This window comes from Streptomyces sp. AMJ-169 (assembly GCF_055597585.1).
In genome coordinates, this window is sequence record NZ_JBVLTJ010000009.1 from 280,480 (window position 1) to 335,680 (window position 55,201).

Here is a 55,201-nt window from a genome sequence, read left to right on the forward strand (position 1 = left end):
AGCGCGCACATTAACGTCGACGAGGGCGGCGCCCCCGAGCGCATGGGCGGCCTCAAGCTGCTCACCGTCCCCACGCCCGACGGCAAGCTCACCCCTGAGCTGATCGACCGCCAGGCGTACGGCTGGGACGACGAGCACCGGGCGATGCCCCAGGTCGTCTCGATCACCCAGAGCACCGAACTCGGCACCGTCTACACCCCCGACGAGATCCGCGCGGTCTGCGACCACGCACACGCGCGCGGGATGCGCGTCCACCTGGACGGCTCGCGCATAGCCAACGCGGCGGCCTCCCTGGACGTCCCCATGCGGACGTTCACCAATGCCGTCGGCGTCGACATCCTCTCCCTGGGCGGCACGAAGAACGGCGCCCTCTTCGGGGAGGCGGTCGTGGTCATCGACCAGGACGCCGTCCGGCACATGAAGCACCTGCGGAAGCTGTCCATGCAGCTCGCCTCCAAGATGCGCTTCGTGTCGGTGCAGTTGGAGGCCCTGCTCGCCAAGGACCTGTGGCTGCGCAACGCCCGGCACGCCAACGAGATGGCCCAGCGGCTCGCCGAGGGTGTCCGCGCGGTGCACGGCGTCGAGGTCTTCCAGCCCGTCCAGGCGAACGGCGTCTTCGCCCGCCTGCCGCACGACGTGAGCGTCCGCCTCCAGAAGCGGTTCCGCTTCTACTTCTGGGACGAGGCGGCCGAGGAGGTGCGCTGGATGTGCTCCTTCGACACGACCGAGGACGACGTGGACGCGTTCGTGGCGGCACTGAAGGAAGAGATGGCACGCTGAGACGTGTCTGCATAAATATACGGCCACCCGGAAATTAATTGACCAATGGGTGGCCGTCTTCCTATGCTCTGCGCCCATGGAGCTGATCCAGGACACCCCCGACCTCTCCGCCTACCTGGCGTCCGACGAGGTGATCGACCATGACCACCCCGTGGTGCTGGGAACGGCGGCCCGCCTGGCCGAGGACGTGGCGGACTCGTATGCCTATGCACAGGCCGCCTACGAGTACGTCCGCGACCGGATCCCGCACTCCCAGGACGCCCAGGACCCCCGCGTCACCTGGCGTGCCTCCGACGTCCTCACCCAGGGCACCGGCATCTGCTACGCCAAGGCCCACGCCCTGGCCGCCCTCCTGCGCGCCGAGGACATCCCCACGGCCCTGTGCTACCAGCGCCTCCTGGACGACGACGGCACCACCCACGCCGTCCACGGCCTGGTCGCCGTCCGCTTCCACGGCGCCTGGCACCGCCAAGATCCCCGCGGCAACAAACCCGGGGTGGACGCCCAGTTCTCCCTGACCGGCGAACGGCTCGCCTGGCGGTCCGACGAGGAGGCGGGGGAGCTGGACTACCCGACGCTCCACACCCAGCCGCATCCGGCGGTGCTGAAGGCCCTCCAGGGGGCCGTGGACCGGCCGCACCTGTGGGAGACGCTGCCGACGGCCCTGTGAGCGTCAGCGGGCCGCACAGGCGCGCGTACGGTGCCCGGGGAGGCGGGGCGGGATCAGGCCTCCGCCGCGCGCACCTGCTCCGGCGTCGGTGCCGTGCCGCCGAGGTGGGCCGGCATCCACCAGGTGTCCGTCGCGTCCTTCGGGCGGACCGGGTAGGCGCGCTGGGCGGCCTCCAGGAGCTCCTGGACGCGCTCGCGCAGCTGGCGGGTGAGGGCGCCCGCGTACTTGTCGCGGGAGGCCTCGATGGCCTCGCCCACGCGGATCGTGATCGGGATGTGGCTGCGCTTGAAGTTGCGGGGGTGGCCCTTGGTCCACAGGCGCTGGGTGCCCCAGACGGCCATGGGGATCAGGGGGACGTTCGCCTCCTGGGCGAGACGGGCGGCGCCGGACTTGAAGCTCTTCAGGGTGAAGGACGGGGAGATCGTCGCCTCGGGGAAGACGCCGACGACCTCACCGGAGCGCAGCGACTCCAGGGCGTGCTGGTAGGCGATCTCGCCCTGCTTGCGGTCCACGGGGATGTGCTTCATGTTGCGCATCAGCGGGCCGGAGACCTTGTGCCGGAACACGGACTCCTTCGCCATGAAACGTACGAGACGTTTCTGCGGGAGCGCCGCCAGGCCGTCGAAGATGAAGTCGAGATAGCTGATGTGATTGCTCACCAGCACCGCCCCGCCCGCGCGCGGAATGTTCTCCGAGCCCCGACAGTCGATCTTGAGGTCCCAGACCTTGAACAAGGTCTTCGCGAGACCGACGGCGGGACGGTACACAAGCTCTGCCATGGGTGAGGCGGGCCCTTCCTTCTGCCGGCCGGGGAAAGCCAAGGAAAGGGACTCCCGACGGGCAAGTTACGCAGCCGTAGGTTTACGGCTTTCGCAGATCGTGCCCCAAGAACGAGCCATGGGCCAGTCCTCGTGCCCGGCGGCGGCGAGATCCTCGTCACGTCCGCGCAATGAACCACCTCGGGTTTTGGCCCGTGCTTTACCCGGCGCGCACCGTCGCCCGCCTGACCAGCAGGTACAGCTCGCAGCCCAGGCAGTACCCGAAGGCGGCGTTCAGAAAAGCGGCGGCGAGTGCGAGTCCCGTCGCCGTGAGCCCCAGCCACTGCACCCCGAGTCCATAACCGGCCAGCCCCACCCCCGCGAACAGCAGCCCCACGACCTGAGCGAACCGCGGCGGCTCCGGCGCCTCGAACGAGGTGGGCGGCCCGAGCCGGGGCCGCACCACGCGCGCGTAGAGCACGCCATAGGGCGAGCGGGCCACACCCCCGGCCGCGCCCAGCGTGAACGCCAGGGTCTGCCAGGCGAGCACCCAAGGGCTGCCGGTGATCAGTACGACCGCCAGGACGGCGGTCGTGACGGCCGCGCCGAACCGCGGCCCACGTGCGTCGATGTCCATGAATCCAGCATTCCGCAAAGGAACTTCCCAGGGGAGGCGGGAATCTTTGCGGTCTCGTGAACGCTTGGACCGAGGATGACCGGACTCATGGTGTGCGTGGCGGTGCTCGCGGCGGCGAGCGCCTTCGGAGTGCTGCAACGGCGGCGGAGCGGGAGGGTACGCGTGCGCGTGCGGGATGACGCAAAACGGCTCGACGCGGATCGGCTGGGCGGCGAGCTCGGCGAACGGGCCACCCTGGTGCAGTTCTCCAGCGCCTTCTGCGCCCCCTGCCGGGCGACCAGGCGCGTCCTCGGCGAGGTCGCCGAGATGGTGCCCGGCGTCACCCACGTCGAGATAGACGCCGAACAGCACCTGGACCTCGTCCGCGAACTGGACATCCTCAAGACGCCGACGGTCCTGGTCCTCGACGCCGCCGGCCAGGTCGTACGGCGGGCCGTCGGCCAGCCGCGCAAGGCGGACGTCATCGCCGCGCTGGGGGAGGCGGTGTGAGCGGGCGTCGGTTCCTGACCGGGCGGCAGTTTCCAGATCCCGGGACGCTCTTGACTGGACATGCCACCTCTCGTCAGCCTGACGTCATGCCTGAAGATCCCCTTCTCTGCGGGCGCCCCCACGTCGACCTGGCCCGGAGCACCGCGAGCACCCGCTGTCCGGCCCGCTGAGCCCCCCGGACCCGCTCGTCACCCCTCCCCGAAGGACACCCTCCATGACGGCCTCGACCGACCTCGGCAGCGTCCCGTCCACCTCCGTCGACCTCTTCCGCTCCGTCTTCAGGCGGCACGCCGCCGGAGTCGCCGTGATCACCGCGCCCGGCGAGCACGGCCCCGCGGGCTTCACCGCGACCTCCCTGGTCTCCGTCTCCGCCGAGCCCCCGATGCTCTCCTTCGGCATCGGCACCGGCGCCTCCAGCTGGCCCGTCGTCTCCCGCGCGGCGCACGTCGGCGTCCACATACTCGGCGAGCACCAGCAGGAGCTGGCCGCCACCTTCGCGCGCAGCGGCGCCGACCGCTTCGGCGCCCCGACCGCCTGGCACGAGGGCCCGCACGGGGTGCCCGTCCTGGACGACGTGCTCGCCTGGGTGGTGTGCAAGGTCCACGCGCGCGTGCCCGCGGGGGACCACCGGATCGTCCTCGCGGAGGTCGTCGCCGGTGACCCCACGCGCGCGGGGCGTCCGCTGCTGTACCACCAGGGCCGGTTCAACGCGCTGCGCGACTGAAACCTTTCGCCGCGCCGCTGCGGGACGGCAGCGCTCCGGTTACGCTGCGTTGCACAGGTCACAGTCCAAAGCGCTTGCTTAGCCGGGGCCGCCGGGGTGTACTGGTCAGTAATATTTCGGCGGGTGCGCAGGCGGCCCCGGACCGGGAGCAGCCACTGGTGGGCGCCTATGCTGCCTGCTGGAAGGCAGCCGAGAACTGACGATGCAGTAGGAGAGCCGGCGTGAGCTTGAGGATCGTTGTCACTGTGAAGTACGTGCCCGACGCCACTGGCGACCGGCACTTCGCCGATGACCTGACCGTCGACCGGGACGACGTGGACGGTCTGCTCTCCGAACTCGACGAGTACGCGGTGGAACAGGCCCTCCAGATCTCCGAGAACTCCGACGACGACGTGGAGATCACCGTCCTCACCGTCGGCCCCGAGGACGCCAAGGACGCGCTGCGCAAGGCCCTTTCGATGGGCGCCGACAAGGCGATCCACGTCGAGGACGACGACCTGCACGGCACCGACGCCATCGGCACCTCCCTGGTCCTGGCCAAGGCCGTCGAGAAGGCCGGCTACGACCTGGTCATCTCCGGCATGGCCTCCACCGACGGCGGCGCCGGCGTCGTCCCCGCCCTGCTCGCCGAGCGCCTCGGCGTCCCGCAGGTCACGCTGCTCTCCCAGATCGCCGTCGAGGACGGCAAGGTCACCGGCCGCCGGGACGGCGACGCCGCCTCCGAGCAGCTGGAGGCCTCCCTCCCGGCGGTCGTGTCGGTCACCGACCAGTCCGGCGAGGCCCGTTACCCGTCCTTCAAGGGCATCATGGCCGCCAAGAAGAAGCCGGTCACCTCCTGGGACCTGTCCGACCTCGACATCGAGGCGGAGGAGGTCGGCCTGGACGGCGCCTACACGGCCGTCGAGTCCGCGACCGAGCGCCCGGCCCGCACGGCCGGCACGATCGTCAAGGACGAGGGCGAGGGCGGCAAGCAGCTCGCCGAGTTCCTCGCGGGCCAGAAGTTCATCTAGGCCCCGTCTCGCCGACCGCCCCTCAACTTCGTTTCGCAGGAGAGCAATCCCATGGCTGAAGTCCTCGTCTACGTCGACCACGTGGACGGCGCCGTCCGCAAGCCCACCCTCGAACTGCTGACCCTGGCCCGCCGCGTCGGCGAGCCCGTCGCCGTCGCGCTCGGCGCCGGCGCCGCCGACACCGCCGCCGTCCTCGCCGAGCACGGCGCGGTGCGCGTGCTGACGCACGACGCCGCCGAGTACGCCGACTACCTGGTCGTCCCCAAGGTCGACGCCCTCCAGGCCGCCTACGACGCCGTCTCCCCGGCCGCCGTGCTGGTCCCCTCCTCCGCCGAGGGCAAGGAGATCGCCGCCCGCCTGGCGCTGCGCATCGGCTCCGGCATCATCACCGACGCCGTCGACCTGGAGGCCGGCGACGAGGGTCCGGTCGCGACCCAGTCGGTGTTCGCCGCGTCGTACACCACCAAGTCCCGTGCCGCCAAGGGCATCCCGGTCATCACCGTCAAGCCGAACTCCGCCGCCGTCGAGGCCGCCCCGGCCGCCGGTGCGGTCGAGGCCCTCGCGGTGACGTTCTCCGCGCAGGCGACCGGCACGAAGGTCACCGGCCGCACCCCGCGCGAGTCGACGGGCCGCCCGGAGCTGACCGAGGCCGCGATCGTCGTCTCCGGCGGCCGCGGCGTCAACGGCGCCGAGAACTTCGGCATCATCGAGGCCCTGGCCGACAGCCTGGGCGCCGCCGTGGGCGCCTCCCGCGCGGCGGTCGACGCCGGCTGGTACCCGCACACCAACCAGGTCGGCCAGACCGGCAAGTCGGTCTCGCCGCAGCTGTACATCGCCAACGGCATCTCCGGAGCGATCCAGCACCGCGCGGGCATGCAGACGTCCAAGACGATCGTCGCGGTCAACAAGGACGCCGAGGCCCCGATCTTCGAGCTGGTCGACTACGGCGTCGTCGGCGACCTCTTCGACGTCGTCCCGCAGCTCACCGAGGAGATCAACGCCCGCAAGGGCTGATCGTCCCTCCCAGGGCGTACGAGGCCCCCGCGACCGGCACCGGTCGCGGGGGCCTTCGCCGTCGCTAGACGAACTCCACGCTCGCGCACACCGGCAGATGGTCGCTCGGGAACTGACCCCCGCGCGCATAGGTGTCCACCCACGCCCTGCGCACGCTCACCCCAGGGGTGGCCAGCACCCAGTCGATCCGCGGCCCGCCCCGGACCAGCGGACGGTAGTTGTGGAACGTCCCGTACGCGGGCCCGCGCGCGGGAGCGCTGTCCCAGGTGTCGACGAGCCCCGAGCCCAGGAGCGTGTCGTACACCTCGTTGTCATGCGCGACGACGTTGAAGTCCCCGGTCAGCACGGCGGGCAGCGGCAGCCCGCCCATACGCGCGGCGATCAGCTCGGCGGCCCGCGCGCGGGCGTGCTGGCTGCGGTGGTCCAGGTGCGTGTTGAGGACGTAGAACTCCCGCCGCACGCCCACCCGGTCCCGGAACCGCACCCAGGTCACCATCCGCACGAAGGCGGCGCCCCAGGTGTTCGAGGTGAGGACGTCCGGGGTGTCGGACAGCGCGAACGTGCCGTGCTCCAGCGCGATCAGCCGCCGGGTGTCGTAGTACACCGCCAGCGACTCGTCGCCCGTCCGCCCTTCGAGCCCCGTCCCGATCCACGCGTAGTCCGGCCCCAGGTCCCCCGCGATGTCCAGGACCTGCCGGTAGACGCCCTCCTGGGTGCCTACGACGTCCGGGGCGCCCCGGCGCAGCAGTTCGCGGGTCACCGGGCGGCGGTCGGCCCAGCTGCCGGGCTCCTCGCCGCTCGCGAAACGGAGGTTGAAGGTCATCACGGTCAGGGGGGCGTCCGGCCGGGGACGCGCGCCCGGCCCGAGGCGCGTGAGGCGGTCGCCGTGCGCCTCGGAGGCGGAGACCGTGCCCAGCAGGGGGACCGCCAGGGCCGCCGCGACGGCCGTACGCAGGCTTGCTCGCCGTGTCACCGGCCGGGTGCCCGTCATGCGCCTCCCCCGTCGCCCCGGGCCAGGATGGAGGAGCGGGCCGTCGTGGGGAAGAGGGCGGCGGGGAAGCGGGGGTGAACAGGTGTGAACCGATGCGGGGGCGTGAACCGATGAGGGGGTGAGGGAGGGCGGGACCGGTCTCTGGACCGGGTGTTGACCGGCGGGGCGATCCGTTGTTGGCTGCCAGTTGCGGATCAAGGATTCCGTACAGCGGAAAATGGGAGGTTGCGGTATGGGTGGAGGCCAGCAGGAGCCGGTCGTGACGAGCCTCGCGGGCGCCGTCGGCGAGGAGATCGGCGCCGCTCTCGCCCCGGTCGACGCGGAACTCGCGCGCCGCTACCCGGGCGACCCCGGCACCCGCCAGCCCGTGCACACCGTCTACGTCCCCGGCGACGCCTTCACCGCCGGCACGGTCCGCGAGTGGGGCGACCAGGCGCTCGCCGCCCTCGACGAACACGCCCCGGACGCCGCGTCCTTCGCCGCCGTCCTGGGCCTCGACGGCGACCTGGCGGAGGCGGTCCACGCGCGCGTGCGGGCCAAGCTGGAGCGCGAGCCGATCGAAGACCTCCGCGTCGACTTCGAGGACGGCTACGGCCCCCGCACCCCCGCCGAGGAGGACCAGGACGCCGCCCGCGCCGCGCGGCTGACCGGCGAGGCCTACGCGCGCGGGAGCGCCGCCCCGTACATGGGCATCCGCATGAAGTGCATGGAGGCCGCCGTACGCGACCGGGGCATCCGGACCCTCGACATCTTCCTCAGCGGGCTCATGGAAGGCGGCGGGCTGCCGGACGGGCTGGCGCTGACGCTGCCGAAGGTCACCTATCCCGAGCAGGTCACCGCCATGGTGCGGCTGCTGGAGGCCTTCGAGAAGACCCGGGGGCTCACCCCCGGGCGGATCGGCTTCGAGATCCAGATCGAGACCAGCCAGGCCATCCTCGGCCCCGACGGCACCGCCACGGTCGCCCGGCTCATCGACGCCGCCGAGGGCCGCGCCACGGGGCTGCACTACGGCACCTTCGACTACAGCGCCTCCCTGGGCGTCTCCGCCGCCCACCAGGCCAGCGACCACCCGGCCGCCGACCACGCCAAGGCCGTCATGCAGGTCGCCGCCGCCGGGACCGGCGTACGCGTCTCGGACGGCTCGACGAACGTCCTGCCCGTCGGGCCGTCCGAGAAGGTCCACGCGGCCTGGCGGCTGCACTACGGGCTCACCCGGCGCGCCCTGGCCCGCGCCTACTACCAGGGCTGGGACATGCACCCGGGGCATCTGCCGACCCGGTACGCGGCCGTCTTCGCCTTCTACCGGGAGGGCTTCGAGGCCGCCGCCGACCGGCTCTCCCGCTATGTGAACCGGGCCGGCGGCGACGTCATGGACGAGCCCGCCACCGCCAAGGCGCTCGGCGGCTACCTGCTGCGCGGCCTCGACTGCGGCGCCCTCGACCCGGCCGAGGTCACCGCGGCCACCGGGCTCGGCAGGGCCGATCTGGAGGGGTTCGCGAGGCCTCGGCGGGCCGTCTGACGGGGTGTCCGGCGGGGCGTCTGAGAGGGGCGTCCGGAAGGCCGTCAGGGAGGCCGTCCGGAAGGTTGTCCGGGAGGGGCTTACTCGCCGCTGCCGTAGGGGCGCGTGATGATCTCCATCGCGTGCCCGCCCGGGTCCAGGAAGTACAGGCCCCGGCCGCCGTCGTTGCGGTTGATCCGGTTGGGGTGGGTGAGGGTCGGCGTGTCGTAGTACGTGATCTTCGCGTCCTCGATCTTGGCCAGGGCCGCGTCGAACTCCTCCTCCGAGATGAGGAAGGCGTAGTGCTGGCACACGATGGACTCGGCCGGGACGGTCAGAAAGTCCAGGGTGACGCCGTTCGCCGTGGCCACCGGCACGAACGGACCGAAATCCGCCCCGACTTCGAGACCGAGGATCCCGGCGAGGAACTCCGCCGACTCGTGTTTGTCGGGGGACAGGATGATGGTGTGATTCAACTCGACGGACATGAGGGATGCCTCCCGTAGGGCAATCTCACGGACACCTCCATGCCGCACCGGAACGGTGGCCGACACGCGATGCCGTACTCCCGACCCTATCCCCGCCCCGGCGCTTCCTCCCGCCCCGGGTGATCCCCGGCGAAGCGTTCCAGCCCCGACGCCGTGACCAGGCCCTCCCGGGCGAACAGCCTGGTACCCCGCTCGCACAGGGCCGCGTCCGCCCGCGCGCGGGCACAGAACTCCTCCGGAGTGACCCCGAACAACAGCCGCAACTCGGCCGAATCACGCAGCAGTTCGGACAGGAGAAGGTACTGGCCGGGATGTGTGCGCGGGGCGCCGGTGCCGTCGCGCAGGACACCGTGCCGATTGACATAGAGGTAACTCCCCGCCAGCCTCTCGCCGTTCGGCAGCACAACAGGCACCGCGCTCTCCGGCAGCCATACGCGCGCGTAGTTCCCGTCCGGCACAGGAGCGCCCTCGCTGGCGTCGACCACGGCCAGTTGACGGTCGTCCAGCCAGATCACGAACAACTCCCGTACGGCACCCGGGGCGTCGACCGGGGACGCGGAGACGTACCCCATGCGGCTGACGTGCGCCGAGACGCCGATGTCGAGGCCGGTGACCGTCGCCTTGACCATCGGGACGGGGGAAGTGATCCCCGACTCGGTCATCTTGTGCCGGAGCTGGGCGGGGGAGGCGTTGGAGCCGACGGCGAGGACCGGGGTGCGGCCGGGGTGGGTGAACCGGTCCAGCGGGCGCAGCAGGTCGCCGTCCAGAAGGGCCGAGGCGGGGGGCCAGGCGCCCGGATAGAGGAGGGGGTGGTCCCTGGGGGCCCGGTCGAGGCCCAGGGCCGTGAGAGGGGTTCCTGGCGGCGCCGCCGTCACGCGCGCCTCACCGCGCCGGAGGGAGTTCGCCGGAGCCGCGGGTGATCAGCCGGGTGGGGATCTCGATGCGCTCCGGGGCGAGGGGTGAGCCGTCCAGCTGCTGGAAGAGGCGTTCGGCGGCGGTGCGGCCGATCGCGGCGGGGTCCTGGGCGACGACGGTCACGCCCGGCTTGAGGAGGTCGGCGAGTTCGAGGTCGTCGAAGCCGACGAGGGCGACCGGACGGGGCTGTTCGGACAGGACCCGGATGACGGTGACCATGACCCGGTTGTTGCCCGCGAAGACGGCCGTCACCGGGCTGTCGCCGGTCAGCATCCGCTCGGCCTCGCCGCGCACCCGGTCCGCGCCCGTCGCGCCCAGGGACACCCAGGAGTCCTCGACGTCTGTCCCCGCCCCGGCCATGGCCGCGCGGTAGCCGCGCAGCCGCTCGGCGGCCGTGTGGATGCGCGGCATGTCACCGATGAAGCCGATCCTGCGGTGCCCGTGCGCGATGAGGTGGGCCACGCCCTCGCGGGCGCCCCCGAAGTTGTCCGACAGGACGCAGTCCGCGTCGATCCGGCCGGCCGGACGGTCCACGAAGACCACCGCGACGCCCGCCTTGATCTCCGGCTCCAGATACCGGTGGTCGTCCCCCGCCGGGATCACCACGAGCCCGTCCACGCGCCGCGCGCACAACGCCAGCGCCAGCTCCTGCTCACGGTCGGGGTCCTCGGCGCTGGAGCCGTTGATGAGCAGCGCCCCGTGCGCGCGGGCGACCTCCTCGACCGCGCGGCTGAGGGGGCCGTAGAACGGGTCGGCGAGGTCCTCCAGGACCAGCCCGACGCTCGCCGTGCGGCCCTTGCGCAGCACGCGCGCGCTGTCGTTGCGGCGGAAGCCCAGCGCCTCGATGGCCTCCTGGACGCGCCGCTCGGTCTCCGTCGTCACCCCGGGCTCGCTGTTGACCACGCGGGAGACGGTCTTCAGGCCGACTCCCGCGCGCGCGGCGACGTCCTTCATCGTGGGACGGTTGCCGTACCGCGCGGTGGCGGCCCGGTCGGTGCGGCGATGCGTCTCGGGCACGGTGCGGTGTCCTGTTCAGGTCGGCCATAGGGGCGCGATGTCCTGGTTCGCCTGGCTCGCGCGACCCCTGAGGATGTGGCATCGAGCATAGAGCCTGGACAACGTTGTCAGACTCGGGGGAGACTGTCCGACACCATCTCCCGGCCCGCGCCCCCCACCGCCGGCCGGGCGGCCCGATTCCTGGTTGACGGGGAGAACCGAGACTTTGATGCACACCGACCTCGTGGCCGCGCTCGACATCGGCGGCACCAAGATCGCCGGAGCGCTGGTGGACGGCGACGGCACGATCCTGGTCCGCGCCCAGCGCCCGACCCCCGCGCAGGAGGACGGCGAGTCCGTCATGGGCGCCGTCGAGGCGGTGCTGGGGGAGCTGACCGCGTCCGGACTGTGGCCCCGCGCGCGGCACGTCGGCATCGGCAGCGCGGGCCCCGTGGACGCCTCCGCGGGCACGGTCAGCCCGGTCAACGTGCCCGGCTGGCGCGACTTCCCGCTCGTCGCGCGCGTCCGCGCGGCCACCGGCGACCTGCCCGTCGAGCTGATCGGCGACGGCGTCGCCATCACCGCCGCCGAACACTGGCAGGGGGCGGCGCGCGGCCACGACAACGCGCTGTGCATGGTCGTCTCGACCGGGGTGGGCGGGGGACTGGTCCTCAACGGCCGGCTGCACCCAGGGCCCACCGGCAACGCGGGCCACATCGGGCACATCTCCGTCGACCTCGACGGCGACGAGTGCCCGTGCGGCGCGCGCGGCTGCGTGGAGCGCATCGCCAGCGGGCCCAACATCGCGCGGCGCGCCCTGGAGAACGGCTGGCTGCCCGGGCCCGACGGCGATCTGACCGCCGCCGCGGTGGCCGCCTCCGCGCGCGCGGGTGACCCGGTCGCGCTCGCCTCCTTCGACCGGGCCGCGCGGGCGCTCGCGGCCGGGATCGCCGCGACCGCGACGCTGGTGGAGATAGACATCGCCGTCATCGGCGGGGGCGTCGCCAAGTCGGGTGACGTGCTGTTCGCGCCGCTGCGCAGGCATCTCGGCGCGTACGCCACGCTGTCGTTCGTGCGGCGGCTGTCGGTCGTGCCGGCGCAGATGGGGACGGACGCGGGGCTCGTGGGGGCGGCTGCGGCGGCTCTGGCGGTGGGGGGAGCTGTGGCGGGGGTGTAGGGGGTGTTGGTCCGGCTGGGGGCGCTGTGGGGGCGTGAAGCGTTTCTTGGGTGCGCGGCGGGTTTCTGCGGTGCGCGGCGGCCCGGAGTGCGAGGGGGCGCGCGGGGGGCCGGGTGCGCAGGGGGCGTGCGGCGGTGCCGGGGTGCGGATGCGCGGGCGTCGCCGGGGCGTGCGGCTCGCGGTGCGCTCCTTCTCGCGTGACCTCCGGCGGGTGCCGGGCGTTGAAGCGAGCATGAAGAAGCGCAGCATGCTCGCCATCGCCTCTCTGGCCACCGGGTTCGTCGTCGCCGCGATCACCCCGTCGCACGGGCAGGACCACGACTCTCACCGCGACCTGGGCCTGGGGGACACGCTCAGCGCGCTGGACCACACGGTCGCCGACGACGGCAGCCTCGCCATCGACGACAACGCGCTCGGGCAGAACGGCTGACCCGGCCGGGCGGCGGGGCGGGGCGCCGGTGCCCGAGGGCCGGCGCCCTTTCGCTTTCACCCGACCCTCATCCGGAACTGGTTTCCGTGGCAGGGTGACGGGCAAGCCTCAGGAGGTCAACGGAAGAGGGGGAAACGTGACCGTCGTCTGGATCAACGGCGCGTTCGGTGCGGGGAAGACGACCACCGCACGGGAACTGAACGAACTGATCCCGAACAGCACGCTCTTCGACCCCGAGATCGTCGGCGGGGCGCTGACCCAACTCCTTCCGGCCAAACAGCTCGCCGAAGCCGACGACCTCCAGGACCTGCCGATCTGGCGCCGCCTCGTGATCGACACGGCCGCCGCGCTGCTCGGTGAAGTGGGCGGCACGCTGGTCATCCCCATGACGCTGCTGCGCCAGGAGTACCGCGACGAGATCTTCGGCGGCCTCGCCGCCCGCCGGATCGCCGTACGGCACATCCTCCTCGCCCCGGCTGAAACGATACTGCGAGAGCGCATCGCGTCCCGCCCCGCGCCCCCCGACGGCGAGATGCGCCCCCGGCAGTGGGCGTACGACCAGATCGAGCCCTACCGCGCGGCGCTCGCCTCCTGGCTGACCGCAGACGCCCACCTCATCGACACCGGCGCCCTCAGCCCCTACGAGGCCGCCCTGCGCATCGCCGAGGCCGTCGGGGACGGGGCCGTACCCGTCTGCGACATCGTCCAGACGCCCGAGCCGACCGCCGAGACCCTCGCCTCCGGGGTCCTGCTGTTCGACGAGCACGACCGGGTCCTTCTGGTGGACCCGACGTACAAACCCGGCTGGGAGTTCCCCGGGGGAGTCGTCGAACCCGGCGAGGCACCCGCGCGCGCGGGCGTGCGCGAGGTGGCCGAGGAGACCGGCGTCCTCCTGGACCACCTCCCCCGCCTCCTGGTCGTCGACTGGGAGCCACCCCACCAGCCCCGCTACGGCGGCCTGCGCCTCCTCTTCGACGGCGGGCGCCTCGACGCGGACACCATCGCCCGCGTCTCCCTCCCCGGCCCCGAACTGCGCGCCTGGCGCTTCGTCACGGAACAGGAAGCCGCCGAACTCCTGCCCCCGGTCCGCTACGAACGCCTGAGGTGGGCCCTGCGGGCCCGGGAGCGGGGGGTGGCGCTTTATCTGGAGGCGGGGGTGCCGGTGGGGTGAGAGGGGCGGTTACGGGGCGTACGGCCGCGGGGCACTGAGTATCGCCGGAGCGGGTGCCGTGCGCGGCCGTACGCATGGGAATCAGTTCGCCGCGTACTTCTGGAGGAACAACGCCTCTGCCACCGACAGGCGTTCCAGTTCCTCGGGGGAGACGCTTTCGTCCACCGCGTGGATCTGGGCCTCCGGTTCGCTGAGGCCGATGAGGAGGATCTCCGCGCGCGGGTAGAGGGCGGCGAGGGTGTTGCACAGGGGGATCGAGCCGCCCTGGCCGGCGTACTGCATCTCCTGGCCGGGGTAGGCCTCGGACATGGCGTCGGCCATCGCGGCGTACGCGGGGCTGGTGGTGTCGGCGCTGAACGGCTGGCCCTGGCCGACCTGTTCGACCTCGATGTGCGCGCCCCAGGGGATGTGCGTCTCCAGGTGGGCGCGCAGCAGCTTGGTCGTCTCCGCGGCGTCGGTGCCCGGGGGGACGCGCAGGCTGACCAGGGCGCGGGCGCGGGACTGCACCGACGGGGTGGCGCCCACGACGGGCGGGCAGTCGATGCCGAGGACGGTGACGGCGGGGCGCGCCCAGATGCGGTCGGCGACCGTGCCGGAGCCGATGAGACCGACGCCGTCGAGGACCTTGGCGTCGGAGCGGAACTCCTCCTCGTCGTACTGGAGCCCCTCCCAGCGCGCGTCGGCCGGCAGGCCGTCGACGGACGTCGAGCCGTCCTGCGCGCGCAGGGAGTCCAGGACGCGGATGAGGGCGGCGAGCGCGTCGGGGGCGGCGCCGCCGAACTGGCCGGAGTGCAGATTGCCCTTCAGGGTCTCCACCGTCACCTGGAGCATCGTCATGCCGCGCAGCGTGGAGGTGACCGTCGGCAGGCCCACCCGGAAGTTGCCCGTGTCCCCGATGACGATCGCGTCGGCCGCCAGCAGCTCCGGATGCGCCTCGGCGTACCGCTCCAGACCGCCCGTGCCCTGCTCCTCGGAGCCCTCGGCGATGACCTTCACGTGCACCGGGACGCCGCCGTCGGCCTTGAGGGCGCGCAGCGCGAGGAGGTGCATGATCAGACCGCCCTTGCAATCGGCGGCCCCGCGCGCGTACCAGCGGCCCGCGCGCTCGGTCAGCTCGAACGGCGGACTCGTCCAGGCCGCCTCGTCCAGCGGGGGCTGCACGTCGTAGTGCGCGTACAACAGCACCGTCCGCGCGCCCTCGGGGCCCGGCAGGTAGCCGTACACCGACTGCGTGCCGTCCGGGGTGTCGAGCAGGGCCACGTCCTGGAAGCCCTCGGCCTCCAGCGTGCCCGTGATCCACCGCGCGGCTGCCTCGCTCTCGCTCCGGGGGAACTGGGTGAAGTCGGCCACCGACCGGAAGGCCACCAGCTCGGCCAGCTCCGCCTTCGCCCTCGGCATGAGGGAGGCGACGGTCTCGGCGACCGGATGCGACGACATGGGCACGCTCCTCGTGGGTGCGACGTTGTACGGAGTGAGCCAGGCTTTTCGTACGGCAGGCTCTTTCCGGTGAGCGTACGCGCCCGCACTGACAGCGGGGCCTCGCGGCCTCCCCAGGAGGGGTCAGATGATCTCCGCCGTAGGATGCGGGTGGACAAGAGCGGCAGGCGCCGGGACCGGGAGCAGCAGACCATCGTGAGCAGCGAGAACTCTTCGGCGGACGACATCCGCGAGACCGACGGCGAGGGCCGGGTGTGGGACGTCGTCGTGGTGGGCGCGGGACCCGCGGGCGCCTCGGCGGCTTACGCGGCCGCCGTCACGGGGCGGCGGGTCCTGCTGTTGGAGAAAGCCGAACTGCCCCGCTACAAGACGTGCGGCGGCGGCATCATCGGCCCTTCGCGCGACTCGCTGCCGCCCGGCTTCGAGCTGCCGTTCAAAGACCGGGTGAACGCCGTGACGTTCACGCACAACGGCCGCTTCACGCGCACGCGCAAGTCGCGGCACATGCTGTTCGGGCTGATCAACCGCCCGGAGTTCGACCAGCAGCTGGTCGAGCACGCGCAGAAGGCGGGCGCCGAACTGCGGACGGGCGTGACGGTCTCGCGGGTCGAGCAGCACGGCTCGGCCGTCCCCGACCGGCGCAGCGTGGCCGTCGTCCTCCAGGGCGGTGAGACGCTCCTCGCGCGCGCGGTGGTCGGCGCCGACGGCAGCGCGAGCCGCATAGGGGCGCACGTCGGGGTCAAGCTCGACCAGGTCGACCTCGGCCTGGAGGCGGAGATCCCGGTGCCGGAGACGGTCGCCGAGGACTGGAAGGGCCGCGTCCTGCTCGACTGGGGCCCGATGCCCGGCAGTTACGGCTGGGTGTTCCCCAAGGGCGACACCCTGACGGTCGGCGTGATCTCCGCGCGCGGGGAGGGCGCCGCGACCAAGCGGTACCTGGAGGACTTCATCGGGCGGCTCGGCCTCGCCGGGTTCGAGCCCAGCGTCTCCTCCGGCCATCTGACCCGCTGCCGCGCGGACGACTCGCCGCTCTCGCGCGGGCGCGTGCTGGTGTGCGGCGACGCGGCCGGACTGCTGGAGCCGTGGACCCGGGAGGGCATCTCCTTCGCACTGCGCTCCGGGCGGCTCGCGGGGGAGTGGGCGGTGCGCATCGCGGAGGCGCACGACGCGGTCGACACCCGCCGCCAGGCCCTGAACTACGCGTTCGCCGTCAAGGCGGGCCTGGGAGTCGAGATGAGCGTCGGCAAGCGCCTCCTGGCGGCCTTCGAACGCCGTCCCGGGCTCTTCCACGCGGCCCTGACCGGCTTCCGTCCCGCCTGGCGGGCCTTCGCCGACATCACGCGCGGGAAGACCACCCTCGCGGAGATCGTCCGCACCCGTCCGATCGCCCAGCGCGTCCTCACCGGGATCGCGCCGCGGCCCAAGGCGGCCGAGGACACCGAGAGCCCGGAGAACTCCCGGGACGCCGGGGAGGCCGGGACCTCCGGCAACTCCCGGGACGAGGTCAGCTCCTGACCGTGATCCGGAAGACGGGGTGGTCGCCGGCCGACGCGGCGATCTCCTCGTCCGACGACTTCGCCGACACCCCCTGGAAGAACTGGTCGACCTCCCAGCCCCACTTCTCCAGGTAGGACCGCAGCACGGGCACCTTCTCGGCGTCGGGCACCTCCACGGCCGTGAACTCCCGCACCTTGCGCCCCACACGCAGCTCGCCGCCCTGGGCGACGCGCATGTTGCGCACCCACTGGGAGTGGCCCCGCGCGGAGACGATGTACTGCGCGCCCTCGTACGCGAGCGGGTTGACGGGGATCCGCTGCATCTGCCCGCTCTTGCGGCCCTTCACGGACAGTTCCGCCGACCCCATGAAGCTGATCCCGTGCCGCGCGAGCCAGCCGACCAGGTTGTTGAAGCGGACGTTCATCGCGCTGGCTTTCAGGTAGTACGGCGACGACGACATGGCGGCCTCCAGTTGGCTTGGAGAGCGGTGCTCTCGGTTCGTACTGCTGAGTGTGCGCCGGATCGGTGTGCTGATGCAAGAGCGGTGCTCTCTTTTTTGTGCTCCGATCCTTATCGGGGGCGGCGATCTGTTTTGCGGGCGCCGATCTCTTCTATGGCCGCCGATCCCCAACAAGGTCAACCGATCTCCTCGCAGTTCACCGCTCACGACTGTGTGCACCGCTCCCAACCGGTGCCAGACTGGACCCATGAGCAGGAACGCCACCCAAGGAGCCCGTGCCCGCGCGCGGGCCGAAGTGACCGCCGCCATCAAGGAGGAGGCCCGCCGGCAGCTCGCCGAGTCCGGCGCCGCCCAGCTCTCCCTGCGGGCCGTCGCCCGCGAGCTGGGCATGGTCTCCTCGGCCCTCTACCGCTACTTCCAGAGCCGCGACGACCTGCTGACCGCGCTCATCATCGACGCCTACGACTCCCTCGGCGACGCCGCCGACAAGGCGTACGCGGCCGTCGCCAACGCCGATCCCCTGGGCCGCTGGATCAACACCTGCGAGGCCGCCCGCGCGTGGGCGCTCGCGCATCCCCATGAGTACGCCCTGATCTACGGCTCCCCCGTGCCCGGCTACCACGCCCCCCAGACGACCGTGCCCGCCGCCGCGCGTGTCGCCCTGCACCTCCTCGCCGCCGTTCACGCCGCCCACGAGAACGGGACCCTCGTCCCGCCGCCGCTCCCCGACGGGCTGCGCCCCGAGGCCGAGCGGATCGCGGCGGACCTCGCCCCCGACCTCCCCCCGTCCGTCGCCGCCGCCATGGCCGCCGCCTGGGCCCAGCTCTTCGGGCTGATCAACTTCGAGGTGTACGGCCACTTCCACAACGTCGTCGAGGACCGCGACCCCTTCTTCCGCGAGGCCGTCACCCGCCTCGCCCGGGGCGTGGGCCTCGGCTGACGCGTGCGTCCGGAGCATGTGCGGCCACCTCACCGGGGGCGGGCCCCAGCTCCCGAAGACGCGTACGCCCGCCTGCTCCCCGGGGAGTAGAGGCGGCCACCTCTTCCGGCGGACGTGCGATGTCAGTGGTGCCGTCTAGCGTTGGCGTATGGAGGAGTGGCGAGCCGGCGGACGGTGGCCCGATGGGCCGCCGTGGGCGCGGGCGGGGGAGGACCGGGAGCGGTGGCCGTGGCGGTCGACGGCCGCGATCACGGTGTTCGTGCTGCTCGGCTCGCAGTACGCCGCCCACGCCCAGCACGCCGACCGCGTCCCCCTGGGCGTCGTCGGCCGCCTCCTGCTCCTCGCCGCGTCCGGCCTCCTGCTGTGGCGCCGGCGCAGGCCCGTGGCGGTCGTGTTCGGTACGGCGCTGGCGACGGCCCTGTACTTCGGCGCCGGATATCCGTACGGGCCGGTGTTCCTTCCGGTCGCCGTCGCCTGCTTCGCCGCCGTCGGCGCCGGGCACCGTAGGGCCGCCTGGACGGCCGTCGGTCTGCTCTGGGCGTCGCATGTCCTGATCGCCCAATGGGCGTACCGGTGGCTGCCGCCCGCCGGGGACGGACGCGGGCCGCTCGGCCAGGAGTTCGTCGGCGCCCTCTGGGCCGTGGTCGTCCTCGCCCTCTCCGAGCTGGCCACCGCGCGGCGCGAGCAGTGGGCGCGGGCGCGGGCCGAGCGGGAGCAGGCGGCCAGGCGTCGCGCGGACGAGGAGCGGCTGCGCATCGCGCGCGAGCTGCACGACGTCCTCGCGCACAGCCTCTCCGTCATCAACGTCCAGGCCGGCGTCGGCCTCGCCCTCCTCGACGCCGATCCGCAGCAGGCGCGTACGGCGCTGACGACCATCAAGGCGGCCAGCAAAGAAGCGCTCGGGGAGGTGCGGCAGGTGCTGGACAGCCTGCGGGCGCCCGGGGACGCCCCGCGCGCGCCCGCGCCGGGTCTCGACCGGCTCCCGGAACTCGTCGAGCAGGCCGCCCGCGCGGGGCTCACGGTCGCTGTCCAAGGGACCCCGCCCCGGCTCGCCCCCCACACCGACCTCGCCGCCTTCCGGATCGTCCAAGAGGCGCTCACCAACGTCGTACGCCACTCCGGCTCACGGCACGCGCGCGTGCGGCTCGACTCGGCGGGCGGGGAGCTGCGGCTCACCGTCGACGACGACGGTCCGGCCACCGGGGCCGACGCGGGCGGCAGCGGGAACGGGCTCGCCGGGATGCGGGAGCGGGCCGCCGCGCTGGGCGGTGCCATCGAGGCGGGGGTCAGGGAGGACGGGGGGTTCCGGGTGTCGGCGGTGCTGCCGCTGCGGGGGGCGGTTTCTCAGGCGCCAGCCTCGCCGATGCCGGCATCAGAGATGCCCGTCGCTCCGGAGACGCCCGCTTCACGAGAGACGCCCGCCTTGTCGACGCCGACCTCAGGAACGCCCGTCTCCCCAGAGGCGCCCGCCGCTCCAGAGGTGCCCGTCTCCCCAGAGACACCTGCCTCGCCAGAGACGCCCGCCTCCCCACCCCCAACTCCCGCCCCGCCCAAGGAGGAACAGTGATCCGAGTGCTGCTCGCCGACGACCAGTCACTCGTCCGGGCCGGCTTCCGCGCTCTGCTCGACGCGCAGGACGACATCGAGGTGACCGGAGAGGCCGCGGACGGGGAGGAGGCGGTGCGGGCCGTCGGGGAGGCGGCGCCGGACGTCGTCCTCATGGACATCCGGATGCCGCGCATGGACGGGCTGGCCGCGACCCGTCGTATCACCGGGGATCCCGCGCTCCAGGGCGTCAAGGTGGTCGTGCTGACGACCTTCGAGCTCGACGAGTACGTCTTCGAGGCGATCCGCTCCGGGGCCTCCGGGTTTCTCGTCAAGGACACCGAACCTGATGAACTCCTGCGTGCCGTACGGGCGGTGGTCGCCGGGGACGCGTTGCTGTCGCCCGGGGTGACGCGGCGGCTCATCGCGGAGTTCGCCGCCCGCTCCAAGGAACCTGCCGCGGCGGACGCGCTGGAGCGGCTGACCGAGCGGGAGCGGGAGGTGATGGCGCTGGTCGGGATCGGGCTGTCGAACGAGGAGATCGCGCGGCGGCTGGTCGTCAGCCCGCTCACCGCGAAGACGCACGTCAGCCGGACGATGGTGAAGCTCGGGGTGCGGGACCGGGCTCAACTCGTCGTGCTGGCCTACGAGTCGGGGCTGGTGCGGCCGGGGTGGCTGGGGTGAGGCGGCCGGTCGGGGCAGGGTGGCCGACCAGGGCGAGCCGGGCGGCGAAAGCGATGCGCCGCACCGGGGTGAAGCCGACCGAGGTGAAGCCGGCTGGGGTGAAGCCGGCCGAAGTGAAGCTGGACGGGGTGAAGTCGGCCGGAGTGAGGCCAGCCAGAGTGAAGTCGGCCGGGGCGAAGCCGACCGAAGCGCGGCCGGCTGAGGCGCGGCCGGCTGAGGCGCGGCCCGCCAGGGTAAGGCTCGCCCGACTGCCCGACTGCCCGACTGCCCGACTGCCCGACTGCCCGACTGCCCGACTGCCCGGCCGACCCGGCCCGACCCGCTCACCCGGCCCGACCCGCTCACCCGGCCCGACCCGCTCACCCGGCCCGACCCGCTCACCTGGTCGGGCCGCTCACCCGGTCGAGCCGGTCAACCCGCCCGATCCCCCTTGCCGAACCGCAGCAGCACACTCGCCACCCGCGCCAGAAACACCGCCGGTGCCAGACACACCCCCACCCCCATCAGCAACGACTCGGCGAGCCGCGGCAGTTCGAAGGCCAGGGCCGGTCCGGCGACCGCCCCGAACACCACCGCCGCGGCGAACGCCGCACTGCACAGCGCGTACCCGATCTCGACCGTCATCGCGTCCCGTTCGGCCTGCGAACGGCGCCCCCCGTACTCCGTCGTCATGCGCCGAAGTCTCCCACAGGGCCTGTCAGATGGCGGATCTTTCCCGCCACAGCGCGGCCAGCGAGCGGTCGCCTCCGACCTCGGGGAACGGTGCCCGGTTCCACAGCGCCAGGTACAACTCGGCGGCGGTGCCGGACAGTTTGCATTCGGCGGGCCCGGCGCCGGTGCGCTCGGTCACGGGCGGCGCGGGGGACAGCCGTACGGTCCATACGGCGTCGTCGGCGTCGGTCGCGCGCACGCGCAGGACGCGGGGGCGGTCGGTGCGGACCTTGCTGCGGTCGCGGGTGTGGAAGCCGCACAGGATCTCGTCGATGCCGTCCGCGGCGAAGGCGGGCGTGAACGGGGTCAGGGGGCGGCCCGCGGCCGTCTCGGCGTCCACGCGGTGGACGGCCGTCTCGTGGGCCTGGCGGCGGGCCCAGAAGGCCAGCGGGGAGGGCGCGGGGAGGAAGGCGAAGCAGTCGGTGTCGGCGGGGGCGGCCGTGAGGGCGTCGACCAGGAGGGCGTGCCCCTCGCGCAGCCAGTCCAGCAGCTCGGGTCCGGGCAGCTCCGGCACCGCGGCGAACGGCCGCCACGAGGGGTGCCCCTCGGCGACGAACGCCCGCGCCCACCGGTGCACGGCCCCCATGTGCTCCACCAGCTCCCGCACCCGCCACTGCGGACAGGTCGGCACGCCCGCGTCGACCCCGGCCGCCTCCGCCGCGTCGGCCAGCGCGCGCCCCTCGGCGTCGAGGATGTGGATGAACTCGTCGGTTTTCATGAAGGCGAGTGTGCAACGCGGCCCTTGCGAACGACTGTCCGCGCGGCCGGAGTTCACCCCCCGATGCGTACGGCTTTCCGCACGTCCAGGGGCACGCCCGCGCACACGCCCCGCGCCGCCCCGCGTACGGCCGCCCGCGCGCCCCACCGTCGCCTTCGCCGCCCTGGCACCCGCGAGCCCGCAGGGCACCCCGCCCCACCCCCGAACCCCCGCCCCCTACACCCCCCGGTCCACCCGCCCCGCCCCCACCCCTATCAGCCCCGCGAACCCCGCCAGCACCGCCACACTCACCAGCGCCGTGGGCAGCGAGAACCAGTCCGCCATGAAACCGATCGCCGGCGGCCCGAGGAGCATCCCCCCGTACCCCAGCATCGACGCGACCGCCACCCCGCGCGGCCCCGCCACCGCCCCCGCGCGCTCCACCGCGATCGGGAACAGGTTCGCCAGCCCCAGGCCCGCGACCGCGAAGCCCAGCAGGGCCGCCCACAGCTGCGGTGCCAGCGCGCCCAGCAGCATCCCGGCCGCCGCGACCGTCCCGCCGGTGACGACCGTAGGGGTGCGGCCCAGCCGCTCCAGGAGGGTCGTTCCGGAGAGGCGCCCCAGGGTCATCGCCAGGGCGAAGCAGGAATAGCCGACGGCGGCGGCCCCGGCGGACGCGCCCAGGTCCTCGCGCAGGTGCAGCGCCCCCCAGTCGGCGAGCGCGCCCTCGCCGTACGCCGTGCACAGGGCGATCAGGCCGAAGACGATCACCAGGCGGCGGTGCCGGGGGGCCGGGCGGGACTGGGGTGTCGTAGGGCGCTCCACGTGCGGTGGTTCCAGGCGGAGGAGGGCGCGGCCCGCGACGGCTGTGGTCAGCAGGCCGATCGCGCCCAGGAGGAGCAGGTGCCGGGTGGGGGACAGGTGGCTCGCGACCAGTGCGCCCAGGCCCGCGCCCAGCATGCCGCCCAGGCTGAACGCCGCGTGGAAACTGGGCATGATCGGGCGGCGCAGGGCGGTCACCAGATCGACGGCGGCGCTGTTGAACGCGACGTTTATGCCGCCGTAGGCCGCGCCGAACAGCAGCAGGACCGCGCCCAGGGCCGCCACCGAGTGCGTCAGCGGCGGGAGAGTGATCGACAGGGACAGCAGGACCGCGCAGGCGACGGTCACCGGGTGGCTGCCGTAGCGCTGGCAGAGGCGGCCGATGAAGGACATGGTCACGACCGCGCCCGCCGAGACGCCCAGCAGGGCGAGGCCCAGGGCGGAGGGTGAGGCGGCGGTCTGTTCCTTGATGTCCGGGATGCGGACGACCCAGCCGGCGAACAGGAAGCCGTCCATGGCGAAGAACGCGGTGATCACGACCCGCAGGCGGGCGAGGTCACCGCTCGGCGCGACGCTGCGCGAGCGTAGTTTGTTCAGTAGCGGCACAAACTCAGGCTAGGGGCGTTCCGGGGGCCCGGGCAAGGGGTCGGCGGCGCAGATGTGCGTGATCGCGCTCAAGCGTGGCCCAAGAGCTGCTCCACCGCCCCGACTTGGTGTTTTAAAGTTGCTGTCGTTTCTGACCACCGGACACTGCGGCACCTGTGAGGGATACGCGAGACATGGCGACCGAAACGTTTGAGTTCCAGGTAGAGGCCCGCCAGCTTCTCCAGTTGATGATTCACTCGGTCTACTCGAACAAGGACGTCTTCCTCAGGGAACTCGTCTCGAACGCCTCCGACGCGCTCGACAAACTGCGCCTGGAGAAGCTGCGGGACGACACCCTCGACGCGGACGTATCCGACCTGAACGTCAGGATCGAGACCGACCAGGAGGCCCGTACGCTCACCGTGCGGGACAACGGCATCGGGATGTCGTACGAAGAAGTCGGGAAACTGATCGGCACGATCGCCAATTCGGGAACCGCCGCCTTCCTCCAGGAGTTGAAGGAGCAGCAGGAGGAAGCCGAGGGGCTCATCGGGCAGTTCGGTGTCGGCTTCTACTCGGGCTTCATGGTGGCAGACGAGATGACGCTGGTCACCCGCCGGGCCGGGGAGACCGAGGGCACACGCTGGTCGTCGCGGGGGGAGGGGACGTACACGCTGGAGAAAGTCGCCGACGCGCCGCAGGGCACCGCCGTCACGCTGCACCTGAAGCCGGCCGACCCCGAGAACCAGCTGCATGACTACACGGCGGCGTGGCAGCTCAAGCAGATCGTCAAGAAGTACTCCGACTTCATCACCTGGCCGGTCCGCCTCGACGACGAGGAGGCCCCGCTCAACTCGATGAAGGCGCTGTGGGCCCGCCCGCGCGACGAGGTCTCCGACGACGAGTACCACGAGCTGTACAAGCACGTCAGCCATGACTGGCGCGACCCGCTGGAGACCATCCGGCTCCAGGCCGAGGGCACTTTCGAGTACCAGGCGCTGCTGTTCCTGCCCGAGCACGCGCCGCACGACCTGTTCACCCGCGACTTCCGCCGCGGCCTCCAGCTGTACGTCCGGCGCGTGCTCATCATGGACGACTGCGAGGCGCTGCTCCCGCCGTACCTGCGCTTCGTCAAGGGCGTCGTCGACGCGGCGGACCTCTCGCTGAACGTCTCGCGCGAGATCCTCCAGCAGGACCGGCACATCCTGATGATCCAGCGCCGGCTCACCAAGAAGGTGCTCTCCTCCGTCAAGGAGATGCGCGCCAAGGAGCCGGAGAAGTACGCCGGTTTCTGGCGGGAGTTCGGCGCCGTCCTCAAGGAAGGGCTGCTGAGCGACGCCGACAACAAGGACGCGATCCTCGCCGTCTCCTCCTTCGCCAGCACGCACTCCGCGGAGGAGCAGACGACGCTCCAGGCGTACGTCGAGCGCATGAAGGACGGCCAGGAGGACATCTACTACCTGACCGGCGAGTCCCGCGAGAGCGTCGAGAACTCGCCCCAGATGGAGGCGTTCCGCGCGCGGGGCCTCGAAGTCCTCCTCCTCACCGACCCGGTCGACGAGGTCTGGGCCGACGCCGTCGGCGAGTTCGAGGGCAAGCCGCTGCGGTCCGTCGCCAAGGGCGAGATCGACCTCGGCCCGGTCGACGGCGAACAGGCCGAGGAGGAGCGCGAGAAGCAGGCCGAGGAGTACGCGGGCCTGCTGGGCTGGTTCAAGGAGCAGCTCACCGAGGAGGTCAAGGACGTACGGCTGTCCTCCCGCCTCACCGTCTCGCCGGCCTGTGTCGTCTCCGACGCGGGCGACCTCACGCCCGCGCTCGAAGCGATGTACCGGGCGATGGGCCAGGAGATCCCCGCCGCCAAGCGCATCCTCGAACTCAACGCCGGGCACGCGCTGGTGCGGGGCATGAACCAGGCCTACCAGGAGGAGCGGCGCGAAGGGCTCGCCGAGGGCGCCGAGTTGCTGTACGGCCTCGCGGTGCTCGCCGAGGGCGGCCGGCCCAAGGAGCCCGCGCGGTTCGTGAAGCTGGTGGCGCAGCGGCTGGAGCGCACGCTGTAGTTGGGGCCCCCGGGACAAGGGCTCACCCTAGGGGCACACCTGGCGGACGCTCACCCGCGTCCGCCAGGTGTCCGCCGATCGGCCACGGAATCTCCGTAGTTGTTTAAGTAAATTAAGCGACTTACATTCGTGCCTGTCGTACCGGCCCGGTCACCCCCCGCAGGAAAGGCCCGCCCATGTCCCAAGCGCACACCGGCCGAGGGGAGGCGGCGGCCCGGCCGAACGTCGTCGTCGCCGTGCTGGCCTTCGGCGGGATCGTCGTCTCGCTCATGCAGACGCTCGTGATCCCGATCGTGCCGGAGCTGCCGAAACTGCTCGGCGCGCCCGCCTCGGACGCCGCCTGGGCGGTCACCGCGACCCTGCTCGCGGCGGCCGTCGCCACGCCCGTGATGGGCCGCCTCGGCGACATGTACGGCAAACGCCGGCTCCTGCTGGCCAGCCTCGTCCTGCTGATCGCCGGCTCGGTCGTGGCCGCCCTCAGCGACTCGCTCGTGCCGATGATCGTCGGCCGCGCCCTCCAGGGCCTCGCCTCCGGCGTCATCCCGCTCGGCATCAGCATCATGCGCGACGAACTCCCCGCCGAACGGCTGGGCTCCGCAACGGCGTTGATGAGCGCCTCGCTCGGCGTCGGCGGCGCTCTCGGCCTGCCCGCCGCCGCGCTCATAGCCGACCACTTCGACTGGCACGCCCTGTTCTGGACCTCCGGCGCGCTCGGCGCGGTCGCGCTGGTGCTCGTGCCGCTGCTCGTGCCGGAGTCGAAGGTGCGCACCGGTGGCCGCTTCGACTTCGTCGGCGCCGCCGGCATGGCGGTCGGCCTGATCTGTCTGCTGCTCGGCATCTCCAAGGGCGCCGACTGGGGCTGGACCAGCGGTACGACCCTCGGCCTCTTCGCCGCCGCGGCCGTCGTCCTCGTCCTGTGGGGATTCTTCGAACTCCGCGTCCACGAGCCCCTGGTGGACCTGCGCACCACCGCCCGCCGCCAGGTCCTCGTGACCAACCTCGCCTCCATGGCCTTCGGGTTCGCCATGTTCGCGATGTCCCTGGTCTTCCCCCAGCTGCTCCAGATGCCCGCCGCGACCGGCTACGGCCTCGGCAGGTCGCTGCTCGACGCCGGTCTGGTGATGGCCCCGACCGGCCTCGTCATGATGGCGACGGCACCGGTCTCCGCGATCGTCTCGCGCACCTGGGGGCCCAAGGTCACGCTGATGAGCGGCGCGGTGATCGTCGCCGCCGGGTACGGGCTGAGCATCGGCATGATGTCCGAGGTCTGGCAGCTCGTCGTCGTGTCCTGCGTGGTCGGCGCGGGCATCGGCTTCGCCTACGGCGCGATGCCCGCGCTCATCATGGGCGCCGTCGAACCGTCCGAGACGGCCGCCGCGAACAGCCTCAACACCCTGATGCGGTCCATCGGTACATCGACGGCGAGCGCCGTCGCCGGGGTGGTCCTGGCGCAGCTGACGACGCCGTTCGGCGGGGTGGCGCTGCCGTCCGAGAACGGGTTCAAGACGGTCATGGCGGTCGGGGCGGGGGCGGCTGTACTGGCGTTCCTGGTCGCGGCGTTCATACCTCGGCGGAAGGTGGAAGGGGCGGGGCTGGGGGAGCCGGCGGCGAGGTCGGCGCCGGGCTCTGCGGAGGTGCCGGTGGCGGGTTCCGCGGAGGTGTCGGCGGGGTGTTCTGCGGGCGTGGCCGCACCCGCACCGGAAGCCGCACTCGCACTGGCGTCCGCATCTGCACCTGCATCCGCCCCCGCACCGGCATGGGCCCGCACCCTGGAAGAAGCCCGCGTTCCAGAAGAAGCCCTCACCCCGGAAGCGCCCCCCGCCCCCACCGACCCCCACACCATCGGCGCCGCCCTCGCCGTCCCCCTCTCCCGAGCCGTCGCCGAACTCGTCGCGGCCGTACCGGGGTTGGCCTCCGCCGCCGGCGGTCATCCGATCCGCGGCCAGGTCCGCGGCGCCGACGGCGCCCCCGTCCCCGCCGCCGCGATCACGCTGATCTCCCTGGACGGACGGCAGTTGGGCCGCGCGGTCGCCGGGGACGACGGCGCGTACGAGGTGGCCGCGCCCGCCGAGGGCACGTACGTCCTGCTGGCCGCCGCCGACGGCTGCCGTCCGCAGGCGACCACCGTCGTCGTGGGGGCGGCCCCGCTGGCGTACGACGTCCTGCTCGGCGGGGCCAGCGGGCTCGCCGGGGTGGTGCGCGGCGCCGACGGGGGCGCGCCGGTCGCGGGGGCCGTGGTGATCGTCACCGATGTACGCGGGGACGTGCTGGCCACCACCCGTACCGACGGGCTCGGCGAGTTCGCGTTCGCCGAGCTGGTGCCGGGTCCGGTGACCGTCGCCGTCAGCTCGCCCAAGCACCGCCCGCTCGCGCTGCCCGTCGAGGTCGCCGGCAGCGGAATCACGCGTCTCGACGTGGAGTTGAGCCCCGGCGCCCAGGTGCGCGGCACCGTGCGCGGGGCCGGTGTCCCGCTCGGCGACGCCCGGGTGACCCTCGTCGACGCGGCCGGCAACGTCGTCGCGACCGCGACCACCGGCGCCGACGGCGCGTACGCCTTCGCCGATCTGGACAGCGGGCAGTACACGGTCATCGCGACGGGGTATCCGCCGCGGGCGACCGGGGTGCGGCTCGCGGGTGACGTCGACGACCACGACATCGAACTGGCGCACGCGGAATAGGAGTTCGTCAACTGTCCGGGAAGCGGCTCCACTTGGCGTAAGTAAGAGCACAACCTTCCGCCGCCCCCTGCGGTCTGACCCCACGTCACATCGACCGCACAGCATCCGCACAGGGGGAACGACCGAATGAAGCGCACCGCAGCCTTACTGGCGGCCCTGACCCTCGCCGTCACGGGTGTCGGCGTCGCCGCGACCACCGCGACGGCGGCACCCGGCCAGGTCACCGCCTGCCCCACCGGCTGGGGCAGCCTCGACAAGACCGGCGACTCCACTGGCTTCGCCCCGCTGACCGGCGCGAGGACCGGGCAGCACGACTGCTACGACCGGCTCGTGTTCGACATCCCGGGCGGCCGGAACACCGGCTACATCGTCCGCTACGTCAATGAGATCCGGCAGGACCCGACCGGCGACCTCATCCCGGTCAAGGGCGGCGCGATCCTGGAGGTCATCGTCATGGCGCCGAGCTACGACCCGGACACCGGCAAGGTGACCTGGCCCGGCATCCGCGCCGGCCGGCCGCTGCCCGGCACCGACCTCGCCGGCTACTCGGCGTTCCGCGACACCCGGTTCGCGAGCACGTTCGAGGGCCAGACCCAGATCGGCCTCGGCGTACGGGCCCGACTCCCGTTCCGCGTCCAGCAGTTGGCGGACAAGGTCGTCGTGGACGTCGCGCACAACTGGTGACTTAGGGCCCCCGTAACCCGGGGGCGCCGTACCGGACTCCCGGCGGGGAGGCGATAGTTGGAGGTCAGCGACCGATCCGCACGACCCGCCGGGAGAGCCATGCCCACCCTCCAGACCAACGGAGTCCGCCTCCAGTACGACGACCAGGGCGCCGGCGACCCGGTCGTCCTGGTGATGGGCCGGGGCGCGAACGGCCGCGTCTGGCAGCTGCATCAGGTGCCCGCGCTGACCGGGGCCGGCCACCGCGTCGTCACGTTCTCCAACCGGGGCATCGCGCCCAGCGAGCCGTGCGCGCCCGGGTTCACCATCGACGACATGGTCGCCGACACCGCGAGCCTCATCGAGGAGCTGGGACTCGGCCCGTGCCGGGTCGTCGGCACCTCCCTCGGCGCCTACGTCGTCCAGGAACTCATGCTCGCCCGACCGGAGTTGGTGCGCCAAGGCGTGCTGATGGCGACCCAGGGCCGCACCGACGCCTACCGCACGGCCGCGATCGCCGCCGACCGCGCCCTGTACGACAGCGGGCTCGCGCTGCCCCCGGAGAGCGCCGCCTGGACCCGCGCCCTGCGCAACCTCTCCCCGGCCACCCTGGACGACGAACAGCGCCTCCAGGACTGGCTCGACCTCTTCGAGTTCTCCCGCGAGGACATGGGGCCCACCAGCCGTACGCAGATCGAACTGTCGCCGCCGGAAGGGAGGTTGGCGGCCTACAAGGGGATCAGTACGCCCTGTCTGGTGATCGGGTTCGCCGACGACCGGGCCCTGCCGCCGCGCCTCGCCCGCGAGGTGGCCGAGGCGATCCCGACGGCCCGCTACACGGAGATCGCCGACTGTGGGCACTACGGGTATCTGGAGCGGCCGGACGAGGTGAACCGGGTGCTGCTGGAGTTCTTCGCGGAAGCGAGCTAACAGAGAAGGCGGCCGGCCGAGAGACCGGCTGGCCAAGAGGCCGCCCAACTGGAGGGCTCCGCAAGGCCGTTCAGCCCCAGGAGCCCTCAAGCAACCCTCACCCCGCCCTCAACTCCGCCTCTCCGCCCGCAACACCACGAACTTCGGGTCGCTCGCGACGAGTTCGCACCCCCCGAACAGCTTCCGCAGCGTCACGTGATAGCCGAGATGCCGGTTCCCGATCACCCACAGCTCCCCGCCCGGCCGCAGCACCCGCCGCGCGTCGGCGAACATGCGCCGCGCGGTCGCGTCGGTCGTGGCCTGGTGGGAGTGGAAGGGCGGGTTGTTGAGGACGACGTCGACGCTGGCGTCCGGCACCCCGGTCAGACCGTCGCCGACGCGGAACTCCGCATGCCCGGGTACCCCGTTGGCCTTGTAGGTGGCCTCCGCCGAGGCGACCGCCTGGAACGACTCGTCGGTGAACAGCACTTCCGCCGCCGGGTTGGCGAGCGCCACCGCCGTCCCGACGACGCCGTTGCCGCAGCCGAGGTCGACCACGCGCTGTTCGCCGTGCGTGGCGGGGAGGTGGGCGAGGAAGAAGCGGGTGCCGATGTCGAGGCGGTCGGCGCAGAAGACGCCCGCGTGGCCGACGACCGGGCGGCCGGAGAGGGCGCCGATGCCGTCGGGGAGGTCGTAGCCGTGCGGCCAGGGGTTCGCGGGGCGCTTCAGGTCCGGGTCTGGGGTGGTGAGGATCAGCCGGGCCTTCTGGCGGGCCAGGGAGGTGCGGGTCGGGCCGAGGACGCGCTCGAAGAGGCGCAGGGTCGAGGTGTGGATGTCCTTGACCATGCCGGCGCCGACGACGACCGTGTCCGCGTGCACGGCCGGCGCGAGCCGCAGCAACTGGTCCTCCAGCAGGGCGAGGCTCTTGGGCACGCGCACCAGGAGGACGTCGATCCGCGCGGGCGGCGGGTCCTGCGTCGTCAGCAGCCGCACCGCGCCGGTCTCCACCCCGGCCCGCGCGAGGTTGGCCCGGGTCGCCTCCTGACCCAGCCAGGAGTCGGTGATCTGCGTCGGCCGGTGCCGCGCGAGCGCGGTGGCCAGGGCGCCCCACCGGTCGCCGAGCACGACGACCGCGCCGGCCAGCGGCACCGCCTGCTCGTGCAGAGCGTTCAGCAGATATGCGTCGGAGGCGTCCCAGGCACGCAGCCTGTCACGCGGGTCCTCGGGGAAACGGGCCAGCTCCAGCTCGCCCCACGGCGTCGTCATCGGGTTCATCGTCAGCCAGGCTAAGCGACCGGCGCCGCCCGCCCAACCGCAGCTCAGACCCGGTGCGGCAGGATGGGGTGATGGAAGGCGAGCTGTTTCCCCGGGAGCGCGCACAGGTCGCGCCGGGCGCCGTGCACGTGCCGGACTGGCTGGAGCCGCCCCGCCAGCGCGAGCTGCTGGACGCCTGCCGCGCGTGGGCGCGTCCCCCGGCCGGCCTGCGCACCGTCCGCACACCCGGGGGCGGCACGATGACCGCGCGGCAGGTCTGTCTGGGCTGGCACTGGCACCCGTACGCCTACGCCCGCACCGCCGTCGACGGCGACGGCAGCCCCGTCAAACCCTTCCCGCCCTGGCTCGGCGACCTCGCCTACCGCGCGGTCGCCGACGCGCTGGGGCAACAGGCGCTGCCCGCGCAGCCGTACGACGTCGCGCTCGTCAACTTCTATGCCGGGGACGCCCGGATGGGGATGCACCGGGACGCGGAGGAGGTGAGCGAGGCGCCGGTGGTGTCGCTCAGCCTGGGGGACACGTGCGTGTTCCGGTTCGGCAACTCCCGTACACGGACGCGGCCTTACACCGACGTCGAGCTGCGCAGCGGGGACCTGTTCGTGTTCGGGGGGCCCGCGCGGCGGGCGTTCCACGGGGTGCCGAAGGTGTACGGCGGGACCGCGCCGGGCCGGCTGGGGCTGGCCGGGCGGCTCAACGTCACGCTGCGCGTCAGCGGTTTCGCGCACGGCCACAGCGGTGAGCGGATCATGGGAGACTCACCCTCATGAGTGGCAAGGCGGACCCCCGGACGGCGGGGGAAGGGACCACGTCAAGGGCGCGGCTGGACCGGGGGCGCGGCGCGCTCGGACCCGCGCTGGAGCTCGTGCACACCGGCCGGGCGCCGACCCGCGCGGTCCTCACCGCCGAGCTGGGCGTCACCCGCGCCACCGCCGGAGCCGTCGCCGCCGAGCTGGAGGCGCTCGGCCTGATCCGCGTCGACGCCCACCCCACGGCCGCCGCCGGCTCCCAGGGCCGCCCCTCGCACCGGCTCGAACTCGCCGAGGACGGGCCGGTGGTGCTCGCCGCGCAGATCCACGCGGACGGCTTCCGCGCCGCGCTGGTCGGCCTCGGCGGCCGGATCGTCGCCACCACGCCCGGCTGCGAGGCCGTCGACGCCGACCCCGGGAAGATCATCGGCGCGGCCGTGGCGGCGGGCGCCGACCTGCTGCGCGCCACCGGCCGCCGCTGCGTCGGCGCGGGCCTCTCGGTCCCGTCGGCCGTCGCCGAACCCGAGGGCCTGGCCCTCAACCCCGTGCACGTCGCCTGGCCGGTGGGCGCGCCGGTGCGGGAGATCTTCGCCGAACGCGTCCGCGCGGCCGGCGTCCCGGGCCAGGCGTTCGCCGCGAACGACGTCAACCTGGTCGCGCTGGCGGAACACCGGCACGGCGCAGGCCGCGGCGCCCGCGACCTCCTGTGCGTGGCCACCGGGCACCGGGGCGTCGGCGGCGCGCTGGTCCTCGACGGCCGTCTGCACACCGGGAGTTCGGGCCTCGCGCTGGAGGTCGGCCACCTGATCGTCACCCCCGAGGGCCGCCCCTGCTACTGCGGCGGACGCGGCTGCCTCGACGTAGAGGCCGACCCCTTGGCCCTGTTGACCACCGCGGGCCGCCAACCCGGCCCGGAAGGCTCCCTGTTGCACCAGGCGATCCGCCTGCTGCGCGAGGAGTACGCCGACCCGGCCGTCCGCACCGCCGCCGAAACCCTCATCGACCGCCTGGGGTTGGGCCTCGCGGGCCTCGTCAACATCCTCAACCCCGACCGCATCATCCTCGGCGGCCTCCACCGCCCCCTCCTCGAATCCGACCCGGAACGCCTCAGAGCCGTCGTCGCCGACCGCAGCCTGTGGGGCAGAAGCGGCGTCGTCCCGATCCTCCCGTGCTCCCTGGACCACAACAGCCTTGTCGGTGCCGCTGAGTTGGCGTGGCAGCCGGTGCTGGACGACCCGCTGGGCGTGCTGAGCGGCGAACAGCCCGGCTGAGAAAGCCGTACGGACCACCCGCCGCGCCCCTCTGGTCGGCCCGGAGGAAGATGGTCCCCATGACGACCGACAAGCTGACCGTGACCGTCCTGGGCACCGGCATCATGGGTGCCGCCATGGCCCGCAGCCTCGCCCGCGCCGGCCACACCGTACGCGCCTGGAACCGCACCCCCGCCAAGGCGCAGCCGCTGGCCGCCGACGGCGTGACGGTGACCGAGGCCGCCGCCGAGGCGGTCCGCGGCGCCGACGCGGTCGTGACCATGCTGTACGACGGCGACGCCGTGCTGGAGGTCATGCGGGAGGCCGCGCCGGGGCTCGCCGAGGGGGCGCTGTGGGTGCAGTCGACCACCGTCGGCCTCGGGTCCGTCGACGGGCTCGCGCAGTTCGCGCGGGATCACGCGCTGGTCTTCTTCGACGCGCCCGTCCTCGGCACCCGACAGCCCGCCGAGGCAGGGCAGTTGACGGTACTCGCGGCCGGTCCCGACGACCGCCGGGACGCCGTCGCGCCCGTCTTCGACGCCGTCGGCGCGCGGACCGTGTGGACCGGCGCGGAGGCCGGCGGGGCCACGCGGCTGAAGCTGGTCGCCAACAACTGGGTGCTGGCCGTGACCGGCGCGACCGGGGAGGTCCTCGCCCTCGCCCAGGGGCTCGGCGTCGACCCGGAGACGTTCTTCGGGCTCATCGCCGGCGGGCCGCTCGACCTGGGGTACCTGCGGGCCAAGGCCGCGCTGATCCTCGAAGACCGGCTCACCCCGGCGCAGTTCGCCGTCACGACCGCCGAGAAGGACGCCCGGATCATCGTCGAGGCGGGGCGCGCGCACGGGGTCCGGCTCGACGTCACGGAGGCCGCGGCGGAGCGGTTCGCGCGGGCGGCGGGGCAGGGGCATGGGGATGAGGACATGGCGGCGGCTTATTTCGCCAGCTTCGAGTAGGGCGGGGCTGGGGGCGCCGGGTTCGGGCAGGTTTGCTGGGAGCGGCGAGGCCTTTTGAGGAGGGCCGCCGGAGCTTGCGGCGAGGCCGATGGAGAGCAGGCGGCGACCGTGCACGTACTCCCCGGGGCGTACGCCCGGTGCCGCCGCCCGTGCGACGACCCGGACCCCCTCCCGGAGGGAGCCTCGGTGGTGTCAAGGAAGGCACTGCCGAAGGAGATGACCGGTGATGGAGACGTTCGCGAGCTGGAACGGCGGGCCCGGGCCCTGGATCCTGTTCCTGCCCCTGATCTGGGCGGCCGTCGTCTTCGGGGTGGTCACCGTGGCCCGCCGCGCGGGCTGGCGCCGGCACGGCTGGCCGCGTGACCCGCGCGAGCAGCGGCTCGCCGGGGACGCGCCGATCGCCGTCCTCGGCCGCAGGTTCGCGGCCGGGGAGATCGACGAGGACGAGTACTGGCGGCGGCTGTCGGTGCTGGAGGAGCACTTCGGGCGGAAGGGCGCTGCGGGGTGACGCCGGGGGCCTGCGGCGGGGCGCGGCGGTAGGAGGCGAGGCGCACGCAGGTGTGGGCGCAGGTGTGGGCACCTGAAGTGTGACGATCACACCACCGCGAGCCTCGGCAGGCTCACCACCGCCTCCCGCACCCCCTCCACCGCCGGCAGCGTGAACCAGACGACCTTGCCCGACTCGCCGTCGGCCCGAGCCCCCCAGCTCTCGCTCACGGCGGCGACGAGGGCGAGGCCGCGTCCGCAGGTCGCGAGGTCGTCCGCGGCGCCGAGGACCGGCAGCCGGGGATCTCGGTCGGCCACCGAGACGGTGAGCCGGCCGAGCAGCACCTCCAGCTCGACCACGCAGGTCTTGTCCTGCCGCGCATGCCGGTGGACGTTGGCCAGCAGCTCCGTCACACCGAGCGCGGCGCGGTCTATGAGCGGGTCCAGCTGCCAGTAGCGCAATTGTGCGGTAACGATTCTGCGGACCTGTCCGATCCGCGCCGGCAGGGCTTGCAGCTCCACCGTGCAGTGCCTTGGGTTGATCACGGCTGCGACTCCCCGACGTGAGGTCCGGAAGAACCGATGAGTTCGGATCGATCGAGCAGCGCGTCCCGTGCGGCGGCCGGCTGCTGACATGGCCGGCGGGCTGGTTCACAGCGTTGTCGCCGGTACACCCAGAGTGACGTGAGATCAGCGTGACTCAGGGCACCGGCCGCCGCAACTCGCGCCCGTCGCGGGGGCGGGGCGCCCGGGTTCCAGGGGGCGCGGCGAGAGCGTGAGCGCCCGTGCGGGCGCCGTGCGCGCTGCCCGTCGTAGGGGTGAGAGCGCTGCCCGTCGTAGGGCTGGAGGCGTGTGTGAGCCCTCAGCGTTCGCCCCGCGCAGCCCGGCGTACCGCCTCTATGAAGCGGCCGGCCGTGGGTGGGGGCGGGCCGCCCGGGGCGGGGTCGTCGGCGGCCAGGGTCAGCTGGTAGCGGGTGCCGTTCAGGTCCGCCAGCGCCCGGTCGTCGGGGCCGAAGCGCGGTTTGGTCGCGCGGACCGCCGAGGCCGGCGCGCTGTCGATCTCGCTGCCCTGGCTGTTGAGCAGTTCCACCCTGCCGTCGCCGACGCGGACCCGTCCGGCCCGGGTCAGCGACCTGAGTCTGCTGTCGATCCGCACGCCCGTCGCCGTGAACTCCGGCTCCGCCATGCTCTCCCGCCCCCTTGCGTCCTGTACGGCCCCCGGTTCGATGCAGGTGCAGTCTGCCGCTCCAAAGGCTCGCGCACCAGTGCGGGCCGCAAGTATGCGCCGCGCACCCGGAGCACTCGCGCGAATGCGCCCCCCTGGGTTGCCTTTGGGGCGCCCAAAGATGCGTTTATGCAGGTGGGAAGGGTGTGGCGGATGTCTATCATCGTGCTGACGGCTGCCGGTACGACCCTGTGAGGAGCCCCGCCGTGACCACCCCCCACCTGTCCGCGACGCTCGACGTCGACCGCGGTGACGACGCCTACCGCGGCTGGCTGAAGGAAGCCGTCCGCAAGGTCCAGGCCGACGCCAACCGCTCCGCCGACACCCACCTCCTGCGCTTCCCGCTGCCCGAGCACTGGGGCATCGACCTCTACCTCAAGGACGAGTCGACCCACCCCACCGGAAGTCTCAAACACCGCCTCGCCCGCTCGCTGTTCCTGTACGGCCTGTGCAACGGCTGGATCCGCCCCGGCCGCCCGGTAGTTGAGGCGTCCAGCGGCTCAACTGCCGTCTCCGAGGCCTATTTCGCCGCCCTGATCGGCGTCCCCTTCATCGCCGTCATGCCGCGCACCACCAGCGCCGAGAAGTGCCGGCTCATCGAATTCCACGGCGGGCGCTGCCACTTCGTCGACGATCCGCGCACGGTGTACGACGAGTCCGCCCGGCTCGCGGCGGAGACCGGCGGCCACTACATGGACCAGTTCACCTACGCGGAACGCGCCACCGACTGGCGCGGCAACAACAACATCGCCGAATCCATCTTCCGCCAGCTGGAGTTGGAGCGCTTCCCGGAACCCGCGTGGATCGTCGCGACCGCCGGGACCGGCGGCACCTCGGCGACCCTCGCGCGCTACGTCCACTACATGCAGTACGACACCCGGATCTGCGTCGCCGACCCCGACAACTCCTGTTTCTTCGAGGGCTGGACGAGCGGCGACCCGGACGTCACCTGCGACTGCGGCTCCCGGATCGAGGGCATCGGCCGGCCGCGCATGGAGCCGAGCTTCGTGCCCGGCGCGATCGACCGCATGATGAAGGTCCCCGACGCCGCGAGCATCGCCGCCGTCCGCGCCCTGGAGGGGGCCATCGGGCGCAAGGCGGGCGGGTCGACGGGGACCGGGCTGTGGAGCGCGCTGCGGATCGTCGCGGAGATGGTCGCGGCCGGGCGGGAGGGGAGCGTGGTGACGCTGCTGTGCGATCCCGGGGAGCGGTATCTCGACAAGTACTACTCGGACGAGTGGCTGGCCGGGCATGGGTTGGAGATCGGGGGGTACAGCGCGGTGATCGAGGGGTTGCTGGGGAGTGGGAAGTGGGTTGAGCCGGGGGTGTGAGGGGCGTGCCGGGGCGGGAAGTGGGTGGGCCGGGGGTCTGAGGGAAGCGCCGGAGGGCGGGGAGTGTGCGGGGCCGGGGGCCTGAGGTAGGCCGAGGGCGCCTGTCAACTCGCTGGATCTCAGGAGGTGTTGGTGCTTCTACGAGGCCGTCGGTCCGGAGCTCTCAGGAGGTCGGCCGCTGCTTCTTCAGGAGGTCCCTCGGGGAGGCCAGCCGTCGGTCCAGCTTCCGTACCGCCTCCCGGAACGCCCACCCCAGCACCGGCCCCGCCCCCTTCAGCGCGAGCCGCACCGGCAGTACCCCGTCCGCCGTGAACGTCCAGCGCACCCGCGTCCCGCCGCCCGCCGGGATCAGCCGCCACTCCTCGACCAGGGCCGACAGGCCGGGCGCGTTGACGGTGTCGACACGGTAGGCGTACAGCTCGGGCGCCTTCGCCGCGAGGATCGTCTCCTGGAAGCGGGCGCCGCCCTGGAGCGCGATCGACCGCCGGGCGCCGCCGTCGAGGGGCTGGGCCAGCGTCACCTGGCGGAACCACTCGGCCCAGCCGGGTACGTCGTCGGCGAGGGCGGGGAACACCGTCTCGGGGGGCGCGGAGATCTCCTGGGCGAACACCATCCGGAGAGGGGCGCGGTCGATGAAGTCGAGCCCTTCCGGGCGCAGCTGACGCTCCATCAATAGTCTCCCCGTGCTGGGATTCCGCTGAACGGTCAAGGGGTTCAGGGTAGTTGAGGGGGTTCGGGAAGTCGCCCCTTCTGTAAGGGGATTGACGCACCGTCAGAAGAGCGCCGCAGGCTCGGAGTTCGCCGTGCACCCGGAGTCTCAGAGATCCACAGCCTGCTCCGGCTCCCCCGCCACGACCAGCCGCAGATGCTCGGCGATCTCCGCCCGCGCCGCCGCCGACAGCCCCGCGTCGGTGACCAGCGAGTCGATCTGGTCCAGCGACGCGAACGAACTCAGGCCCACGACACCCCACTTGGTGTGGTCGGCGACGACCACGACCCGCCGCGCGGACTGCACGAGCCGCCGGTTGGTCTCCGCCTCCGCGAGGTTCGGCGTCGACAGCCCGGCCTCCGCCGATATGCCGTGCACGCCGAGGAAGAGCACGTCGAAGTGGAGGGCGGCGATGGCCTGGTCGGCGACCGGGCCGACGAGGGAGTCGGAGGGGGTGCGCACCCCGCCGGTCAGGACGACGGTCGCGGCGCCCTGCCGGGGCCCGGAGACCCGCTGCGCGGAATGGAAGACGTCCGCGACGCGCACGGAGTTGGTGACGACGGTCAGATCGGGGACGTCCACGAGCTGCTGGGCGAGCGCGTAGGTCGTCGTACCGCCGGAGAGGGCGATCGCGCTGCCGGGCGGGACCAGGCGGGCGGCGGCGCGCGCGATGTCCTCCTTGGCGGTCAGCTCCAGACCGGACTTGGCCTCGAACCCCGGCTCGTGCGTGCTCGCCTCGACGACCGGTACGGCGCCGCCGTGCACCTTCTCGACGGCGCCCTGGCGGGCCAGCGCGTCGAGGTCGCGGCGGACCGTCATGTCGGACACCCCGAGCCTGCGCGTCAGTTCGTTGACCCGCACGCCGCCCCGGCGTCTGACTTCGTCCAGGATCAGGGCGCGGCGCTGCTCGGCGAGGAGGTTCTGATTCTCGCTCACGTCCGCTTCCGGTCCTTCCGCCGCCTGCCCGCCCGGGACCGGGTCGGGCGTCCCATCCTCGCACGTCGGAGGGGGCGGCGCGGGCGGCTTCGGGGGCGTGCGCATGCCACAAGCGCTTGCTGCCGGGCCCGGTTCGGTCACGTTTGCCGCACGTGCGGGGGAGATTCCGTGACAACAGGTGTACGTGGGCCGGACGGGGGCCATCCTGTTCACCGCGTCAAGGATGCCGACGGCGCCGTAACAGGGGGACACAGAAGCCGTGGAAGGCCGTACCAACGGGACACCGGGGCCTGCCGGGCACCCGCTCGCCCTGGAGCTTCTCGTCCACGGGGTGGGCGGGGCGACACCCGAGAAAATGTTGAACGATCCTCGCACGGTACGGATCACCGGTGACGACACGGCCGCCGTCTACCGGCGTGTGGACGACGTCGACGCGGAGACCCGCGCGGGCGCGCGCCTGGACCGGCCCATCCCTGAGGCGTACGTCTGGTCCAACCTGACGTCCGGCAACGGCACGCGCGCGTTGTGGCTGTTGCTGCTGCCGTTCATGGTCGTCAACCTCGCGCACTGGATGCGCCCCGCCGCCCGGTCGGGCACCCGCGCGGTACGCGGCTACGGGCTGCTGGTGCGGCTGACCGCGCTGTCACTGACCGTCCTGCTGACCGCCGCCGCCTGCGAGGTCGCGCTCGACCTGACGGCCTGGCAGTGCGCGGGCACCCGCGCGTGCGCGCAGCGGCACAGCTGGCTGGCGTTCCTCTCCGAGGGCTGGTGGAGCCTGCCCGGCCGCCGCCTCGCCCTCGCGGCGCTCGTCCCGACGGCCCTGGTCGCCCTGCTGTGGTACCTGTCGCACCGGACCTGGCGCGCGTACGAGTCGCGGGAGCCGGTCGAGCGCGAGGGGGCCGTTGCGCAGGGCGCTGCTGCGGAGGGTGCTGTTGCGGAGGGGTCCGCCGTCGAGGGGACCACCCTCAGCCGCCCCGGGTTCTGGTACGGCCGCCGCCTGGTCGCCCGTCTGCGCGCCGCCCACACCGCCGCGGGCCTCCTGACGGTCGCCACGAGCGTCGCGACGGCCGCCGCCCGCCACGACCACCGCACGGGCGGCCCGGCCCTCCTGGGCGCCCTGGGAAGCCTCCTGGAGGCCGCCCTGGCCGTCGGCGCCGGCTGCGTGATCTGGGTCGTCTGCCGGCGGGGCCGCACCGAGAACGTCCTCGACCACGCCGTCGACCGCCACCTCGTACGCCGCCTCCCGCTCGCCTCGCTCACCCTGCTCGGCCTGAGCCTGCTCTACGCGGGCTGGGGGCGCCCCGGCTGGTACGCGGAGGGCCGGCTGCCGGGCGACCTCACCTTCGGGGTGATCGCGGTCGCCCAGGGAGCGCTGGTGATCGTCCTGGGGGCGGTCGCGTGGCGGCTGTACCGGGGGCAGCGCGTGGACGGCGGTCACGACCGGCGGGCCGTCCTGAAGGGGCTCGGCGGGCCCGTCGTCGCGACGCTCGCCTGCGCGCTGGGCGGGGTCATGTCCGGCGGGGTCGCGCAACGGGTCGCCGACTGGCTGGACGGCACCCAGGGCGCCCTTCCCGGCCCGCCCGTCCTGCTGACCTGGCAGGCCTCCGTCATCCCGGCCGTCCTCCTCGTCGTCCTCGCCCACGGCGCCCTCCTCGCCCGGCGCGCCCTGGCGGTGGCCAAGGCGGGGGAGCGCGAGGTCGAGAAGGAGTACGGCGTCGAGCACGGGGACCCGGCCCGTACCCGCACCATCGCGCGCGCCCGCGCGCTGGCCGCCCTCACCGACAAGGCGCCCCCCTTGGTCGCGGTCGCCTCCGGTACGACGCTGCTGCTGGGCGCCGGGGCCGTCGTCGCCGCGCTCACCACGGGGGAAGCGCCCGTAGGGGCGTGCGCCGGGCTGTCCCCGTTCGTCGAGGGCACCGCGCGGGTCGCGCAGGCGCTCGGGTCCTGGCTGATCGGCCTGGTCTTCCTGACGTTCGTCACCTGGGGCAGACGCGCCTACAAGGACGCGGGCGCGCGCCGCACGATCGGCATCCTCTGGGACGTCGGCACCTTCTGGCCGCGCGCGGCCCACCCCTTCGCGCCCCCCTGCTACGCCGAGCGCGCCGTCCCCGACCTGACCTGGCGCATGACCACCTGGACCGGCGCCACCGGCGGCCGGCTCGTCGTCTCCGGCCACTCCCAGGGCAGCGTCCTCGCGGCAGCCGCCGCCTGGCAGCTGGAACCGGCGGCCCGCGGACGCGTGGCCCTGCTGACCTACGGCTCCCCGGTGGAACGCCTCTACGGCCGCTGGTTCCCGGCCCACTTCGGCCCCGCCGCCGTCCGCGCGCTGCACGACGACATCGACTGTTGGCGCAACCTCTACCGCCGCACCGACCCCATAGGCGGTCCGGTCCGCATCCCGGACGTCGACGGCGCCCCCTTGAAGGACCCCCTGGAATACGGCCGTACGACCCTCCACCCGCTCCCTGCGCCCCTCCTGGGCCACTCCGACTACCAGGCCGACCCGGAGTTCGACGAGGAGCGCACACGGCTGCTGGCGCGGTTGGGGCTGGGCGGGAGCGCGGTGGTGCCCCGGCCGACGGTGGGGGCGTGAGCGGACCGGAATCTGTAAGGGAGTTACGGAAGATCCGGCAGATCCTCCTGGTACAGCAGCGTCAGCTCGTCCTTGTTCGGGTTCGGGATCTGGGCGACGCGGCTGGCGTGGCGTTCGACCATGGCCTCGAACGTCTGCCGCGCGGTACGGCCGTTGCCGAAGGCGGGCCCCTTGGGGATGGCGGCGAAGTACTTCAGCAGGGCCTCAGGGGCGCCGTCCGTCAGGTTGTACTCGTGCTCCTCCGCCTGCTGCTCGACGATCCTGAGGAGCTCTTCGGGGCCGTAGTCACCGAAGGTGATGGTGCGTGAGAAACGGGACGCCACACCGGGGTTGACGGCGAGGAAGCGCTCCATCTCGGCGGTGTAGCCGGCGACGATGACGACGACCGCGTCACGGTGGTCCTCCATCAGCTTCACCAGGGTGTCGATGGCCTCCTTGCCGAAGTCGCGGCCCGCGTCCTCCGGCGACAGCGCGTACGCCTCGTCGATGAACAGGACGCCGCCACGGGCCCGTTCGAAGGCCTCCTGGGTGCGGATCGCGGTGGAGCCGATGTGCTCGCCGACGAGGTCGACCCGGGACACCTCGACCAAGTGGCCCTTCTCCAGGACGTCCAGGGAGGCGAGGATCTCGCCGTACAGGCGCGCGACGGTCGTCTTGCCGGTGCCGGGGGAGCCGGTGAAGACCAAGTGCCGTTTGACGGAAGCCGCCTTGAGCCCCGCCCGCCGGCGGCGCCGGCCGACCTCGATCATGTCGATCAGCGCGCGCACCTCACGCTTGACGCTGTCGAGCCCGACCAGCGCGTCGAGCTCGGCGAGGACGTCCTTGGGCGCCTTCATCTCCATCGTCCGCTCGGAGACGGACAGTTCGGGTACGACGGGACGCTGCTCCGGGACCGCGCCGAGCAGCCCGGGGGTGTGGGTGACCGTCTGGAGGGACGTCTCGCGCGCGGGCACGGCCGGCGCCGCCGGGGTGCGCAGACCCGCGCTCTCGTCGCTGGTGCAGTCCTCGACGAGCGGCCCCGAACCGGGCGCGGAGTCCGGTGCCTCGGCGAACTCGTACCCCCCGCGCGCGCAGCGCTCGGTGCGGCACTTCTTGAGGGTCGTACGGCTGCCGTCTATCACGTGGAAGCCGTAGCCGCCGCTGCCGGTGACCTTGCAGTCGACGAAGGTGCCCCGGCCGCCCGCGGAGACGTAGAAGCCGGCCTCGGCGGCGGAGTCGACCGTGCAGCGCTCCACGGTCGGGTCGGCGCCCTTGGTGACGATGACGCCGGTCTGGGTGCCGTCCACGGCACAGTTGTTGAGGGTGCCGCCGCTGCCGTGGTCGCGGAACCAGGCGCCCGTCGCCGCGTCGCGGATACGGCAGTCGTCGAGCTGCGCGGTCGCGCCGTCGCTCACCGACACGGCGGTGTTGCGGACCTGGAAGAGGTCGCTGTCGACGACGTCCGCGCGGGAGCCGCGGTCCAGGACGAACAAGGCGTCCGGCACGTCATGGACCCGACAGGAGTCGAGCACGGCGGTCGCGCCGTCGCTGACCCACACGGCCGGGTAGTCGCCGGTGCTGTCGAAGATCTCGCACTGGTTGGCGTCCACGCGGGTGCCCGGGTCCCACACGGACAGCCCGTTGCGCCCGAACTGCCGCACCGACGTGCGCGTCAGCGTCAGGACGCTGCGCGAGCGCAGGTCCACGGCGTTCTCCGGGATGTCGTGGATGCGGCAGTCCGCGAGGGTGAGGACCGCGTCGGTGTCCAGGGTGACGCCGTCGGCGGTGGTGCGGTGGACGTCGCAGTCCGTGAGGTGGGCCGTGGCCCGCGCGGTGACCTGGACGCCGCTGCCGCGCACCTCGTAGACCTCGCAGCCCACGGCCTCCAGCGCGGAGCCCTCGCCGGTCGCGCTCAGCCCCGCCCCGGACGTGTGGTGCACCCGGCACCGCTCCAGCCGCGGATGCCCGCCCCCGCGTACGGCGATCCCGGCCTGCCCGGCGGCCATGACCTCGCACTCCTCGAAGACACCGCCCCCGCCGTCGACGACGGCGATCCCGATGCCGGCCGGGTTGTCGACCGTGCATCTGCGCACCGTCGGCCGGGCGCCGGAGCGCACCTCGATGCCGGCCGCGGAGCGCGTGACGATCCGCACGTCCAGCAGCTCCGGAGTGCCCTCCTCGACGAGCAGCGCGGGCGAGGTGGCGTCCTGGCCCTCCACATGGAGGTCCTGGACGACGGCGGCGGCACGCACGGTCAGCGGCACGCCGTCGGCGGGCGCGATGCGCACCGAGCCGGGGGCGCCCTCGGGGCCGCGCAGGGTGACGGCCCGGTCGAGGACCAGGTTCTCCCGGTAGGTGCCCGGGGCGACGGTGAGCACGTCCCCGTCGGCCGCGGCCTCCAGGGCGGCGGCGAGCGAAGCGTACTCACCCGTGCGGCGCCGCCACCTCGATGTGCCGGTGTGCGTCACCTGGACCGTGCCCTGTGCCATGGCGTTGCCTTGCCCCCACCTCGTGTTACGCGGGTCGATGCCGGAAGTCGGCTGGTCCACCGTAGCGTGCGCGCGGGTGGTGGGTTGACCAGTGCGAGAGGCCGTCAACTGCCCGCGCCGGTACGGCCCCAGTCCGGACCCGCGCGGTCCCATGCCTGGTCCCAGCGGGCGTAACGGCGGCGGTTCTGACGCCAGACGACCAGCCGCCGGGCCGCCTCGACCAGCCCTCCCGCGGCCAGTGCGGCGCCGAATCCGGCCAGCACCGCGTGGGTCGTCGCCGTCGCCGCGTCCAGCGGACGGGTCGTCACCCGGCCCTCCGGGTCGGTCCATATCCGGAAGTGGTCGCCCGGATGCGGGGTGTCCACCGACGCCGTCACCGTGCCGTGCCGCGAACCGCCGTCAGGGGCCGTCCAGTCGGCCTCCACGCGGGACTGCGCGGCGCGGCCCGTCGCCGTGTCCGGGTCGGCGGCGAACAAGGAGCCCTTGAGCGCCCGCACCACCGTCGCCGTCGTCTCGAATCTGCTGGACTGCTGGTCGCGCGCCGCCCGTTGCAGGGCGCCGTCGACCAAGGAGCCGGTGAGGACGCCCGCCACGGGCGCGGCGGACAGGATCAGCAGCAGGGCGGCGACCGCCACCCACGCCTCGACCAGGTCCGTCGTACGGCGCAGCGGGTTGTGCCGCCAGCGCCAGATTCCGCCGATCGCTCGCACTGTGTCGCAACCCCCTTCCCGCTCCGTGATAACCCCGCCCGCCGCCTTCCAGCCGCCGATGCGGCCGAAGAGAGAGCGAAATCACCCGCCGTCACAACCTCTCACGCACTTCTCATACGGCGTCAACGCCCGAGGTCAGGCGGGAAGTTCCCGGCCCGGGGAAGGAGATCCGCGGCGGGTTCAGGCCAGGACGCGGACCGGGTCGCCCACCCTGATCAGGGCGGGTGCGAGCGGGACCAGGTTCTGGCCGAAGACGAGCTTGCCGTCCCTGCGGCGGTAGCGGCCGAGGGTGTGCAAGGGCTCCTTGCCGCGCCCGGCGGTGGCCTGGTCGGTGGTCGTCACCACGCACCGGCCGCAGGGCTTGGCGACCCGGAAGACGGCCTCGCCGATCGCGAGCCGCGACCAGCCGTCCTCCGCCCACGGCTCGGTGCCCCCGATGACGGCGTTCGCCCGGAACCGGTTCATCGGCAACGGCCCCTCGGCCGCGTACGGGCCCTGCGCGATCAGGGAGTTGAGGGCGTCCAGGGACACCGTCTCGCCGGGCAGCGCGTACGCGGGATCGACCGGGCGGCGCACCGCCGGGTCGTCGAGATGCGCGAGCCGCACCGGCATGTCCAGGAAGGCGCTGCACCACGCGTGCGCGCGGGGCGCGGCCAAGGTGACCTCCACCTTGTCCCGGAAGATCTCCATGGAGACCGTCTCCCCGCCCTCGGGCACGGCCACCTCCAGTGGCGCGCGCCCCGGCGCGGACAGCAGCACACCGCCGCCGGGCAGCGGCTCGGCGGTGCCCAGCGCGAGCCGCGGCACCTGACGCTGGGTGACGACCTTTCCCCCGTCGTCGAGCAGGGCCCACCGCCGGTCCCCGGCCGGCCCCCAGGGCTCCACGACGGCCTCCTGGGGACTCACCCCCTGGAACGCCTTGACCGGACGGACATGGACCGACAGCAGGCGCGCGTTCACCATGGGGTCATCCTGCCAGGCGGCGGCGGTGACCCCGGGAGACCTCAGTAACCGCGGTACTGCTGGTTGTTGTACGGGTCCTGGTAGGGCGCCGGGGCCGGGCGCGGGGCCGCCGGACGCATCGCCTCGTACCCCATGCCCCCCGGCATGCCGCCGCCCATCGTGCCCGCCCCGGGGTTCATCCCGCCGGCCATAGGGGCACCGCCCATGGGACCGCCACCCATAGGACCGCTTCCCATCGGGCCGCCTCCCATGGGGCCCATGCCGCCGGGCGCGGCCTGCATCGGTGCCTGCGGCATCGGCGCCGGGTAGGCCGCGCGCTGCATCCCGCCCTGCGGCGGCACGTACGCGGCGGGGGCCTGCTGGAGCGGCGCGTGCTGCTGCGCCTGCTGGTAGCCGTACATCGGCTGCGAGGGGCCCGCAGGGAGGGCGGGCAGCGCCGACGGCAGCGCGGGCAGGTTGCTGCTCGGCATGTCGTAGGCGGCGGGGACCCGGATCGGGGCGATCTGCGGGGTGCCCCGTTCGGCCACGAGGGAGTCGTAGATCGGAGTGTCCGGGAAGGAGGCGGAGTAGTAGCCGCCGCCATAGGTGGAGCGGGGGGAGGTCATGACCCTAAGTTAAGCCCACCATGTGGCGGTTGGGGAGACGGATTGGCGGGTTGTTTTCCGTGTATTGAGAGGCCTGGGATCCCCAATGCGAGCGAACATGTGAAAAAGGGGCAGCGCCACGCGTTGACATCGTGTAAAGGGTCGGTTTCCAGTTGCCGAACGCGCTGTTTTCCGTGCCCCTCATAGGCGTTGAACAGGTGTGCCCATAGGTTGGCCTTGTACACCGGAAAGGGGCCGCCGGGTGAGCTGACCTGGTGCGCCGCACAGTGAGGGGGCTGCCATGCCGATGCCCAAGGGCGCCAACGTGCCGGTGCCGACCACCGCACTGCGGATCGAGTGCGGCTGGCGTTCGGGCCCCGGGGTGCCCGACGCCGACGCCTCCGCCCTGCTGCTGGCGGGCGGAAAGGTGCGCTCCGACGCCGACTTCGTCTTCTACAACCAGCCACATCACCCCTCCAGTGCGGTCCGCCACGAGGGCAAGAGGAGCGACGGGGACCGGGTCACCGACACCCTTGTCGTCGACCTCGCGCGCGTGGAGCCCGGTATCGAGACGGTCGTCCTCGCCGCCTCCGCCGACGGCGGCCCCTTCGGCCGTGTCCCCGGCCTGTACATCGAGGTCCGCGACGCCGACCGGGGCACCCTGGTCGCCCGCTTCGACAGCACCGGCGCCACCGTGGAGACCGCCTTCGTCCTGGGCGAGCTCTACCGCAGACAGGGCGCCTGGAAGTTCCGCGCGATCGGCCAGGGCTACGACACCGGGCTCGCCGGCCTCGCCACCGACTACGGCATCACCGTGGACGAACCCCAGCGCCCGCAGCCGGCGCCGACCCCGGCGCCCGCCCCGGCACCCGTACGGCTGGCGAAAGTCACCCTCACGAAGACGGCCCCCTCCGTCTCATTGACGAAACAGGGCGGCACGTCCGGAGCCCTGCGCGTCAACCTCAACTGGGCGGTGCGGCAGCAGGCGTCGCGCTGGGGCGGCACCCTCCCCGGCGGCCTCGACCTCGACCTGTGCGCCCTGTACGAGCTCGCCGACGGCCGCAAAGGCGTCGTCCAGGCCCTCGGCGGCGCCTTCGGGGCCCTGCACCGGCCGCCGTACATCCACCTCGACGGCGACGACCGCACGGGCGACGTCAGCGCGGGCGAGAACCTCACCGTCAACCTCGACCACATCCGCGACTTCCGCCGCATCCTGGTCTTCGTGACCATCTACGAGGGCGCCCGCTCTTTCGCCGACCTGCACGCCACGGTCACCCTCCAGCCCCAGTACGGCGCCCCCGTCGAGTTCTCCCTGGACGAGTGCACGGTCCCCTCGACGGTGTGCGCCCTCGCGCTGATCACCAACACCGGGGGCGATCTCGTCGTCCAGCGCGAGGCGCGCTATCTCGTGCCCGAACGAGGGGTGAGTCCGCAGCGCACCGTCGACCGCGCGTACGGGTGGGGCATGAACTGGACGCCGGGCCGTAAATAAGAAACGTTCTTTACTTATTCGACATTAAGCAGAGGTCTTGCTTGATGAATAAAGTATTTCCGGGAGTGAAGCATGAGGGCGGGGTGAACACCAAGGGCCGTCACCCTTCTTCGGGAACAGCCTCCGGGCGCGCGTATGTCCGCCCTTTCCACGCCGCCCCGCGCCCCCGGTAGTGCCGCACCGCCGAGTCGACCGTCATCAGTACATACAGCGCCGCCGTGAACGGCAACAGCGGTGCCAGCCAAAGGGGTTGACCGTAGTAGCGCAGCATCGGCACGTACGTCCCCGTCATCACCGCCCACGCGAGAGCGCCGCACACCGCCGCCGCCGTACCGCCCAGCGCGAGCCCCAGCAGCAGGGCCAACGGCGGCACCAGGTACACCAGAACGAGCCCCAGGACCGTCCCGGCGAGCAGCAGAGGGCTGTGCCGCAACTGTGCGTAGGCACTGCGGGAGACCATGCGCCACAGGTCGTGCAGCCGCGGATACGGCCGCACGCTGTCCACCCGGTCCGCGAGCCCCAGCCAGATGTGCCCGCCGCCCCTCTTCACGGCCCGCGCGAGCGCCACGTCGTCGATCACCGCCTGCCGGATCACGTCCGGCACCCGCGCGCGGACGGCCGTCTCCATGCGCAGCAGCACACACCCGCCCGCCGCGGCCGCCGTACGGCCGCCTTGGCGGCGGATCCGGCGGAACGGGTAGAGCTGGGCGAAGAAGTACACGAAAGCGGGGACCACCAGCCGCTCCCACAGGCTCGCCACCCGCAGCCGCGCCATCAGGGACACCAGGTCGTAGCCGCCGGTGAGAGCCGCCGCGACCAACTGCCGCAGGCTGTCCGGGGCGTGGGCGATGTCGGCGTCCGTGAGGAGGAGGAAGTCGGGCTCCCGCGCGGGGGGTCGGCCGGTGACCTCGGGCTCCCGCGCGCGGGAGGGTCCTTGCGCCGGTTCGGAATCGTCCCGCGCGCGGGAGTGGCTCTCCGCCGGCTCCGGCTCCTCCCACGCGCGCGCCCGCGCGATGCCGTGCCGTACCGCCCACAGCTTGCCCGTCCAGCCGGAGGGCGGCTCGCCAGGGGAGGACACCGTCAAGGGGAGGCCGCCCTGGCGTTCGGCCAGGGTGCGGGCCAGGGTGGCGGTGCCGTCGGTGCTGCCGTCGTCGACCAGGAAGACCTCCGCGCGGCCGGGGTAGTCCTGGGCCAGCAGCGAGGGCAGGCTCGCGGGGAGCACGGCGGCCTCGTCGCGCGCGGGGACGACGATCGCGACGGACGGCCAGGAGGCGGGCTCCTGCGCGCGCGGGAGGCGGACGTCCGTGCGCCAGAAGAAGCCTTGGCCGAGCAGCAGCCACAACCAGGCGGCGAGAGACAGGGCGGCGATCCACACGATGGCGCTCACCAGCGCAGTGTGCCCCACCCCGGCGGCCCGGACCCGCCCATCGTCTATCGTGACCGGGTGAAGATCGCGCTCATGGACTCCGGAATCGGACTGCTGGCGGCCACCGCCGCCGTACGGCGCCTGCGCCCCGACGCCGATCTCGTGCTCTCCCTCGACCCCGACGGCATGCCCTGGGGTCCGCGCACCCCCGAGGACCTCACCTCGCGCGCCCTGGCCGTCGCCGAGGCCGCCGCCGCGCACCGCCCCGAGGCGCTGATCGTCGGCTGCAACACCGCCTCCGTGCACGCGCTGCCAGCCCTGCGCGCCCTCCTCGAACCGGACGTCCCCGTCGTCGGCACCGTCCCCGCGATCAAACCGGCCGCGTCCGGCGGCGGCCACGTCGCGATCTGGGCCACCCCCGCCACCACCGGCAGCCCCTACCAGCGCGGCCTCATCAAGGAGTTCGCGGACGGCGTCGCCGTCACCGAGGTGCCCTGCTGGGGTCTCGCCGAGGCCGTCGAGCACGCCGACGCCGCCGCGATCGACGCCGCCGTCACGGCCGCCGCGACCCTCACCCCGGATGACGTGACGACCGTCGTCCTGGGCTGCACCCATTACGAACTCCTCGCCGACCGCATCCGCGCGGCCCTCCAGCGCCCCGGCCGCCCCCCGCTCGCCCTCTACGGCTCGGCCGACGCCGTCGCCGCCCAGGCGCTGCGCCGCATCGGCGCCGAGCCCGCGCCTGGCGCCCCGGCGACCGGATCACTGACCGTGATCCTCAGTGGCCGCGAAGGCGCCCTGCCGGCCGCCGCCCTGGCGTACGCCGAGGGGCGGCTGCTCCAGGAGGCGACGGCGCCGGCGTCCTGAACGGGCCGCCATCTTGTGGACCGTCGTCTTGTGACCGGGCCGCCACCTTGTGGACCGCCACCTTGCGACCGGGCCGCCGCCCCCGCGCGGAACCAGTCACCCTCCGCGACGCACTCCCCGCGCGGCGAAACCTGAGTAACCTCATAACCATGAGGGACCCCTTCCGCGACAAGACGGCCCCGCACCCCGACGTGTGGACGGGCCGCGCCACCAACCGCTTCCAGTGGCTGCCCGCGCTCGCGGGCGCCGCCTGCCTGGCGCTCGGCATCGAGCTGGCCGTGGACTCCGCGTGGACGTCCGGAGTCGCCCCCCTCGTGATGTCCGTGGTGGGCTGCATCGCCGCCGGCCTCCTCATCCTCTTCGGCACCCTGGCCTTCCTGCACGTGGCCCTCAAGGTCGACCTGGAGACCCTCGAAGTGCGCTGCGGCCACATGGGCCTGCCGCGCCGCCGCATCCCCCTCGCCCAGGTCGCCGACGCCGTCGTCGACCCCCACGTCACCCCCCGCCACTGGGGCGGCTTCGGCTACCGCTGGCGGCCCGAGATGGGCACCGCCGTCGTCGTACGCCGCGGCGAGGGGGTCGTGCTGCGGCTGTGGGACGGGCACACCTTCACCATCACCGTGGACGACGCCGAGGCGGCCGTACGCGTCATTCGGGACCGGCTGCGGCCCGGAACGCCGGGAACGCCCGGAACGGTCCACTGAGGGGCGTACAGGCACCTTTACGGGGCTTTCCTGCCGAGACCTCCGGTCATGACCGGCTCTCGCTGTCGGCCAAAAGGTCACCCGCCGTACACTCCCCGAGTGACCGTCACCGCACCCCCCGTGGGCCCCTCCGACCAGCTGGGACCCGAGACCGCGCCCGCGTCACGCGGCCGACGTCTCCTGCTGCGGCTCCTCCCCGCCGCCGTCGCCGCGCTCGCCGGAGTGCTGCTCTACGTCAGCTTCCCGCCCCGCCCCCTGTGGTGGCTGTCCCTCCCCGCGTTCGCCCTCTTCGGGTGGGTGCTGCGCGGCCGGAGCTGGAAGGCGGGCCTCGGGCTCGGCTACCTCTTCGGGCTCGGGTTCCTGCTGCCGCTGCTGGTGTGGACCGGCGTCGAGGTCGGCCCGCTGCCGTGGATCGCGCTCGTCGCCGTCGAGGCGGTCTTCGTCGCCCTGGTCGGCGCCGGCGTGACCGCCGTCTCCAAGCTGCCGGCCTGGCCCGTCTGGGCGGCGGCCCTGTGGATCGCCGGCGAGGCCGTCCGCGCCCGGGCGCCGTTCAGCGGCTTCCCCTGGGGCAAGGTCGCCTTCGGCCAGGCCGACGGGGTCTTCCTCCCGCTCGCCGCGGTCGGCGGCACCCCCGTCCTCGGCTTCGCCGTCGTCCTGTGCGGCTTCGGCCTCTACGAGGCCGTCCGCCTCGGCCTCGACCGCCGGCGCGCGCGCGAGGTGCGCCGCTCCGCCGCCGCTGTCGCGCTGCTGAGCGTCGCCGTGCCCGTCGTGGGGGCGCTCGCCGCGCGTCCGCTCGTCAGCGACAAGGCCGAGGACGGGAGCGTCACCGTCGCCGCGATCCAGGGCAACGTGCCCCGGCTCGGGCTCGACTTCAACGCCCAGCGCCGGGCCGTGCTGGACTACCACGCGCGCGAGACGGAGCGGCTGGCCGCCGAGGTCAAGGCGGGTAAGACGGCCCGGCCGGACTTCGTGCTGTGGCCGGAGAACTCCTCCGACGTCGACCCCTTCACCAACCCCGACGCCGCCCTGGTCATCGACGAGGCGGTGCGCGCCATCGGCGTGCCCATCTCCGTCGGCGGCGTCGTCGAACGCGACGGCAAGTTCTACAACGAGCAGATCCTCTGGGACCCCGCCAAGGGACCCACCCAGACCTACGACAAACGGCAGATCCAGCCCTTCGGCGAGTACCTCCCGCTGCGCTCCCTGGTCGGGGCGATCAACAAGAACTGGACCGAACTCGCCCACCAGGACTTCACCCGGGGCACCAAGCCGGGCGTGTTCACCATCGACGGCACCAAGGTCGGCCTCGCCACCTGCTACGAGGCCGCCTTCGACTGGGCCGTGCGCGACACCGTCACCCATGGCGCCCAGCTGATCTCCGTGCCCAGCAACAACGCCACCTTCGACCGCAGCGAGATGACCTACCAGCAGCTCGCGATGTCCCGCGTGCGCGCGGTGGAGCACAGCCGCACGGTCGTCGTCCCCGTCACCAGCGGCGTCAGCGCGATCATCATGCCGGACGGGCGGATCACCCAGAAGACCGGCATGTTCGTCGCCGGACACCTCGTCCAGAAGATCCCGCTGCGCTCCTCCGAGACGCCCGCGACGAAGATGGGCATCCTCCCGGAGATGCTCCTGTGCCTCGTCGCGGCCGGCGGCCTCGGCTGGGCGGTCGGATCGGGCATCCGCGCGCGGAAGACGGCCCGCGGCGACGCCTAGGGAGGTCACCTCGTGGCACGCAGCACCAGGCACACGAACCCGAAACAGTCCCTATAGGTGCGCAGCCACCCCGCGCGGTGCACGGCCGCCGCCTCCAGCGCGGCGGCGCTGCCCGGGTCGTCCAGGTGGTCCAGCGCCCAGGACGACAAGGAGCCCGTCCAGGCCCACTCGTAGGCGTCCAGCTCACGGCGGCTGCTGACATGGGCCTGCACGGGCGTCCAGCCGTCCGCCACGACCCGCTCGACGGTCGTCGCGAGGTCCGCGAAGTCGCCCAGCATCTCCACCGCCTCAGGAGGCGCAGGACGCTCCCAGAAGCCGTCGCCGACCAGGACGCGCCCGCCCGGCGCCAGCTGCTCCCGCGCGGCGGCCAGCGCCGGCAGCAGCCCGCCGAACGCGTGCGCCGCCCCGACACTGAGCACCAGGTCGAACCGGTGCGGCGAGGTGAAAGCGGCGGCGTCCGCGCGGTGCAGCGTCAGCCGCTCGTCGACACCCCGCGCGCGGGCCGTCGTCCGCGCATGCTCCAGCGCCCGCGCGGAGAGATCGACACCCTCCGCGCGCGCGTGCGGGAACGCCTCCAGCGCGCGCACGAGCCACTCCCCGCCGCCGCAGCCGAGGTCCAGCACGCGCGCGTGGTCGTGCGCGACACCCTGGGCGAGCAACCGGCCCACCTCCTCGTCATGGAGGGGCGCCGCGATGGGGTGATCGGCGTGGGCGAGGCGGGAGATCAGGTCACGGTCCATCGCGGGAGCGTGGCACGGGGGCCGAGGGGCGCGCACGTGCTTTTCGCGCACGCCCGCGCGTACGCCGATCCGTACGCCGTCCAGCGCTCCGCCCCGCCCCCGGCATGATCCGCAGGAACCCGCCCCGACCCCGCCCGTTAGGGTCGGAGCATGGCAACTCCTGACTTCATCCGCACGCTCCGGGCCTCCGCCGGCCGTCAACTGCTCTGGATACCCGGCGTCACCGCCGTCGTCTTCGACGGGGACGGCAGGGTGCTGCTGAACCGCCGTACGGACACCGGAGGCTGGTCGGTCCTCGGCGGGATCCCGGACCCGGGCGAGCAGCCCGCGGTGTGCGCGGTGCGGGAGGTCTTCGAGGAGACGGCCGTGCGGTGCGTCGCCGAACAGGTCGTCCTCGTACAGGCGTTGGAGCCCGTCACGTACCCGAACGGCGACGTCTGCCAGTTCATGGACATCACGATCCGCTGCCGGGCCGTCGGCGGCGAGGCGCGGGTCAACGACGACGAGTCGCTGGAGGTCGCCTGGTTCGCCGTCGACGACCTGCCCGACCTGCCGGAGTTCGCGCTCACCCGGATCAAGCAGGCCCTGACCGAGGGCCCCACCTGGTTCGAGGACCCCGCTCAGAGCGCGTAGCCGCCGTCCACGCCGAGCGCCTGCCCGGTGATGAAACCGGCCCGGCCGGACGCCAGGAACACCACGGCCTCCGCGACGTCCCGCGCCGCGCCGAACCGGCGCAGCGGGATGTTGCGCCGGGCCACCGCCAGCGCCGCGCCGTCGAGTTCGCCGCTGCCGATCAGCCGCGCCCCGATCCCGTCGGTGAGCATGCCGGGCGCGACGCAGTTGACGCGGACGCCGTACCGGCCCTCCTCGGCGGCCAGCGCCCGCGCGACCGCCTCCACGGCCCCTTTCACGCCCGACGACAGCCCGTCCCGCACGGGGAAGCGCCGGGTCGCGACGGTCGTCACGGCGACGACGCTGCCCCGGCTCGCCCGCAGCAGCGGCAGCGCGGGGTGCACGAGGTTGTAGAACGCGACGGCGTCCCCTTCGAGTTGGGCCCGGTAACGGGCCGGGGGCACCTTGCTGAGGTGCGTCATCGGCACGTGCGGCCCGGCCGCGTAGACGAGCGTGTGCAGCTCATGTCCGGCCACAGCGCGGGCAGTTGCCTCCTCGTCGGCCAAGTCCAGCCGCACGGCGGTCGCTTGAGTCTCCTGGGCCAGCCGATCGGCCGCCGCCCGGTCGGAGCGGTAGGTGAAGACGACCTCGCTGCCCCGCTCCGCGAGCAGCCGTACGACGGCCGAGCCGACCCCGCCCGTGCCGCCCGCGACGAACGCCACCCCGGCCCGCGCCGCGAAGTCGCCCATCTCCCTCACAGCCCGAGGGACTTGGCGACGATGACCTTCATGACCTCGCTCGTCCCCGCATAGATCCGGGTGATCCGCGCGTCCGCGTACAGCCGCGCGATCGGCTGCTCCAGCATGTAGCCGTAGCCGCCGAAGAGTTGGAGGCAGCGGTCGACGGCGCGGCCCTGGACCTCCGTGCAGAACAGCTTGACCTTCGCCGCGTCGGCGCCGGTGAGACAGCCGTCGACGAGGTCGAGGACGGCCCGGTCGAGCAGCGCCTGAGCCGCCGCCAACTCCGTCGCGACCGAGGCGAGTTCGAACTTGGTGTTCTGGAAAGAGGCGACCGGGCTGCCGAACACCTTGCGCTCCTTGACGTAGGCGACGGTCGTATCGAGCGCCGCCCGCGCCTGCGCGACCGAACCGACCGCGACCGTCATCCGCTCCTGCGGCAGATTGTGGCCCAGATACGAGAACGCCCGCCCCTCCTCGCCGAGTTGGTTGGCGACGGGCACCCGCACCTCGTCGAAGAACAGCTCCACCGTGTCCTGCGCCTTGATGCCCAGCTTGTCCAGGGTCCGGCCGCGCGAGAAGCCCGGCATACCGTCCTCGACGACGAGCAGCGTGAGCCCGGCCCGCCGGTCGCCGGGGACGTCGGCGGTGCGGGCCACGACGATCACCAGATCGGCGAGGAGCCCGCCGGTGATGAACGTCTTGGCCCCGCTGAGGACGTAACTGTCCCCGTCCCGTACGGCGGTTGTCCGGATGCCGGCGAGGTCGGAGCCGGTGCCGGGCTCGGTCATCGCGATGGCCGTCAGCAGCCGCCCGGCGGCCAGACCTGGGAACCAGCGGCGGCGCTGCTCGTCGCCGGCATAGGCGAGGAAGTAGGGGAGGACCACGTCGAGTTGGGTGCGGACCGTGCCCAACGTGACCAGCGCGCGGGCGGCTTCCTCCTGGAGGACGACGTTGTAGCGGTAGTCGGGCTGACCGCCGCCGCCGTACCCCTCCGGTATCGCCATCCCCAACAGGCCCAGACCGCCGAGGAGTTCGAAGAAGGAACGGGGGATGCGGCCGGACTTCTCCCAGTCCGCGTAGTGCGGGACGACCTCCTTGGCGACGACGTCCCGGACCAGTTCCCGGAACGTCTCATGATCGGCGGTGAAGACTTCACGGCGCACAGTGACTCCCCTGGTCAGTCGGCGAGTTCGACGAGAGTGGCGTTCGCGGTGCCGCCGCCCTCGCACATGGTCTGAAGACCGTAACGGATGCCGCGCGTCCGCATGTGGTGGATCATGCGCGTCATCAGGACGGCCC

53 protein-coding genes and 1 pseudogene (2 of these 54 running past the window's edge) are annotated in these 55,201 nt (G+C 72.9%); 29 read left to right on the forward strand and 25 right to left on the reverse strand.

Annotated features, from left to right (window positions below; all coding sequences use genetic code 11):
- Together ACYUD3_RS23550 and ACYUD3_RS23555 are read left to right on the forward strand one after the other, a co-directional pair.
- Positions 1–780: the 3' portion of a threonine aldolase family protein gene (locus tag ACYUD3_RS23550; RefSeq protein WP_470972994.1), read on the forward strand. 291 nt of this gene lie to the left of the window's left edge; the window shows 780 of its 1,071 coding nt (coding positions 292–1,071); the start codon falls outside the window, past its left edge; the stop codon is at positions 778–780.
- A 76-nt stretch (positions 781–856) separates the two neighbouring features.
- Positions 857–1,450 (forward strand): transglutaminase domain-containing protein, encoded by a 594-nt coding sequence (locus ACYUD3_RS23555; protein ID WP_470972996.1) that lies wholly within the window; start codon positions 857–859, stop codon positions 1,448–1,450.
- A gap of 53 nt (positions 1,451–1,503) precedes the next feature.
- Here ACYUD3_RS23555 and ACYUD3_RS23560 read toward each other — a convergent pair whose 3' ends face one another.
- Positions 1,504–2,229 (reverse strand): lysophospholipid acyltransferase family protein, encoded by a 726-nt coding sequence (locus ACYUD3_RS23560; protein WP_470972998.1) that lies wholly within the window; start codon positions 2,227–2,229, stop codon positions 1,504–1,506.
- Positions 2,230–2,428: 199 nt separating this feature from the next.
- Complete coding sequence (locus ACYUD3_RS23565; RefSeq protein WP_470973000.1) at positions 2,429–2,845, reverse strand: DUF4395 domain-containing protein; 417 nt, start codon at positions 2,843–2,845, stop codon at positions 2,429–2,431.
- Positions 2,846–2,920: 75 nt separating this feature from the next.
- On the opposite strand from ACYUD3_RS23565, the gene ACYUD3_RS23570 reads away from it, so the two are divergent.
- The 4 genes from ACYUD3_RS23570 to ACYUD3_RS23585 all read left to right on the forward strand — a co-directional run bounded on the left by ACYUD3_RS23570 (position 2,921) and on the right by ACYUD3_RS23585 (position 6,082).
- The gene (locus tag ACYUD3_RS23570) at positions 2,921–3,334 is read left to right on the forward strand and encodes a thioredoxin family protein (protein WP_470973002.1); all 414 of its coding nucleotides are present in this window, start codon (positions 2,921–2,923) and stop codon (positions 3,332–3,334) included.
- A gap of 214 nt (positions 3,335–3,548) precedes the next feature.
- Positions 3,549–4,058 (forward strand): flavin reductase family protein, encoded by a 510-nt coding sequence (locus tag ACYUD3_RS23575; RefSeq protein ID WP_470973004.1) that lies wholly within the window; start codon positions 3,549–3,551, stop codon positions 4,056–4,058.
- 221 nt (positions 4,059–4,279) lie between these two features.
- On the forward strand, positions 4,280–5,068 hold the full coding sequence (locus ACYUD3_RS23580; protein WP_470973006.1) for an electron transfer flavoprotein subunit beta/FixA family protein: 789 nt from the start codon (positions 4,280–4,282) through the stop codon (positions 5,066–5,068).
- Between the two features lie 51 nt (positions 5,069–5,119).
- Entirely contained in the window at positions 5,120–6,082 is a 963-nt protein-coding gene (locus ACYUD3_RS23585) for an electron transfer flavoprotein subunit alpha/FixB family protein (protein WP_470973008.1), read from the forward strand.
- Between the two features lie 64 nt (positions 6,083–6,146).
- Here the strand turns inward: ACYUD3_RS23585 and ACYUD3_RS23590 are convergent, their stop codons facing one another.
- Positions 6,147–7,073: an endonuclease/exonuclease/phosphatase family protein gene (locus ACYUD3_RS23590; protein WP_470973010.1), complete on the reverse strand. Its 927-nt coding sequence runs from the start codon at positions 7,071–7,073 to the stop codon at positions 6,147–6,149.
- 232 nt (positions 7,074–7,305) lie between these two features.
- On the opposite strand from ACYUD3_RS23590, the gene ACYUD3_RS23595 reads away from it, so the two are divergent.
- Positions 7,306–8,592 (forward strand): DUF6986 family protein, encoded by a 1,287-nt coding sequence (locus tag ACYUD3_RS23595; RefSeq protein ID WP_470973012.1) that lies wholly within the window; start codon positions 7,306–7,308, stop codon positions 8,590–8,592.
- Positions 8,593–8,672: 80 nt separating this feature from the next.
- Here ACYUD3_RS23595 and ACYUD3_RS23600 read toward each other — a convergent pair whose 3' ends face one another.
- The 3 genes from ACYUD3_RS23600 to ACYUD3_RS23610 form a co-directional block, all read right to left on the reverse strand.
- Positions 8,673–9,059, reverse strand: a complete 387-nt coding sequence (locus tag ACYUD3_RS23600) for a VOC family protein (protein ID WP_470973014.1) — start codon at positions 9,057–9,059, stop codon at positions 8,673–8,675.
- Between the two features lie 86 nt (positions 9,060–9,145).
- Positions 9,146–9,934 carry a hypothetical protein gene (locus tag ACYUD3_RS23605; protein ID WP_470973016.1) on the reverse strand — a complete coding sequence of 263 codons (789 nt, stop codon included), beginning with the start codon at positions 9,932–9,934 and terminating at the stop codon, positions 9,146–9,148.
- A gap of 7 nt (positions 9,935–9,941) precedes the next feature.
- Positions 9,942–10,991 (reverse strand): LacI family DNA-binding transcriptional regulator, encoded by a 1,050-nt coding sequence (locus ACYUD3_RS23610; protein WP_470973018.1) that lies wholly within the window; start codon positions 10,989–10,991, stop codon positions 9,942–9,944.
- A gap of 208 nt (positions 10,992–11,199) precedes the next feature.
- Between ACYUD3_RS23610 and ACYUD3_RS23615 the strand changes: the two genes are divergently transcribed.
- From ACYUD3_RS23615 to ACYUD3_RS23625, 3 genes are all read left to right on the forward strand, one after another.
- Positions 11,200–12,147 (forward strand): ROK family protein, encoded by a 948-nt coding sequence (locus ACYUD3_RS23615; RefSeq protein ID WP_470973020.1) that lies wholly within the window; start codon positions 11,200–11,202, stop codon positions 12,145–12,147.
- 232 nt (positions 12,148–12,379) lie between these two features.
- On the forward strand, positions 12,380–12,577 hold the full coding sequence (locus tag ACYUD3_RS23620; protein ID WP_470973022.1) for a hypothetical protein: 198 nt from the start codon (positions 12,380–12,382) through the stop codon (positions 12,575–12,577).
- A 136-nt stretch (positions 12,578–12,713) separates the two neighbouring features.
- Positions 12,714–13,748 (forward strand): NUDIX hydrolase, encoded by a 1,035-nt coding sequence (locus ACYUD3_RS23625; RefSeq protein ID WP_470973024.1) that lies wholly within the window; start codon positions 12,714–12,716, stop codon positions 13,746–13,748.
- A gap of 81 nt (positions 13,749–13,829) precedes the next feature.
- Here the strand turns inward: ACYUD3_RS23625 and ACYUD3_RS23630 are convergent, their stop codons facing one another.
- The gene (locus ACYUD3_RS23630) at positions 13,830–15,185 is read right to left on the reverse strand and encodes a M20/M25/M40 family metallo-hydrolase (protein WP_470973026.1); all 1,356 of its coding nucleotides are present in this window, start codon (positions 15,183–15,185) and stop codon (positions 13,830–13,832) included.
- Between the two features lie 195 nt (positions 15,186–15,380).
- Here ACYUD3_RS23630 and ACYUD3_RS23635 point away from each other — a divergent pair, with 195 nt between their 5' ends.
- Positions 15,381–16,700 (forward strand): geranylgeranyl reductase family protein, encoded by a 1,320-nt coding sequence (locus ACYUD3_RS23635; RefSeq protein ID WP_470973263.1) that lies wholly within the window; start codon positions 15,381–15,383, stop codon positions 16,698–16,700.
- Here the strand turns inward: ACYUD3_RS23635 and ACYUD3_RS23640 are convergent.
- Positions 16,690–17,142 (reverse strand): nitroreductase family deazaflavin-dependent oxidoreductase, encoded by a 453-nt coding sequence (locus ACYUD3_RS23640; RefSeq protein WP_470973028.1) that lies wholly within the window; start codon positions 17,140–17,142, stop codon positions 16,690–16,692. The two genes, ACYUD3_RS23635 and ACYUD3_RS23640, sit on opposite strands and share 11 nt — an antisense overlap.
- 247 nt (positions 17,143–17,389) lie before the next feature.
- Between ACYUD3_RS23640 and ACYUD3_RS23645 the strand changes: the two genes are divergently transcribed.
- From ACYUD3_RS23645 to ACYUD3_RS23655, 3 genes and pseudogenes are all read left to right on the forward strand, one after another.
- A complete protein-coding gene (locus ACYUD3_RS23645; protein ID WP_470973030.1) occupies positions 17,390–18,082 on the forward strand; it encodes a TetR/AcrR family transcriptional regulator in 693 nt (230 codons plus the stop codon).
- Between the two features lie 148 nt (positions 18,083–18,230).
- Positions 18,231–19,412 (forward strand): annotated as a pseudogene (locus ACYUD3_RS23650) (sensor histidine kinase); the annotation flags it as partial.
- Positions 19,413–19,645: 233 nt separating this feature from the next.
- Complete coding sequence (locus ACYUD3_RS23655) at positions 19,646–20,311, forward strand: response regulator transcription factor (RefSeq protein WP_470973032.1); 666 nt, start codon at positions 19,646–19,648, stop codon at positions 20,309–20,311.
- A 411-nt stretch (positions 20,312–20,722) separates the two neighbouring features.
- On the opposite strand, the gene ACYUD3_RS23660 is transcribed toward ACYUD3_RS23655, so the two are convergent.
- The 3 genes from ACYUD3_RS23660 to ACYUD3_RS23670 all read right to left on the reverse strand — a co-directional run bounded on the left by ACYUD3_RS23660 (position 20,723) and on the right by ACYUD3_RS23670 (position 23,147).
- Positions 20,723–20,983: a DUF6332 family protein gene (locus tag ACYUD3_RS23660; protein WP_470973034.1), complete on the reverse strand. Its 261-nt coding sequence runs from the start codon at positions 20,981–20,983 to the stop codon at positions 20,723–20,725.
- Between the two features lie 25 nt (positions 20,984–21,008).
- A complete protein-coding gene (locus tag ACYUD3_RS23665; protein ID WP_470973036.1) occupies positions 21,009–21,740 on the reverse strand; it encodes a maleylpyruvate isomerase family mycothiol-dependent enzyme in 732 nt (243 codons plus the stop codon).
- 216 nt (positions 21,741–21,956) lie between these two features.
- Positions 21,957–23,147 carry an MFS transporter gene (locus ACYUD3_RS23670; RefSeq protein WP_470973038.1) on the reverse strand — a complete coding sequence of 397 codons (1,191 nt, stop codon included), beginning with the start codon at positions 23,145–23,147 and terminating at the stop codon, positions 21,957–21,959.
- Positions 23,148–23,320: 173 nt separating this feature from the next.
- Between ACYUD3_RS23670 and htpG the strand changes: the two genes are divergently transcribed.
- From htpG to ACYUD3_RS23690, 4 genes are all read left to right on the forward strand, one after another.
- Entirely contained in the window at positions 23,321–25,183 is a 1,863-nt protein-coding gene (gene htpG / locus ACYUD3_RS23675; RefSeq protein WP_470973040.1) for a molecular chaperone HtpG, read from the forward strand.
- Positions 25,184–25,359: 176 nt separating this feature from the next.
- The gene (locus tag ACYUD3_RS23680; RefSeq protein ID WP_470973042.1) at positions 25,360–27,861 is read left to right on the forward strand and encodes an MFS transporter; all 2,502 of its coding nucleotides are present in this window, start codon (positions 25,360–25,362) and stop codon (positions 27,859–27,861) included.
- A gap of 126 nt (positions 27,862–27,987) precedes the next feature.
- A complete protein-coding gene (locus ACYUD3_RS23685) occupies positions 27,988–28,545 on the forward strand; it encodes an AMIN-like domain-containing (lipo)protein (protein WP_470973044.1) in 558 nt (185 codons plus the stop codon).
- A gap of 99 nt (positions 28,546–28,644) precedes the next feature.
- Positions 28,645–29,454 (forward strand): alpha/beta fold hydrolase, encoded by an 810-nt coding sequence (locus tag ACYUD3_RS23690; RefSeq protein WP_470973046.1) that lies wholly within the window; start codon positions 28,645–28,647, stop codon positions 29,452–29,454.
- Positions 29,455–29,562: 108 nt separating this feature from the next.
- Here the strand turns inward: ACYUD3_RS23690 and ACYUD3_RS23695 are convergent, their stop codons facing one another.
- On the reverse strand, positions 29,563–30,699 hold the full coding sequence (locus ACYUD3_RS23695) for a methyltransferase (protein ID WP_470973048.1): 1,137 nt from the start codon (positions 30,697–30,699) through the stop codon (positions 29,563–29,565).
- An 80-nt stretch (positions 30,700–30,779) separates the two neighbouring features.
- Here ACYUD3_RS23695 and ACYUD3_RS23700 point away from each other — a divergent pair, with 80 nt between their 5' ends.
- From ACYUD3_RS23700 to ACYUD3_RS23715, 4 genes are all read left to right on the forward strand, one after another.
- Entirely contained in the window at positions 30,780–31,475 is a 696-nt protein-coding gene (locus ACYUD3_RS23700; protein ID WP_470973049.1) for an alpha-ketoglutarate-dependent dioxygenase AlkB family protein, read from the forward strand.
- Complete coding sequence (locus ACYUD3_RS23705; RefSeq protein WP_470973051.1) at positions 31,472–32,725, forward strand: ROK family protein; 1,254 nt, start codon at positions 31,472–31,474, stop codon at positions 32,723–32,725. Before ACYUD3_RS23700 ends, ACYUD3_RS23705 begins: the two co-directional genes overlap by 4 nt.
- Positions 32,722–33,657, forward strand: coding sequence for an NAD(P)-dependent oxidoreductase (locus ACYUD3_RS23710; protein WP_470973266.1), 936 nt, complete (start codon positions 32,722–32,724; stop codon positions 33,655–33,657). Before ACYUD3_RS23705 ends, ACYUD3_RS23710 begins: the two co-directional genes overlap by 4 nt.
- A gap of 226 nt (positions 33,658–33,883) precedes the next feature.
- The gene (locus ACYUD3_RS23715; RefSeq protein WP_470973053.1) at positions 33,884–34,165 is read left to right on the forward strand and encodes an SHOCT domain-containing protein; all 282 of its coding nucleotides are present in this window, start codon (positions 33,884–33,886) and stop codon (positions 34,163–34,165) included.
- Positions 34,166–34,251: 86 nt separating this feature from the next.
- On the opposite strand, the gene ACYUD3_RS23720 is transcribed toward ACYUD3_RS23715, so the two are convergent.
- The gene (locus ACYUD3_RS23720) at positions 34,252–34,779 is read right to left on the reverse strand and encodes an ATP-binding protein (RefSeq protein WP_470973055.1); all 528 of its coding nucleotides are present in this window, start codon (positions 34,777–34,779) and stop codon (positions 34,252–34,254) included.
- A 226-nt stretch (positions 34,780–35,005) separates the two neighbouring features.
- Positions 35,006–35,329, reverse strand: a complete 324-nt coding sequence (locus tag ACYUD3_RS23725) for a hypothetical protein (RefSeq protein WP_470973057.1) — start codon at positions 35,327–35,329, stop codon at positions 35,006–35,008.
- A 245-nt stretch (positions 35,330–35,574) separates the two neighbouring features.
- Here ACYUD3_RS23725 and ACYUD3_RS23730 point away from each other — a divergent pair, with 245 nt between their 5' ends.
- Positions 35,575–36,699 (forward strand): PLP-dependent cysteine synthase family protein, encoded by a 1,125-nt coding sequence (locus ACYUD3_RS23730; protein ID WP_470973059.1) that lies wholly within the window; start codon positions 35,575–35,577, stop codon positions 36,697–36,699.
- Between the two features lie 163 nt (positions 36,700–36,862).
- Here ACYUD3_RS23730 and ACYUD3_RS23735 read toward each other — a convergent pair whose 3' ends face one another.
- Positions 36,863–37,369 (reverse strand): SRPBCC family protein, encoded by a 507-nt coding sequence (locus ACYUD3_RS23735; protein ID WP_470973061.1) that lies wholly within the window; start codon positions 37,367–37,369, stop codon positions 36,863–36,865.
- A gap of 147 nt (positions 37,370–37,516) precedes the next feature.
- On the reverse strand, positions 37,517–38,344 hold the full coding sequence (locus tag ACYUD3_RS23740) for a DeoR/GlpR family DNA-binding transcription regulator (protein ID WP_470973062.1): 828 nt from the start codon (positions 38,342–38,344) through the stop codon (positions 37,517–37,519).
- Positions 38,345–38,699: 355 nt separating this feature from the next.
- On the opposite strand from ACYUD3_RS23740, the gene ACYUD3_RS23745 reads away from it, so the two are divergent.
- Positions 38,700–40,937 (forward strand): hypothetical protein, encoded by a 2,238-nt coding sequence (locus tag ACYUD3_RS23745; RefSeq protein WP_470973064.1) that lies wholly within the window; start codon positions 38,700–38,702, stop codon positions 40,935–40,937.
- 23 nt (positions 40,938–40,960) lie between these two features.
- Here ACYUD3_RS23745 and ACYUD3_RS23750 read toward each other — a convergent pair whose 3' ends face one another.
- The 4 genes from ACYUD3_RS23750 to ACYUD3_RS23765 all read right to left on the reverse strand — a co-directional run bounded on the left by ACYUD3_RS23750 (position 40,961) and on the right by ACYUD3_RS23765 (position 45,683).
- On the reverse strand, positions 40,961–43,405 hold the full coding sequence (locus ACYUD3_RS23750) for a right-handed parallel beta-helix repeat-containing protein (protein WP_470973066.1): 2,445 nt from the start codon (positions 43,403–43,405) through the stop codon (positions 40,961–40,963).
- A gap of 104 nt (positions 43,406–43,509) precedes the next feature.
- The gene (locus ACYUD3_RS23755; RefSeq protein ID WP_470973067.1) at positions 43,510–44,115 is read right to left on the reverse strand and encodes an Rv1733c family protein; all 606 of its coding nucleotides are present in this window, start codon (positions 44,113–44,115) and stop codon (positions 43,510–43,512) included.
- A gap of 180 nt (positions 44,116–44,295) precedes the next feature.
- Positions 44,296–45,078, reverse strand: a complete 783-nt coding sequence (locus ACYUD3_RS23760) for an MOSC domain-containing protein (RefSeq protein ID WP_470973069.1) — start codon at positions 45,076–45,078, stop codon at positions 44,296–44,298.
- Positions 45,079–45,119: 41 nt separating this feature from the next.
- The gene (locus ACYUD3_RS23765) at positions 45,120–45,683 is read right to left on the reverse strand and encodes a DUF6643 family protein (RefSeq protein WP_470973071.1); all 564 of its coding nucleotides are present in this window, start codon (positions 45,681–45,683) and stop codon (positions 45,120–45,122) included.
- 286 nt (positions 45,684–45,969) lie between these two features.
- On the opposite strand from ACYUD3_RS23765, the gene ACYUD3_RS23770 reads away from it, so the two are divergent.
- Positions 45,970–47,154: a TerD family protein gene (locus ACYUD3_RS23770; RefSeq protein WP_470973269.1), complete on the forward strand. Its 1,185-nt coding sequence runs from the start codon at positions 45,970–45,972 to the stop codon at positions 47,152–47,154.
- 100 nt (positions 47,155–47,254) lie between these two features.
- Here ACYUD3_RS23770 and ACYUD3_RS23775 read toward each other — a convergent pair whose 3' ends face one another.
- Positions 47,255–48,541, reverse strand: coding sequence for a glycosyltransferase (locus tag ACYUD3_RS23775; RefSeq protein WP_470973073.1), 1,287 nt, complete (start codon positions 48,539–48,541; stop codon positions 47,255–47,257).
- Between the two features lie 57 nt (positions 48,542–48,598).
- Between ACYUD3_RS23775 and ACYUD3_RS23780 the strand changes: the two genes are divergently transcribed.
- The 3 genes from ACYUD3_RS23780 to lnt all read left to right on the forward strand — a co-directional run bounded on the left by ACYUD3_RS23780 (position 48,599) and on the right by lnt (position 51,810).
- Positions 48,599–49,387, forward strand: coding sequence for a glutamate racemase (locus ACYUD3_RS23780; protein WP_470973075.1), 789 nt, complete (start codon positions 48,599–48,601; stop codon positions 49,385–49,387).
- A 149-nt stretch (positions 49,388–49,536) separates the two neighbouring features.
- Positions 49,537–50,091, forward strand: coding sequence for a hypothetical protein (locus ACYUD3_RS23785; RefSeq protein ID WP_470973077.1), 555 nt, complete (start codon positions 49,537–49,539; stop codon positions 50,089–50,091).
- Between the two features lie 99 nt (positions 50,092–50,190).
- Positions 50,191–51,810 (forward strand): apolipoprotein N-acyltransferase, encoded by a 1,620-nt coding sequence (gene lnt, locus ACYUD3_RS23790; RefSeq protein WP_470973079.1) that lies wholly within the window; start codon positions 50,191–50,193, stop codon positions 51,808–51,810.
- Between the two features lie 5 nt (positions 51,811–51,815).
- Here lnt and ACYUD3_RS23795 read toward each other — a convergent pair whose 3' ends face one another.
- Entirely contained in the window at positions 51,816–52,550 is a 735-nt protein-coding gene (locus ACYUD3_RS23795; RefSeq protein WP_470973081.1) for an SAM-dependent methyltransferase, read from the reverse strand.
- Positions 52,551–52,700: 150 nt separating this feature from the next.
- On the opposite strand from ACYUD3_RS23795, the gene ACYUD3_RS23800 reads away from it, so the two are divergent.
- Positions 52,701–53,183 (forward strand): NUDIX hydrolase, encoded by a 483-nt coding sequence (locus ACYUD3_RS23800; protein WP_470973083.1) that lies wholly within the window; start codon positions 52,701–52,703, stop codon positions 53,181–53,183.
- On the opposite strand, the gene ACYUD3_RS23805 is transcribed toward ACYUD3_RS23800, so the two are convergent.
- The 3 genes in view from ACYUD3_RS23805 to ACYUD3_RS23815 are tightly spaced (at most 14 nt apart) and all read right to left on the reverse strand, a layout consistent with a single transcriptional unit that may run on beyond the window.
- The gene (locus tag ACYUD3_RS23805; RefSeq protein ID WP_470973085.1) at positions 53,171–53,911 is read right to left on the reverse strand and encodes an SDR family NAD(P)-dependent oxidoreductase; all 741 of its coding nucleotides are present in this window, start codon (positions 53,909–53,911) and stop codon (positions 53,171–53,173) included. The two genes, ACYUD3_RS23800 and ACYUD3_RS23805, sit on opposite strands and share 13 nt — an antisense overlap.
- Before the next feature lie 5 nt (positions 53,912–53,916).
- Entirely contained in the window at positions 53,917–55,065 is a 1,149-nt protein-coding gene (locus ACYUD3_RS23810) for an acyl-CoA dehydrogenase family protein (protein WP_470973087.1), read from the reverse strand.
- Positions 55,066–55,079: 14 nt separating this feature from the next.
- Positions 55,080–55,201: the final stretch of a thiolase family protein gene (locus ACYUD3_RS23815; RefSeq protein ID WP_470973089.1), read on the reverse strand. 1,012 nt of this gene lie beyond the right edge of the window; the window shows 122 of its 1,134 coding nt (coding positions 1,013–1,134); its start codon lies beyond the right edge, outside the window; its stop codon occupies positions 55,080–55,082.

Excerpts from the sequence above, each read along its gene's own strand:
- ACYUD3_RS23555 (WP_470972996.1), top strand. The coding sequence starts at position 857 with ATGGAGCTGATCCAGGACACCCCCGACCTCTCCGCCTACCTGGCGTCC.
- ACYUD3_RS23560 (WP_470972998.1), bottom strand. The coding sequence starts at position 2,229 with ATGGCAGAGCTTGTGTACCGTCCCGCCGTCGGTCTCGCGAAGACCTTG.
- ACYUD3_RS23565 (WP_470973000.1), bottom strand. The coding sequence starts at position 2,845 with ATGGACATCGACGCACGTGGGCCGCGGTTCGGCGCGGCCGTCACGACC.
- ACYUD3_RS23570 (WP_470973002.1), top strand. The coding sequence starts at position 2,921 with ATGACCGGACTCATGGTGTGCGTGGCGGTGCTCGCGGCGGCGAGCGCC.
- ACYUD3_RS23575 (WP_470973004.1), top strand. The coding sequence starts at position 3,549 with ATGACGGCCTCGACCGACCTCGGCAGCGTCCCGTCCACCTCCGTCGAC.
- ACYUD3_RS23585 (WP_470973008.1), top strand. The coding sequence starts at position 5,120 with ATGGCTGAAGTCCTCGTCTACGTCGACCACGTGGACGGCGCCGTCCGC.
- ACYUD3_RS23590 (WP_470973010.1), bottom strand. The coding sequence starts at position 7,073 with ATGACGGGCACCCGGCCGGTGACACGGCGAGCAAGCCTGCGTACGGCC.
- ACYUD3_RS23595 (WP_470973012.1), top strand. The coding sequence starts at position 7,306 with ATGGGTGGAGGCCAGCAGGAGCCGGTCGTGACGAGCCTCGCGGGCGCC.
- ACYUD3_RS23600 (WP_470973014.1), bottom strand. The coding sequence starts at position 9,059 with ATGTCCGTCGAGTTGAATCACACCATCATCCTGTCCCCCGACAAACAC.
- ACYUD3_RS23615 (WP_470973020.1), top strand. The coding sequence starts at position 11,200 with ATGCACACCGACCTCGTGGCCGCGCTCGACATCGGCGGCACCAAGATC.
- ACYUD3_RS23620 (WP_470973022.1), top strand. The coding sequence starts at position 12,380 with ATGAAGAAGCGCAGCATGCTCGCCATCGCCTCTCTGGCCACCGGGTTC.
- ACYUD3_RS23630 (WP_470973026.1), bottom strand. The coding sequence starts at position 15,185 with ATGTCGTCGCATCCGGTCGCCGAGACCGTCGCCTCCCTCATGCCGAGG.
- ACYUD3_RS23640 (WP_470973028.1), bottom strand. The coding sequence starts at position 17,142 with ATGTCGTCGTCGCCGTACTACCTGAAAGCCAGCGCGATGAACGTCCGC.
- ACYUD3_RS23645 (WP_470973030.1), top strand. The coding sequence starts at position 17,390 with ATGAGCAGGAACGCCACCCAAGGAGCCCGTGCCCGCGCGCGGGCCGAA.
- ACYUD3_RS23660 (WP_470973034.1), bottom strand. The coding sequence starts at position 20,983 with ATGACGACGGAGTACGGGGGGCGCCGTTCGCAGGCCGAACGGGACGCG.
- ACYUD3_RS23665 (WP_470973036.1), bottom strand. The coding sequence starts at position 21,740 with ATGAAAACCGACGAGTTCATCCACATCCTCGACGCCGAGGGGCGCGCG.
- htpG (WP_470973040.1), top strand. The coding sequence starts at position 23,321 with ATGGCGACCGAAACGTTTGAGTTCCAGGTAGAGGCCCGCCAGCTTCTC.
- ACYUD3_RS23680 (WP_470973042.1), top strand. The coding sequence starts at position 25,360 with ATGTCCCAAGCGCACACCGGCCGAGGGGAGGCGGCGGCCCGGCCGAAC.
- ACYUD3_RS23685 (WP_470973044.1), top strand. The coding sequence starts at position 27,988 with ATGAAGCGCACCGCAGCCTTACTGGCGGCCCTGACCCTCGCCGTCACG.
- ACYUD3_RS23690 (WP_470973046.1), top strand. The coding sequence starts at position 28,645 with ATGCCCACCCTCCAGACCAACGGAGTCCGCCTCCAGTACGACGACCAG.
- ACYUD3_RS23695 (WP_470973048.1), bottom strand. The coding sequence starts at position 30,699 with ATGACGACGCCGTGGGGCGAGCTGGAGCTGGCCCGTTTCCCCGAGGAC.
- ACYUD3_RS23700 (WP_470973049.1), top strand. The coding sequence starts at position 30,780 with ATGGAAGGCGAGCTGTTTCCCCGGGAGCGCGCACAGGTCGCGCCGGGC.
- ACYUD3_RS23705 (WP_470973051.1), top strand. The coding sequence starts at position 31,472 with ATGAGTGGCAAGGCGGACCCCCGGACGGCGGGGGAAGGGACCACGTCA.
- ACYUD3_RS23715 (WP_470973053.1), top strand. The coding sequence starts at position 33,884 with ATGGAGACGTTCGCGAGCTGGAACGGCGGGCCCGGGCCCTGGATCCTG.
- ACYUD3_RS23720 (WP_470973055.1), bottom strand. The coding sequence starts at position 34,779 with ATGTCAGCAGCCGGCCGCCGCACGGGACGCGCTGCTCGATCGATCCGA.
- ACYUD3_RS23725 (WP_470973057.1), bottom strand. The coding sequence starts at position 35,329 with ATGGCGGAGCCGGAGTTCACGGCGACGGGCGTGCGGATCGACAGCAGA.
- ACYUD3_RS23735 (WP_470973061.1), bottom strand. The coding sequence starts at position 37,369 with ATGGAGCGTCAGCTGCGCCCGGAAGGGCTCGACTTCATCGACCGCGCC.
- ACYUD3_RS23745 (WP_470973064.1), top strand. The coding sequence starts at position 38,700 with ATGTTGAACGATCCTCGCACGGTACGGATCACCGGTGACGACACGGCC.
- ACYUD3_RS23750 (WP_470973066.1), bottom strand. The coding sequence starts at position 43,405 with ATGGCACAGGGCACGGTCCAGGTGACGCACACCGGCACATCGAGGTGG.
- ACYUD3_RS23760 (WP_470973069.1), bottom strand. The coding sequence starts at position 45,078 with ATGGTGAACGCGCGCCTGCTGTCGGTCCATGTCCGTCCGGTCAAGGCG.
- ACYUD3_RS23765 (WP_470973071.1), bottom strand. The coding sequence starts at position 45,683 with ATGACCTCCCCCCGCTCCACCTATGGCGGCGGCTACTACTCCGCCTCC.
- ACYUD3_RS23770 (WP_470973269.1), top strand. The coding sequence starts at position 45,970 with ATGCCCAAGGGCGCCAACGTGCCGGTGCCGACCACCGCACTGCGGATC.
- ACYUD3_RS23785 (WP_470973077.1), top strand. The coding sequence starts at position 49,537 with ATGAGGGACCCCTTCCGCGACAAGACGGCCCCGCACCCCGACGTGTGG.
- ACYUD3_RS23795 (WP_470973081.1), bottom strand. The coding sequence starts at position 52,550 with ATGGACCGTGACCTGATCTCCCGCCTCGCCCACGCCGATCACCCCATC.
- ACYUD3_RS23800 (WP_470973083.1), top strand. The coding sequence starts at position 52,701 with ATGGCAACTCCTGACTTCATCCGCACGCTCCGGGCCTCCGCCGGCCGT.
- ACYUD3_RS23805 (WP_470973085.1), bottom strand. The coding sequence starts at position 53,911 with ATGGGCGACTTCGCGGCGCGGGCCGGGGTGGCGTTCGTCGCGGGCGGC.